The following is a 57,031-nucleotide window of genomic DNA, read 5'->3' on the forward strand; positions in this document are numbered from 1 at the left end:
ACGGCCCCGGACGGCTGCCGCAGCACCACGCGGGTCGCCTGGAAGGCGAGTCTGCCGTCCTCGGGGGTGAACCAGCCGGACATCCAGAGCCGGGTGCGGATCCGTTTGCGCACGGGCACGGGGGCGACGTCGGCGAACTCCAGGACGGCGGACGGCTCGCCGCGGGGCGCGCAGATCGCCGCCGTGACGAGCACGCTGTCCTCCGGCACGTCCAGCAGGACGGCGCCGTCCTCGGCCACCGTGTGCGCGCCGACGAGTTCCTCCCGGCAGCTCTCCGCGGTCACCCCGCAGGACCACGCACCGGCGAGCACCGACCGGGCTCGTTCCGCCGCGGAAGGTGCCGCCGTCCAGGCTTGGCTGTCACCCATCCCGTTCCTCCTTAGGTAAGCCTTGCCTAACCTATCGAAGATCGAGCCGCACGCCAACCAGCCACGGCGTTCCTGTGCGATGTCTTTGCGGATGTACTCCGCGCTCAGGGTTCGATGACGCCCAACAGGGCGCGGGCGCACAGGTCGCGCACCTGCTCCCTGGTGAGGTCCGAGCCGCGCAGCCACTCCAGGCACACGGCCGTGGTGAACGCCAGCCAGCCCCGTACGGCGAGCCGGACATCGGGCCGCCCCTCGAAGACCGGGCCGAACTCGGGGTCCGCCGCCATCGCCGCCAGGATCTGCTTCTCCTGCGCGGCCAGCGCCCGTTGGTAGACCTTGCGCACGGCCTGGTCGCCGGCGGCGTCGGCACGGTGGAAGGCGCGATAGCCGTGGGCGTGGGCCTCGACGTACTCCAGGTAGGTGTCGAGTCCCGCGGCGAGCTGTTCGCGGACCGGGACGCCGGGCACGGCCGCCGTCATCCGCAGCATGCGCTCGCTCTCGCGCCCCACGACGGCCGCGAAGAAGTCCCGCTTCGTCGGGAAGTAGTGGTAGAGCAGCCCGCGTGAGACACCGGCGATCTCGGCGACCTGCTCGATCCACACCTCGTCGTACGGACTCTCCGAGAACAGCCGCGCCCCGACCGCGAGGAGCTGCTCACGGCGCTCCTCGGTGCTGAGCCGGCGACGCGTGCGCTCACCCTGGTCCGCGGCCATGCCCGCACTTTACTTGACGTGGATTCAACAGCGGGACCAGACTGAAACACGTTATTGAACTCACGTACAACGAGCTCAACGTGTCGCTGGATCAAGGGAGATCGCGTCATGGCGGAGGCAACGACCGGATCCGGACTTCCGAAGGGATTCCGCAGCGCCGAGCAGGGCTGGCCGGAGCTGTCCCGCATCCCGCACCCGCCGCGCCGGCTCCCGCTGCTCGGCGATGTGCTCGGCGCCAGCAGGCGGACACCGCTCCAGGACTCCCTGCGGTACGCCCGGAAGTTGGGACCGATCTTCCGGCGCAGGGCGTTCAACCGGGAGTTCGTGTTCGTGTGGGGCGCCGACCTCGCCGCCGACATGGCCGACGAGGCGCGGTTCGCCAAGCACGTGGGGCTCGGCATAGCCAATCTGCGGCCCGTGGTCGGGGACGGGCTGTTCACGGCGTTCAACCACGAGCCGAACTGGCAGTTGGCGCACGACGTACTGGCGCCCGGTTTCAGCCGGGAGGCCATGGCGGGGTACCACCCGATGATGCTGGCCGTGGCCGACCGGCTCATGGACCACTGGGACCGCGCGGTGGTGACGGGCCGGGCGGTGGACGTGCCCGGTGACATGACCAAACTGACCCTGGAGACCATCGCGCGCACCGGGTTCGGCCATGACTTCGGTTCCTTCGAACGCTCGCGTCCGCATCCCTTCGTGACGGCGATGGTCGGCACGCTCACCTACGCCCAGCGCCTCAACACCGTGCCGACGCCCCTGCTGATCCGGCGCGCCGCGCGACGCAACCGTGACGACATCGCCCGTCTCAACAGCACGGTGGACGACCTGGTCCGCGCCCGTACGGCGAGCGGCGGCGGCGAGGGGGACCTGCTCGGCCGGATGCTGGAGACGGCCCACCCGGAGACCGGCGAGCGGCTGTCCCCGGAGAACGTCCGCCGGCAGGTGATCACCTTCCTGGTGGCCGGCCACGAGACCACCTCGGGCGCGCTCTCCTTCGCCCTGCACTATCTCTCCCGGCACCCCGAGGTCGCCGAGCGCGCCCGCGCCGAGGTCGACCGTGTCTGGGGCGCCACGGCGACGCCCGGTTACGACCAGGTGGCACGGCTGCGGTATGTGCGCCGGATCCTCGACGAGTCGCTACGGCTGTGGCCGACGGCGCCCGCCTTCGCCCGGGAGGCGCGCGAGGACACCGTGCTCGGCGGGGACCATCCGATGCGGCGGGGCGCCTGGGCGCTGGTGCTCACGGCGATGCTGCACCGTGATCCCGAGGTGTGGGGCGCGGACGCCGAGCGGTTCGATCCGGACCGTTTCGACCCACAGGCCGTACGGATGCGTCCGGCGCACACCTTCAAGCCGTTCGGGACGGGGGCGCGGGCCTGCATCGGGCGCCAGTTCGCGCTGCACGAGGCCACGCTGGTGCTGGGACTGCTGCTGCGCCGGTACGAGTTCGGGAGCGACCCGGACTATCGGCTGCGGGTGACGGAGCGGTTGACGTTGATGCCGGAGGGGTTGCGGCTGCGTCTGGAGCGGCGGTCGCCCGATGCCGCGCGGCGGCCGCCCGTCTCCGCGTCCGGGACCGTCGAGGGCGCGCCGTCAGACGTCCGCTGTCCAGTGCACCGGGCGGCGAACTGAGGCGGGCAGCCGGGTGCCCGCGCCGCCACGGGCCGCGTTGAGCTGCGGCTGGGTCAGGAAGAAGGCGCCCGTCAGGTCGGCGTCCGTGAGGTCGGTGTCGCGCAGATCGGCTCCGATGAGGTCCGCCCCGCGCAGGTCGGCGCCGGTGAGGTCGGCGGCGATGAGGTAGGCCCCGCGCAGGTTCGCGCCGCGCAGGTCGGCGCCCTTGAGACGGGCGCCCATCAGGTCCGCGCCCCGGCGGTTCTTCTTGCGGCCGCCGAATCCGGCCCGGGCCAGTTCGCTGGCCTTGAGCAGCAGGACGTTGACGTCCTGGCGGTGTTCGGCCACGTCCAGTGCCGCGAGCTCGTCCGGGCTCCGGCGGGTGAGCTCCTCGGTCCGGTCCAGGATCCGCCGCAGGTCGGCGTGCAGAGGGCGGGCGGCGGGCAGGGTGAGTGCCTCGGTGAGGTACCAGAGCAGTTCGTGGAGCTGGCGGACGACCGGGAAGACGTCGAACATCCGCCGGGCGTGCTCCCGGGAGCCCGTGCGCCAGTCCTGGCCGCCGAAGGTGACCTGCGCGACCTTCTGGCCGGCGCCGAAGCAGTCGTAGACGGTGCAGCCGGTGAATCCGGTCTGCCTCAGCCGGTCGTGGATGCCGCACCGGTGGTCGTCGCGCAGGTTGTGGCAGGGCTTCCCGGCCGCCTTGTCGACCGCGAAGTCGGCGGAGGCGGTGAAGGGCAGGGCCACACAGCACAGCCCGAAGCAGCTGGCGCAGTCGCCGCGCAGGTCGGCCCGGTCGAACATCTGATCTTGCATACCGTTCAGCATACGGACCCGCAGACGGACGGATGCGTGACCTGCGCGAACAGCCGACCACCGGCTACCGGATACCGGCTACCGGCTACCGGCTACCGGCCGAACAGTTCGAACGCCACGGCCGGCTTCCCGCCGAACCGCTCCCCCGTCGCCTCGGCGTTCGCGGTGAGGAAGCCGCGGGCGTACGTCTCGGGGTCCTCGTCCGTCAACACCTCGATGTAGGTGCGGTGTTCGAGCAGCGAGCGCACCCCGCGCTCCAGACCCGCGGTCGCGTCCACCGCGTGCGTGGGCGTGCTGGAGCCGGCGACGGCGACCCAGCGGACGCCGTTCCACGGCTCCAGGCCCTGTGCGGACAGCTCCGGGAAGATCCAGCGGTTGCCCGCGTCGCCGGCCGCGTCCAGCGTGGCGCGGCCGACGGCCACATGGTCCGGGGTGTTCCAGGCGACGCCGCCCCAGGTGTCCCGGTGGTTGAGCGTGATCACCAGCTCGGGCCGGTGCCGGCGGATCGCGGCGGCGATGTCGCGGCGCAGGGCCAGGCCGTACTCGATCACACCGTCTGGGTGGTCGAGGAACTCCACCGCCGACACCCCGACCACGGCGGCGCTGGCCCGCTGCTCGCGCTCCCGCAGTGGGCCGCACTTCGCGGGCTCCAGGGTGTCTATCCCGGCCTCGCCGCGGGTCGCGAGGACATAGGTGACCTCGCGGCCCGCGTCGGTCCAGGCGGCGATGGCCGCCGAGCAGCCGTACTCGAGGTCGTCCGGGTGGGCGACTACGGCGAGCGCGCGCTGCCAGTCGTCCGGCATGGGCTTCAGCTGAGTGATCGTCGGCTCGGTCATGCCCGCACACTAACCGGTCACATTGACATCACGCTTCGTCACGGGTGAGGGCGAGCAGCCGGTCCAGGACGCGGGGGCCGCCGGCCCTTACGCCGTCGTGCTCGAACTCGTCGGTGACCCAGGTGCGCAGGCCCCGGATCGTGCGGGCGGTGGCGAGGGAGTGGGCGGTGTCGACGTACATGTCGTCGTGGTAGACGGCCGCCGCGACCGGCACCTCGTTGGCGGCGAGACGCGCCGGGTCGTACAGCGGGGTCCAGTCGGTGCGGGCGGCGAGGAGTTCGGCGGTCTCGCGCAGCGGGCGCAGCGCCGGGTCGCAGTCGAACATCCAGGGGTGGATGGTCTCGCCGGTGAACAGCAGCGGCCCGTCACCGGCGAGGGTCTTGGCCGCGTCGAACTGCGGGAACTCGGCGCGCACGCGCTCGGCGGACCAGGCGGTGGGCCGGGTGTCCTGGCCGTAGATCGCCTCGTGGACGAGGGCGTACAGCGGGTGGCTCGCGTACGACAGCAGGCCCTGGACCTCTTCCTGGAAGGCGTCCGAGAGGGCCGGGCCCTGCGGGGTGCGCACGAAGGCGTCCTCCAGCAGGTAGTGCAGGCGGTGGCTGCCCTCGCTGCCGCCGAGGACGATGCCGAGCGACTGGAAGGCCTCGGCGGTGAGGCGGTAGCCGTTCGGCAGGACCACCTCGCCTGCGAGGAGGTGGTCGGCGATACGGCGGGCGCGCTCGACGTCCTGCGGGTAGCGGGCGTAGTGCGCGGTGACCTTGCGCTCGATGCGCGGGTAGGCCGCGCGGTAGACGTCGTCGGCGTGGGCGTCCAGCGAGGGCAGGCCGCCGGTGATGACGGCGGCGGTCAGGCCCTCGGGGGCGGCGGAGAGGTAGTTGACGGTGCAGAAGCCGCCGAAGCTCTGACCGAGGACGGTCCAGGGGGCGCCGCCGGTCACGTCCCGGCGGATCGCCTCGCAGTCGCGGACGATCGCGTCGGCGCGGAAGTGCGTGAGGTAGTCGGCCTGTTCGGCGGGGCCGCCGCGCAGCGGGAGCGTCTGGCGGTTGGCGGGCGTGGAGTGGCCGGTGCCGCGCTGGTCGAGGAGCAGGACGCGGTACTCCTTGAGCGCGCGGCCCAGCCAGGCGCCCTTGCCGACGAAGCGGTTCGCGCCGAAGCCGGGGCCGCCCTGGAGGTAGACCAGCCAGGGCAGGTCCTGGTGCGCCTTGTCGGTGGCGACGACCTCACGGGCGTAGAGCTCGATCGTCTCGCCCTTCGGGGCGTCGTGGTCGAGGGGCACGGTGAAGTGGCGGTCGGTGAGGACGACGCCGGGCTGGCGGTAGCTGACGGTCAACAGGGCTCCCGGGACGGATGGTTTTCGGGCCGCGTCCCAGTTCAGCACATGTTCGTCCGCCGACCGACCCCCAGGATCATGAAATCGTACTGAACGGCCGATCAGCGGGCGGCGAGACTGGATCGCCGTACCACGAGCTCCGGCTGCAGGACGACCCTGCGGTGCTCGTGCTTCTTCACCCCGGTCTCCTCCTCCGTCTCCTCCAGCAGCATCTCCGCGGCGAGGGTGCCCATGGTGACGGCGGGCTGCCGTACGGAGGTGAGGGGGACGGCCGCTGCGGCCGCGAACTCGATGTCGTCGTAGCCGACGATCGCGAGGTCGTCGGGGACCTTTATGCCGGCCGCGTACATGGCCTGGAGGACGCCGAGGGCGAGGAGGTCGTTGGCGCAGAAGACGGCGGTGGGGCGGTCGGCGAGGCCGAGCAGGCGGGCGCCTGCGTCGCGTCCCGCGGAGACGTCGAGCCGCTCGGTGGGCAGTTCACGCAGGTGCTCGGGGCCGAGGCCGGCCTCCTGAAGCGCGGTCAGGGCGCCGGTGCGGCGGTCGCGGACCTGGTTGAGGCCGGGCGGGCCGCTGACGTAGGCGATGGAGCGGTGCCCGGCGTCGACGAGGTGGCGCACGGCCAGCGCGCCGCCCGCGACGTCGTCGACGGAGACCGAGCACTCGGTGGTGCCCTCGGCGACCCGGTCGACGAGGACGAAGGGGATGTTGTGCCGCCGGAACGTCTCGATGTTGCGGCCGGTGGCGTCGGCCGGGGTCAGCAGGACGCCGCGTACCCGCTGCTCGGCGAAGAGCGACAAGTACTCGGCCTCCTCGCCGGCGCTCTGTGCGCTGTTGCAGACCATCACGCCGAGTCCGGCGTCGCGCGCGGTGCGTTCGGCGCCGCGCGCCACGTCGACGAAGAAGGGGTTGCCCATGTCGAGGACGAGCAGCCCCATGATCCTGCTGCGGCCCGCGCGCAGCTGGCGCGCGGACTCGCTGCGGACATAGCCCAGCCGGTCTATCGCGGACTGCACGCGCGCCCGGGTCTCGGTCGCGACCGCGTCCGGGCGGTTGATGACGTTCGAGACCGTGCCGACGGAGACTCCGGCGGCGCGGGCGACGTCCTTGATACCCACCGACTGGGTCATCGGGCAGGGACCTCCAGGGAGACGAGGGGCGGCGGGAAGGCACATTACCGTCATGCCGCCCACAACGGCTGTGGTCAGGCAGGCAGGCGGAAGTTGAGGTTGCGCAGCGCCGAGGGCGTCGTACCGCTGGACTTCTCCTGGTACATGATCGACAGGAAGTTGTCCTGGGCTATGCGGGTCTCGTCGATCACGACCTCGCCGAAGGCGTTGAGTCCGGCGGTGACGCCGTCGTACAGCACCGTCCAGTCCGTGTATCCGGAGGCCTTGGAGGCTCCGGCGATCCGGCAGAACGGGAAGATGGCGTACGCGTTGTCGTATTTGTCCAGGATCAGCTTGGTGCGCTGGCTGGAGTTCAGCGGGACCGGGATCTCGGTCTTCTGCCAGGTGCCGGAGGAGTTCTTGCGGACGTGGAAGGCGCGGCCGTTGGCGGTGCGGTCGGCGACGTAGTTCGTGGTGCACTGGCCGAAACGGCCGGGTACGTAGCTGATGATCGCGTGCGGCAGGCCCGCGGAGTCGGTGAACTGGCTCTCCTGGTTCATCAGGGAGTGGTCCGGGTTGAGCGGGTCGATCACCAGTCCGCTGTCGGTGACGGCGACCTTGTCGGAGCCGCCGGTGGTGCCGACGACGGCGCCGGCGTTGTTGCGCCAGGTGCGGCCGCGGTCGTCGGAGTACACGTAGCCGGTGTCGTGGTTGGTGATGCCGCCGCCGTTGCACATCACGGCGCCGTTCTGCTCACGCCAGGTGAAGAACGAGTGCAGCCGGCCGTTGCGGTCGTAGTCGATGCCGTGCAGGTACATGTTGCGGGCGGTGGAGGAGCCGTGCTCGCTGGTGTACGTGCCCGTGGAGCTGCTCCACTCCCCCAGGTTGGTCCACGTCGAACCGTCGTACTCGGCCAGGGCGTTGCGGCCGTTGCCGGAGATGGCGACCCGGTAGCTGAGCTGGAGCTTTCCGTCGGGGGTGGAGACGAACTGCGGGTAGGTGAACTGCGAGGTGAGGGCGAGGCCGTCCAGGGTGGACTGGGGCGCGCCGAAGCGGCTCGTGGTCCAGCTCAGGCCGACCGGGTTGTCCACGAGGCCGGCGACCGACTTGACGTAGGTGAAGCCGTCGCTGTGCGAGTCCATGTTGAGGTGGAGACGCCCGTCGATCTTCGAGATCCCCATCGAGATGACGTTGTGGGAGTCGTTGTAGCGCAGGGTGTGGCCGACCTTGACCGTGGACCAGGTGCTGGAGCCGAGCGCGCGGCGGCCGACGACGGCGTTGCGGTCGGCGGTGTACCAGACGGCGTACTGGTAGCCCTTGTAGCTCAGCAGGCCGTTCTTCTGGAACGAGTTGTTGTTGACCAGGCCGTCGTACGACACGAAGAAGATGGCCTGGGTGTCCAGCGTGGTGGTCCCGGTCAGGGTGACCGAGGGGCCGGGGTCGGCGGCTCGGGCGATGCCCGAGGTGAGGGCGGGGGTCATCACGGCTCCGGCGAGGGCGGCGCCCAGCAGCGTACGTCTCTTCATCTCGGGGGACTCCATTGTCGGCGAGGAGCGGGAGGAACGGGAGGAGTGGTGAGGGGGAAACGCGGGGGGTCAGGCGAGGTGGAACACTTCGGTGAGCGGCTTCATGGCCTCGTCGGGCCGGGCGCCGTCGAGGGCCTCGAAGAACTCGCCCATCTCGGCCTGCCAACGGGCGTTGACGTCGGTGGCCTCCATACCGGCCTTGGCGGCCTCGAAGTCCTCGGTCTCCAGGTAGCCGACGAGCAGGCCGTCGTCGCGCAGGAAGAGCGAGTAGTTGTGCCAGCCGGTGGCCGAGAGAGCGTCCAGCATCTCCGGCCACACGGCGGCGTGACGTTCGCGGTACTCGGCGATCCGGTCCTCGCGGACCTTGAGGAGGAAACAGACGCGCTGCATGAAGTACCGCTCCCTGACTAGAAGTTGAACTGGTCGATGTTCTTGGCGTCGAACACGGTCGGCTTGCCGAGGCTGATCACGCCGTCCTTGCCGATGGTGTACTCGCCCATGGCGCCGGCCTTGAACTTCTCGCCCTCCTTGCCGGTGATCTGCCCGGAGGACAGGGCGACGGCGGTACGGGCGGCCAGCTCGCCCAGCTTCGCCGGGTCCCACAGCTCGAACGCCTCGACGGTGCCGTTCTTGACGTACTTGCGCATGTCGTTGGGGGTGCCGAGGCCGGTCAGCTTGACCTTGCCCTTGTACTTGGAGCCCGACAGGTACTGGGCGGCGGCCTTGATGCCGACGGTGGTCGGGGAGATGATCCCCTTCAGGTTCGGGTACTCCTGGAGCAGGCCCTGGGTCTGCTGGAAGGACTTCTGGGCGTCGTCGTCACCGTAGGCGACCTTGACGAGCTTGATGTCCTTGTACTTGGGGTCCTTCAGCTCCTGCTTCATGAAGTCGATCCAGATGTTCTGGTTCGTCGCCGTCTGCGCGGCGGACAGGATCGCGATCTCGCCCTTGTAGTCGATCTGCTCGGCGAGCAGCTGCACCTCGGTGCGGCCGAGGTCCTCGGCGGAGGCCTGCGAGACGAAGGCGTTGCGGCAGTCGGCGGTGGTGTCGGAGTCGTAGGTGACGACCTTGATGCCGTTCTTCATGGCCTGCTTCAGCGCGGTGCACAGCGCGCCCGGGTCCTGCGCGGAGACGGCCATCGCGTCGACCTGCTGCTGGGTGAGCGTGTTGACGTAGGAGACCTGGCCGGCGGTGTCGGTCGCGCTGGACGGACCGACCTCCTTGTAGCTGGATCCCAGCTCCTTCAGGGCCGCCTCGCCGCCCTTGTCGGCGGAGGTGAAGTACGGGTTGTTGACCTGCTTGGGCAGGAACCCGACGGTCAGCCCCTTCTTCAGCTCGGCGTTCGGGTCGGCCTTGCCACCGGTGGCGGCGGAGGCGCCTTCGTTCTTGACGTCCTCTTTGGTGGTGCCACCGCACGCGGTGACGGCCAGAGCGAGGGAGGTGACGGCGGCGAGGGCCGCGCAGGTACGGCGGATGGATGCCTTGCGCATGTCTTTTTCCTTACGAGGGTGAGAGCGGGGCTGTTGACGAGGTCGTCCGTGGCTGCCCTTGACCTATGTGGTCGGCGTGGGCTCCTTGGACACCGGCGCTGAGGCGGCTCGACGCCCTGCCCTCGCGACGGAGATCTGGCGTGCGACCCGGGGGCCGAGCACGGACAGGACGAGCAGGACGCCGGTGACGACGATCTGCGACTGGGCGGAGACGTCCTGGAGGCTCATCACGTTCTGCAGCGCGCCGAGCAGGAAGACACCGGCGATGGCCCCGCCGAGGGTCCCCTTGCCGCCGTCGAAGTCGATGCCGCCGAGCAACACGGCGGCCACAACGGAGAGTTCGAGCCCGGTGGCGTTGTCGTAGCGGGCGCTGGCGTAGTGCAGGGCCCAGAAGATCCCGGTGAGGGAGGCCATCAGGCCGGTCACCGTGAACAGGATGAGCTTCTGCCGCTTGACGCGGATGCCGGCGAAACGGGCCGCCTCCTCGCTGGCGCCGGTCGCGAAGATCGACCGCCCGAACGGCGTGGCGTGCAGCGCGACCACCGCGATGGCGAGCAGGACCAGGAAGGGCAGGAAGGCGTACGGGATGAAGGTGTCGCCGATGCGTCCGGCCGCGAAGTCCAGGTACTGGGTGGGGAAGTCGGTCACCGCGTCGGAGCCGAGCACGATCTGTGCGATGCCCCGGTAGGCGGCGAGGGTGCCGATGGTGACGGCGAGGGACGGCAGTCCGAGCCTGGTGACCAGCAGACCGTTGATCAGTCCGCACACCACGCCGAGCGCCAGGCAGATCGGGATGATCGTCTCGATCGTCATGCCCTGGTTCCACAGGGCGCCCATCACGGCGCCGGAGAGACCGGCGGTGGAGGCGACCGAGAGATCGATCTCGCCCGAGACGACCAGGAGCGTCATCGGCAGGGCGATCATCGCGATCGGAAGGGTGTTCCCGATCAGGAAGGACAGGTTGAGAGCGTTTCCGAAACCGTCGACCGTTCCGAAGGACAGCAGGAGCACGACGATCAGAAGAGCGCCGACGACCGTGTCCCAGCGGATCGCTCGGCTCAGGGAGAAGTCAGCCATGGCGGGCGTTCCTCTTCTTCAGGGCGTTGGCCACGCGCAGGGCGACGATCCGGTCGACCGCGATGGCGAGGATGAGCAGGATGCCGTTGATGGCGAGGACCCAGACGGAGCTGACGCCGAGGGCGGGCAGCACGCTGTTGATGGAGGTCAGCAGCAGCGCGCCGAGCGCCGCGCCGTAGACGCTGCCGGAGCCGCCGGTGAAGACGACGCCACCGACCACGACCGCGCTGACGACGGTGAGTTCGTAGCCGTTGCCGGTGCCGGAGTCGACGTTGCCGAACCGGGCCAGGTACATGGCGCCCGCGAGTCCGGCGAGGGCGCCGCAGAAGGTGTACGCGGCGAGGATCCGCTTGCGGACCGGGATGCCGGCGAGGCGGGCGGCCTCGGGGTTGGAGCCGAGGGCGTACAGTTCGCGGCCGCTGCCGTAGTGCTTGAGGTAGTACGCGGTGGCCACCAGGACGGCGACGGCGATCAGCGCCAGCCACGGCACCGCGGAGATACCGCCGGAGCCGAAGTCGACGAAGCCGTCCGGGAGGTCGGCCGCGGTGATCTGGCGGGAACCGACCCAGATGGAGTCGATGCCGCGGATGATGTAGAGCGTGCCGAGGGTGACGACGAGCGCCGGCACCTGGCCGAGGCTGACGAGCAGGCCGTTCAGCAGACCGAAGCCGACACCCATGAGGATCGCCAGCACCACGGCGACCACCGGATTGCCGCCGCCCTGGAGATAGGTACCGGCGGCGAAGGCGCTGATGCCGAGGGTGGAGCCGACGGAGAGGTCGACGTTCCTGGTGATCACCACCAGGGACTGGCCCGTGGCGACGAGCACGAGGATCGTCGCGTTCAGCAGCAGGTCCTTGATGCCCTGTTCGGTGAGGAACTGGCTGTTGCCGAGCTGGGTGATGACGATCATCACCACGAAGACGGCCAGGATGGCGAGTTCGCGCATCTTGAAGACGCGGTCGACGAGGCGGGTGCCGCTGGACTTGGGTACGTCGGTGACAGGGGCCTCGTTGGGAGTGGTCACCGTCATGCGGCGGCCCTCCCCGTTGCTGCGGCCATCACGGATTCCTCGGTGGCTTCGGAGCGGGGGATCTCGGCGGTGAGCCGGCCCTCGTGCATCACGAGCACGCGGTCGGCCATGCCGAGGATCTCGGGCAGGTCGGAGGAGATCATCAGGACGGCGACGCCGTCGGCGGCGAGCTCGCTGAGCAGCCGGTGCACCTCGGCCTTGGTGCCGACGTCGATGCCACGGGTGGGCTCGTCGACGATCAGCACCCTCGGGCCGGTGGCGAGCCACTTGGCGAGGACGACCTTCTGCTGGTTGCCGCCGGACAGGGTGTTGACGGTGTCGGCGATCCGCGCGTACTTGACCTGGAGCTTGACGGCCCAGTCGAGGGAGCGGCTGCGTTCGGCGCCGCGGTCCATCAGGCCGGCCTTGACGGTCGTACGGAGGCCGGTGAGGCCGATGTTGCGCTCGATGGACATGTCCATCACCAGACCCTGGGCGCGCCGGTCCTCGGGGACCAGGGCGAGGCCGGAGGCCATGGCGGTGGACGGGGCGCCGTTGGTGAGCCTGCGCCCGTCGACCTCGACCTCTCCGGCGTCCCAGCGGTCGATGCCGAACACGGCCCGGGCGACCTCGGTGCGGCCGGCGCCGACCAGTCCGGCGAGGCCGACGATCTCACCGCGCCGTACGTCGAAGGAGACGTCGGTGAAGACGCCCTCGCGGGTGAGCCGGCGCACGCTCAGGGCGACCTGGCCCGGCTTCACGTCCTGCTTGGGGTACAGCTCTTCGAGGTCGCGGCCGACCATCCGGCGTACGAGGTCGTCCTCGGTCATGCCGGCCAGCGGCTCGCTGGCGATCCAGGCGCCGTCCCGCAGCGTGGTGACCCGCTTGCAGATCTGGAAGATCTCCTCCAGCCGGTGCGAGATGAACAGCACGGCGGCGCCCTGCTCGCGCAGGGTACGGACGACTCCGAAGAGGCGGGCGACCTCGCTGCCGGTGAGGGCGGCGGTCGGCTCGTCCATGATCAGGACGCGGGCGTCGAAGGAGAGCGCCTTGGCGATCTCGACGATCTGCTGGTCGGCGATGGACAGGCCGCGCGCGGGGCGGTCGGGGTCGAGTTCGACGCCGAGGCGCTGCATCAGGGCCAGGGTCGCCGCGTGGGTGGCCTTGTGGTCGATCCGGCCGAGCGCGCGCCGTGGCCGGCGGCTCATGAAGATGTTCTCGGCGATCGAGAGGTCGGGGAAGAGGGTCGGCTCCTGGTAGATGACGGCGATGCCGGCGTCGCGGGCGTCACCGGGGCCGTGGAAGACGACCGGCTCACCGTCGAGCAGCACCTGGCCGGCGTCCGGCCTGTGCACTCCGGCGAGGGTCTTGATGAGGGTCGACTTGCCCGCGCCGTTCTCGCCGGCGAGGGCGTGCACCTCCCCGGGGAACAGCTCCAGGGAGACGTCCCGCAGGGCGCGGACCGCACCGAAGGACTTCGAAATGCCCTTGAGCGCAAGAACCGGGGCCGGACCCGTGGTGGACGGGTGGGTCATTGGGGGCTCCTCGACGACGCCGGCGGGACGGCCCTCTCGGCGTCGTGAAAGGTTTCAACTTGGTTGCCGGGACGTTAGGCACGGACGACATGTCACGTCAATGGGTTCGTGTCGAAAAAATTTCGATGAACGAAGGTCACGGGCGAGTCACGGGAAAAGGCCTGGGTCGCAGGGGTTGACACTCCTGCGGGCGGCTCATACGTTCCCGTCTTGAATCGTTTCACAGCGAAGCGGTCCGGACACCTACCGTCCGACTGCCTTCCGACCTACCTTTCGGACTTCCGTCCCGACGTCACAGGAGCCCTCAGTGACCGAGCTCGCCGCGGTGAAGGCCGCACTCAAGACCCAGGCAGTCGAAACGCCGTCGTGGGCGTACGGGAACTCGGGGACGCGCTTCAAGGTGTTCGCCCAGCAGGGCGTGCCCCGCACGCCGCGGGAGAAGCTGGAGGACGCGGCCCAGGTGCACGCGTTCACCGGCGTGGCGCCGACCGTCGCCCTGCACATCCCGTGGGACAAGGTCGACGACTACGCGGCGCTGGCCAAGTTCGCCGAAGAGCGCGGCGTGAAGCTGGGCGCGATCAACTCCAACACGTTCCAGGACGACGACTACAAGCTGGGCAGCATCTGCCACCCGGACGCGGCGGTGCGGCGCAAGGCCGTGGACCACCTGCTGGAGTGCGTCGACATCATGGATGCGACGGGCTCGCGCGATCTGAAGCTGTGGTTCGCCGACGGCACGAACTATCCCGGCCAGGACGACCTGCGGGCGCGGCAGGACCGGCTCGCCGAAGGGCTGGCCGAGGTGTACGGGCGGCTCGGGGACGGGCAGCGGATGCTGCTGGAGTACAAGTTCTTCGAGCCGGCCTTCTACTCGACGGACGTCCCGGACTGGGGGACGGCGTATGCGCACTGTCTGAAGCTCGGCGAGAAGGCGCAGGTCGTGGTCGACACCGGGCACCATGCGCCGGGGACCAACATCGAGTTCATCGTCGCCACGCTGCTGCGGGAGGGGAAGCTCGGCGGGTTCGACTTCAACTCGCGGTTCTACGCGGACGACGACCTGATGGTGGGGGCGGCTGATCCGTTCCAGCTGTTCCGGATCATGTACGAGGTCGTGCGTGGGGCTGGGTTCTCGCCCGAGGTCGCGTTCATGCTCGACCAGTGCCACAACATCGAGGCGAAGATTCCGGCGATCATCCGGTCGGTGATGAATGTGCAGGAGGCCACGGCGAAGGCGCTGCTCGTCGACCGGGAGGCGTTGGCTGTGGCTCAGGCCTCGGGGGATGTGCTGGAGGCCAATGCCGTGCTGATGGACGCGTACAACACGGATGTGCGGCCGCTGCTTGCCGAGGTTCGGGGTGAGATGGGGCTGGATGCGGATCCCATGGGTGCGTACCGGCGGTCCGGGTGGGCCGAGAAGATCGTGGCTGAGCGGGTTGGTGGGGAGCAGGCCGGGTGGGGGGCGTGAGCGTCTGCCGGGTTCTGTTGTCTGCGGACTGCGGGCCGGTCGTGGCTGGTCGCGCCCGCGCGGCGGTAGCCGCAAATTCAACACAGCCCCGCGCCCCTGGGGGATCGGCGCTTCGCGCCTGATCCCCCCTGCGCCCCGATGGCGCTCATCAGAAACGTACTGACTGCTAAGGACTGAGAACACATGGCACCCCATCCCGAAGCCGCCGCCCTTCTCGCCCGATCCCATCGGCTCGGCTCCGATCCCCGTAACACCAACTACGCCGGCGGGAACGCGTCGGCCAAGGGCACTGACACCGATCCCGTCACCGGGGGTGACGTCGAGTTGATGTGGGTGAAGGGGTCCGGGGGTGATCTGGGGACGCTCACCGAGGCGGGGCTGGCCGTGTTGCGGCTGGACCGGATGCGGGCGCTCGTCGATGTCTACCCGGGGGTCGAGCGTGAGGACGAGATGGTCGCCGCGTTCGACTACTGCCTGCACGGCAAGGGTGGGGCGGCGCCGTCCATCGACACCGCCATGCACGGGCTGGTCGAGGCGGCGCATGTCGATCATCTGCATCCCGACTCCGGGATCGCGCTCGCCTGTGCCGCCGACGGGGAGAAGCTGACCGCCGAGTGTTTCGGGGACAGCGTGGTGTGGGTGCCGTGGCGGCGGCCCGGGTTCCAGCTCGGGCTGGACATCGCGGCCGTGAAGGCGGCCAATCCGCAGGCCATCGGGTGCATCCTCGGCGGCCACGGCATCACCGCCTGGGGAGACACCTCCGAGGAGTGCGAGCGCAACTCGCTCCACATCATCCGCACCGCCGAGGCGTTTCTCGCCGAGCGCGGGAAGCCGGAGCCCTTCGGGCCGGCCATCGAGGGGTACGCGGCTCTCGGCGCCGTCGAGCGGCGGGAGCGGGCCGCGGCGCTGGCGCCGGTCATCCGTGCCATCGCCTCCCAGGACCGGCCGCAGGTCGGACACTTCAACGACTCCGACGTCGTCCTCGACTTCCTCGCGAGCGCCGAGCACCCGCGGCTCGCGGCCCTGGGCACCTCCTGCCCCGACCACTTCCTGCGGACCAAGGTGCGCCCGCTGGTGCTGGATCTGCCGCCGACCGCTCCACTGGAGGAGGTCGTCGCCCGGCTGGAGGAGCTGCACGCCGAATACCGCGAGGAGTACGCCGCCTACTACCAGCGGCACGCCCTGCCCGACTCCCCCGCCATGCGGGGCGCCGACCCGGCGATCGTGCTGGTTCCGGGCGTCGGCATGTTCAGCTTCGGCAAGGACAAGCAGACCGCGCGGGTCGCGGGTGAGTTCTATGTCAACGCCATCAATGTGATGCGCGGGGCGGAGGCCGTCTCCACGTACGCGCCCATCGAGGAGTCCGAGAAGTTCCGGATCGAGTACTGGGCGCTGGAGGAGGCCAAGCTTCAGCGGATGCCGAAGCCGAAGCCGCTCGCGACGCGGGTCGCGCTGGTCACCGGGGCCGGCAGCGGGATCGGGAAGGCCATCGCGCACCGGCTGGTCGCCGAGGGCGCGTGTGTGGTCGTCGCCGATCTCAACGCCGACAACGCCCAGGCCGTCGCCGAGGAGCTGGGCGGACCGGACAAGGCCGTCTCGGTGGCCGTGGACGTCACGTCCGAGGAGCAGATCGCCGACGCGTTCAAGGCGGCCGTGCTCGCCTTCGGTGGCGTGGACCTGGTGGTCAACAACGCCGGTATCTCCATCTCCAAGCCGCTGCTGGAGACCTCGGCCAAGGACTGGGACCTGCAGCACGACATCATGGCGCGCGGTTCGTTCCTCGTGTCGCGGGAAGCGGCGCGCGTGATGATCGCTCAGAAGCTGGGCGGCGACATCGTCTACATCGCCTCCAAGAACGCCGTGTTCGCCGGCCCCAACAACATCGCCTACTCGGCCACCAAGGCCGACCAGGCCCACCAGGTGCGACTGCTCGCCGCCGAGCTCGGTGAGCACGGCATCCGTGTCAACGGGATCAACCCCGACGGTGTCGTGCGCGGCTCGGGCATCTTCGCCGGTGGCTGGGGCGCCAAGCGGGCCGCCGTGTACGGGGTCGAGGAGGAGAAGCTGGGTGAGTTCTACGCCCAGCGCACCCTCCTCAAGCGCGAGGTGCTCCCGGACCATGTCGCGAACGCCGTGTTCGCCCTGACCGGCGGGGACCTGACGCACACCACCGGGCTGCACATCCCGGTCGACGCCGGCGTCGCGGCCGCCTTCCTGCGATGAGCACGAGTGTGAAGTCGTACGCCGCGGTCGACCTGGGCGCCTCCAGCGGGCGGGTCATGGTCGGCCGCGTCGGCCCGGACTCGCTGGAGCTGACCGAGGCCCACCGCTTCCCGAACCGTCCGGTGCGCGTACCGGAGGGGCTGCGCTGGGACGTGCTCGGGCTGTACGCGGGAGTGCTGGACGGGCTGCGGGCGGCCGGGCAGGTCGACTCCGTCGGCATCGACAGCTGGGCCGTGGACTACGGGCTGCTGGACGGGGACGGGGCGCTGCTCGGCAACCCCGTGCACTACCGCGACTCCCGCACGGAGGGGGTCGCGGAGAAGGTGTGGGCGACCGTCCCGGCGGCGGAGCTGTACGCCGCGACCGGGTTGCAGTACGCGCCCTTCAATACGCTGTACCAGCTGGCGGCAGCCCGAGGCTCCGCTCAACTCTCGTATGCCAAGCGGCTGTTGCTCATCCCGGACCTGCTGACGTACTGGCTCACCGGTGAGCAGGGCACCGAGCTCACCAACGCCTCCACCACGCAGCTGGTCGATCCGCGGACGCGGGACTGGTCGTACGACATCGCCTCGCGGCTGGGTGTCGACCTGGACCTGTTCGCTCCGCTGCGGCAGCCCGGCGACTTCGCGGGGGTGCTGCGCGGTGAGGTGCTGGAGGAGACCGGGCTGAGCGGACCGGTGCCGGTGACGGCGGTCGGGTCGCACGACACCGCGTCCGCGGTGGCCGCCGTCCCGGCCGACGGGGAGCGGTTCGCGTACATCTGCACCGGCACCTGGTCGCTGGCGGGCCTCGAGCTGAACGCCCCCGTGCTGACCGAGGAGAGCCGGGCCGCCAACTTCACCAATGAGCTGGGGCTCGACGGCACGGTCCGGTACCTGCGGAACATCATGGGGCTGTGGCTGCTCCAGGAGTGCGTACGGGCCTGGGGCGAGCCCGATCTGGGCGAGTTGCTGCTCGACGCGTCCAAGGTGCCGGCGCTGCGGTCGGTCGTGGACGCGGGGGACGCGGCGTTCCTGGCGCCGGGGCGGATGCCGGAGCGGATCGCCGAGGCGTGCCGTGCCTCGGGGCAGCCAGTGCCCGTCTCGCCTGCCGAGATCACGCGCTGCATCCTGGACTCGCTCGCCCTCGCCCATCGCAGGGCGATTGCCGACGCCCAGCGGCTGGCGGACCATCCCGTCGACGTCGTGCACGTCGTCGGGGGCGGTACCCGCAACGCCCTGCTGTGCCAGCTGACCGCCGACGCCTGCGGGCTGCCGGTGGTGGCCGGCCCGACCGAGGCGGCCGCGCTCGGGAACGTCCTGGTCCAGGCGCGGACCCACGGGCTGGTCGGCGATCTCGCCGACGGGCGGCGTCTGCTCACCCGTACGCAGCCGCTGACCCGGTACGAGCCGCGGGGGGACGCGGCGCGCTGGAGCGAGGCGGAGGCCCGGCTCGCCCGAGGGTGAACCTCACCCAAGGGTGAAACTCACTCGACGGTGAGCGGGGTCTCCCCCGGGCCGCGTGTCCGCATTACCCTGCACTCATCCGATGATCGATCACAAGGAGCCGCGATGCGTGTCGCCCTGTTCCTGACCTGTGTCAACGACACGCTCTATCCGGACACCGGGCGCGCCGTGGTGAAACTGCTGACCAGGCTGGGCGTCGACGTCGACTTCCCGATGTCCCAGACCTGCTGCGGGCAGGCCCACTACAACACTGGCTACCGCCATGAGGCCGAGCCGCTCGCCCGGCATTTCTCCGATGTCTTCGGGGAGTACGAGGCGATCGTCACCCCGTCCGGGTCGTGCGGGGCGATGGTGCGCGAGCTGTATCCACGGATGGGCGAGCGGGCCCGTGCCGAGGGCCGCGGGGACACCCTCGCTGCGACCCTGGCACCGGTGGTGCCGAAGACGTACGAGCTGACGGAGTTCCTGGTGGACGTGCTGGGGGTGACGGACGTGGGCGCCTACTACCCGCACAAGGTGACGTACCACCCGACCTGTCACGGTCTGCGCGGGCTGGGCCTCGCCGACCGGCCCCGACGGCTCCTCCAGGCCGTCAAGGGGCTGGAGTTGGTGGAGCTGCCGGGTGCCGAGGAGTGCTGCGGGTTCGGCGGCACCTTCGCGCTGAAGAACTCCGATGTCTCGGCGGCGATGGGCGCGGACAAGGTGCGCAACGCCGAGGCGACGGGCGCCGACGTGCTGTGCGCGGCGGACAACTCCTGCCTGATGCACATCGGCGGGACCATGGCACGGCTGCGCACGGGCATGCGGCCGGTGCACATCGCGGAGATCCTGGCGAGCACGGAGGAGGAGCCGGCGGCATGAGTGGAACGTTCGTCGGGATGCCGGCGTTTCCGAAGGCCGCGCACGAGGCCGTGCACGACACGACCCTGCGCGGCAATCTGCGGCACGCCACGCACACGATCCGTGGCAAGCGGGCCAAGGCCGTCGCGGAGATGTCCGACTGGGCCGAACTGCGGGAGGCCGGGAAGCGGATCAAGGACCATACGCTGCGTCATCTCGACCGGTATCTGCTGCAGTTGGAGGAGTCGGTCACGGCGGCGGGCGGCACGGTCCACTGGGCCGCGGACGCCGACGAGGCGAACGAGATCGTCGCCCATCTCGTCAAGATGACCGGTGAGTCGGAGGTCGTCAAGGTCAAGTCGATGGCCACACAGGAGATCGGGCTCAACGAGGCCCTGGAGGCGGAGGGCATCCGCGCCTACGAGACCGATCTCGCCGAGCTGATCGTGCAGTTGGGCAAGGACCGCCCCTCGCACATCCTGGTCCCGGCGATCCACCGCAACCGGGGCGAGATCCGCGACATCTTCAGCAAGGAAATGAGTGAGTGGGGCCGTCCGGCTCCCGAAGGCCTCACGGACACGCCCGCCGAACTCGCGGAGGCGGCCCGCCTCCACCTGCGCGAGAAGTTCCTGCGGGCCAAGGTCGGCATCTCCGGCGCCAACTTCATGGTCGCCGAGACCGGCACGCTGGTCGTCGTCGAGTCCGAGGGCAACGGGCGGATGTGTCTGACCCTGCCCGAGACGCTGATCTCCGTCGTCGGCATCGAGAAGATCGTGCCGACCTGGCAGGACCTGGAGGTGTTCCTCCAGACCCTCCCCCGCTCCTCCACCGCCGAGCGCATGAACCCGTACACCTCGACCTGGACCGGTACCACGGACGAGGACGGTCCGCGAAGCTTCCACCTGGTCCTGCTCGACAACGGCCGCACCGACACCCTCGCCGACGAGGTCGGCCGCCAGGCCCTGCGCTGCATCCGCTGCTCGGCCTGCCTCAACGTCTGCCCGGTGTACGAGCGGGCCGGCGGGCACGCCTACGGCTCGGTCTACCCGGGCCCGATCGGCGCCATCCTCAGTCCTCAACTCCGGGGCGTGTCGAGCGAGATCGACGCCTCGCTGCCGTACGCGTCGTCGCTGTGCGGCGCCTGCTACGAGGTGTGCCCGGTCGCCATCGACATCCCCGAGGTGCTGGTGCATCTGCGGGAGCGGGTCGTCGAGGGCGGCCAGGTGACCACGAACGGCAACAAGGTCGTGCTGAAGCCGGCGAAGGGGCATGCCGCCGAGCGGGCCGCGATGCGTGCGGCGCGCTGGGCGTTCAGCCACCCGGGCGCCCTGCGCACCGGGCAGCGGCTCGCCTCGCGCACCCGCCGTCTGCATCCGCGCACGCTGCCCGGTCCGGGCAAGGCGTGGAGCGGCACCCGGGATCTGCCGCCGGTGCCAGCGGAGCCGTTCCGGGACTGGTGGCAGCGGACGCAGGGCGGAAAGGGCGGTGCCAAGTGAGCAGCAGGGAACGGATCCTGGGCCGGGTGCGGCGGGCGCTGGCCGACGTTCCGGCGACGGAACGCGACGGGACGGCGTACGAGCGGGCGGTGCCGCGGGGCTATCTGCGTGAGCACGGGGAGCGGAGCGTCGCGGAGACGGTCGAGTTGCTGGCGGAGAACCTGGCGGACTACCGGGCGATCGTGCACCGCTGTACCCCCGCCGACCTCGCGGCGACGATCGCCGGGATGCTGGCGGCGCGGGGCGCGAAGACGGTGCTGGTGCCGCCGGGGCTGGAGTCCGAATGGCTCGCGGCGGCCGACGCCGAGCGGATCGCGGACCGGGCGGAGAGCACCCCGGACGAACTGGACCGGGTCGACAGCGTGGTCACGGCATGTGCGGTGGCCGTCGCCGAGACCGGCACCATCGTCCTGGACGGCTCCCCCGACCAGGGCCGCCGTCGCATCACACTCGTCCCCGACCACCACATCTGTGTCGTACGGGTCCCCGAGCAGGTCGTGTCATCGGTCCCGCAGGCCCTCGAACGCCTCGATCCCGCACGCCCGTTGACGTGGATCTCCGGCCCGTCGGCGACCAGCGACATCGAGCTGGACCGTGTCGAGGGGGTGCACGGCCCGCGCACGCTGGAGGTCGTCCTGGTCGGCGACTGAGTGCGCCGGGAGCGCGTCGGCTCAGAGGTCGCGTCGCTCCAACGGCCGTACGGCGGGGCCCTGGACGACTCGGCCGTCGGGGTCGAAGCGGGAGCCGTGGCACGGGCATTCCCAGGTCCGCTCCGCGCGGTTGAACGCGACCAGGCAGCCCAGGTGCGTGCACTTCGCGGAGACGGCGTGCACGGTGCCGCCCTCGTCGCGGTGGACGGCGCAGCGCTTGCCGGCCACGTGGACGATGGCACCGTCGCCGGGGGCGATGTCGTCCACCGAGCCGGCCGAGGGGCCCGGCAGATGCTGGAGCCGGTCGCCGACGAAGTGACGTGCCACGTCGGCCTGGTGCTTGACGAAGTCCTTGCCCTCGCGGACGACGGACATCACCCGGCACGGGTCGTACAGCCCGCTCCACGGGTTCTCGCGGCCGGTGATCAGATCGCAGAGCAGCCGGCCCGCCATGATGCCGCTGCTCAGGCCCCAGCCGCCGAAGCCGGTGGCCACGTGGCAGTGCCTGCTCGCGGGGTGCAGGGGGCCGACGAGCGGGACGGAGTCGGTGGAGTCGTTGTCCTGGGTGGCCCAGCGGTGGGTGAAGGTGAGCTCGCCGAAGCGGTCCGTCGCCCAGCCGGACAGGTCCTTGAAACGTGCCTCGACATCGCCGCCGGTGCCCGGCGTGAAGTGCTCGCCGGTGACGATGAGCAGGCGTTTTCCGTCCGCGTAGGGCGCCGTGCGCACCGAGCGGGTGTTCTGCTCGGGGGTGATGTACATGCCCCGCGGTGCGGTGGCCGCGTCGACGGGGGCGGCGACCACCAGTTCCCGGCGCGTCGAGAGACGGGTGAACAGCAGCGCCCGGTCGAAGATCGGGTAGTGGGTGGCGACCACGACGGTCTCGGCCCGCACCTTCACGCCGTCCTCGGTCGTCAGCACACAGGGGTCGCCCTCGGAGAGGCCGACCACGCGTGTGTGCTCGTGCACCTGGCCGCCGAGGCGTTTCAGGTCGGCGACCAACGCCAGCAGGTACTTGCGGGGATGGAACTGCGCCTGCCCCTCGACCCGCACCGCGCCCGCCACCGGATACGGCAGGTCGGTGTCGGTCACGTACTCGGCGGCCAGGCCCGCCTCCCGGGCGGCGTCGGCCTCCGCCCGCAGTTCGTCGCTGCGGTCGCCGTCCTCGGCGTAGGTGTAGGCCGCCGCCTCCTCCCAGTCGCAGTCGATGCCGAGCTCGTCCACGACCTCGGCGACATGCCGGATCGCGTCGGTCTGGGAGGCCGCGTACAGGTGGGCGCCCTCCTTGCCGCGGGTGCGCCGGAGCCGGTCGTAGATCAGGGTGTGCTGGGCGGTGAGCTTCGCGGTGGTGTGCCCGGTGACACCGGCGGCGACCCGGTCCGCCTCCAGCAGGGCGACGCCGTGCCCCCGCCGGGCCAGCTCCCAGGCGGTCGCGATCCCGGCGACGCCCGCGCCCACGACGGCGACGTCGACCGTGAGATCGCCGCGCGGCGGGGGTGCGAGGTCGCCGGGTGGTGCCGTCTCGATCCAGTACGACGGGTGGGTGCGGGTCGGCTCGTCCATGGCGGCCGAGTTCCCCGCACCGGCTCCGTCACACGAGGGACCGCAGGTCAGGCCGGAGCGCAGATCGAGCGCAGATCACCTGGCGGCGGCCAGGCGGACCGGACGTCAGACGGTGGCTCGCGGTGCGGCCAGAGGGTGTTGGCAAGTACACCCGGAATTACGGGTCCTGCGCCCCATGTGGTCGAGGCGTCCGCTCCGTAGCTTCTTCGCCAGGGCACAGGGAGTGCCGGACGGGGAGTGATGAGGATGTTGCGCGCAGGCTCGCGACGGACGCACGGAACGCGACCGACACACGAGAGGGGACCGGCGGCCGAGGCGCTCCGGCTGGTCAAGGTCAGCAAGACGTACGGGACGGGCGACGGTGCCGTGACCGCTCTGGACGGGGTGACCTTCGGGCTGGGACGGGGCACGTTCACCGCGGTGATGGGGCCTTCGGGCTCCGGGAAGACCACGCTGTTGCACTGCGCGGCCGGTCTGGACCGGCCCGACAGCGGGATCGTGTGCGTGGACGGCACCGAGCTGACCGGGGGCGGCGAGGCCGAGCTGACGAGGTTCCGGCGTGGTCGGATCGGGTTCGTGTTCCAGCAGTACAACCTGTTGGAGACGCTCACCGTCGCGCAGAACACGGTGCTGCCGCTCAAGCTCGCCGGGCAGCGCGTCGACCGCGGGCGCGCCAAGGAAGTGCTGGCCTCGGTCGGCCTCGGCGACCGGCTCGGGCACCGCCCCGGCCAGCTGTCCGGCGGTCAGCGGCAGCGCGTGGCCATCGCCCGCGCGCTCGTGACCGAACCCCGGGTGATCTTCGCGGACGAGCCGACGGGCGCCCTGGACACCCGTAGCGCACGAGAGGTGCTGCTGTTGCTCCAGCGGGCGGTGCGGGCGCACGGCCGGACCGTGGTGATGGTGACCCACGACCCCGTCGCCGCCTCCTACGCGGACTCGGTGCTGTTCCTCGCGGACGGCCGGTTGGCGGGCCGGATGGACGCTCCGACGGCGGACGCGGTGGCCGAACGCCTCGCGCACCTGGGCGACACCGTCACGACGGGGGTGTGAGCGATGTTCCTGCTGGCCATGCGGTCGATCCGGCACCGTCCCGGACGGTTCCTCGCGACGCTGCTGTCCGCGTTCCTGGGCGCGGCGATCATCATGACGTTCAACTCGATGCACGACACGGCGGCACAGGACGGCGTGGACTCGACCAGCGCGGAGACGCTGTCCACCGCGGCGGGCGTCGTCGGCGGCTACGGCACCCTGCTGGTCTTCTTCGCCGTCGCCTCCGCCCTGACGGTCAACGTCCGTCAGCGGGCCGCCGAGTTGGAGCTGCTGCGCTGCTCGGGGGCGACTGAGGCGCAGCTCAAGCGGATGGTGGTCGGCGAGGCCGTGGCCGTGGCCCTGGTGGGCACGGCGCTGGCGATCGGGCCGGCGATGCTGGGCGGCCGGGCGCTGCTGGAGGTGTTCCAGGACAGCGGGCAGGTCGCCGAGTCCGTCGACCCCGTCTTCGGGCCGATCGCGTTCATGACGGGCATCGACATCACGCTGCTCGCGTCGGCGGGCGCCGCCTTCCTCGCCGTACGGCGGGCGACGCGCGGGCAGGAGCGGCGGGGCGGGGCGCGGAAGTTCCTCGCGTACGCCGCGCTGCTCACCGGGGCCGTGTCGGCCTTGGCCACCTTCGTGTTCTCGGCGACGGACGCGGCCCTGATGGCACCGCCCGCCTATGGGGCGATCCTGCTGTCGGTGGGCTTCGCGCTGATGGCACCGCGGCTGCTGGAGGCCGTGCTGGACCGGCTGCCGCTGAGCGGGGCGATCGGCTGGCTGGCCGTACGGAATCTGCGGGAGCGGGCCGGTCAGCTGGCCGGGATCCTGATGTCGCTGATCCTGTTCACGGCGGTCGCCACGGCGACGCTCACGATGCAGGCGGTGGAGAGCGACGCCGTGGCGGCCTCGGGGCTGACGAAGTCGATCGACGCCAAGAACCTGGAGACGCTCAACTTCACGGTCGTCGGCATCATCGTGGTCTTCGTCTGCGTGATGCTGGTCAACTCGCTGTACGCGGCGACCAGTTACCGGGTCCGGGAGTTCGGCCAGCAGCGCCTGGCGGGCGCGACCCCGGGTCAGGTGCTGGGGACGGTCGGCATGGAGACCCTGGTCCTGACCGTCACCGGAGTGGTCTTCGGCATGGCGGCCGCCCTGGCCGGGATCGTCCCGTTCACGATGGTCCGTACGGACGGGGTCCTGCCGGGCGAGGTCTACGGTATCGGGGTCGCGGTGACCGCGGTCGCGGCGGCGGTGACCCTGGGGACGAGCCTGGCCACGGCGCGGCGGATGCTGCGGACGCCGGCGGTGGGGGCGGTCGCGGTGGCGAGCTGAGGCGCGGGGCCACCGCGCCACGGACCGCGAGGAAACCGATCGGTACACCACCTTCCGGTGCACGGAAGCTCCGTGACATCATCGGTGAACAAGCGCTTAGATAGTCTTGTCTGAAAGCGCCGACCGTAGCCACCGAGCTGGAGGCCCCGTTGTTCACTTCCGTCGACGACGTCTCCGCGCGTCTGGCCGAGACCGGCTATCTCGCCTCACCCGCCGTCGCCACGACCGTCTTCCTCGCCGACCGCCTCGGCAAGCCCCTGCTGGTGGAGGGGCCGGCCGGGGTCGGCAAGACGGAGCTCGCCAAGGCCGTGGCCGAGGTCGCCGGGGCGCGGCTCGTGCGCCTGCAGTGCTACGAGGGGGTCGACGAGTCCCGGGCGCTGTACGAGTGGAACCACGCCAAGCAGCTGCTGCGGATCAGCGCGGGCCGCGACGAGACGTGGGACGAGACGCGCACGGACATCTTCAGCGAGGAGTTCCTGCTGACGCGTCCGCTACTGACGGCGATCCGGGGCGACGAGGCCAAGGTGCTGCTGATCGACGAGACCGACAAGGCGGACGTCGAGGTGGAGGGCCTGCTCCTGGAGGTGCTCAGCGACTTCCAGGTCACCGTCCCGGAACTGGGCACGATCACCGCGACGCGGCGCCCGTTCGTCGTCCTCACCTCCAACGCGAGCCGGGAACTGTCCGAGGCGCTGCGCCGCCGCTGTCTGTTCCTGCACATCGGCTTCCCGGACGAGGAGCTGGAGCGGCGGATCGTACGGCTGAAGGTGCCGGGCCTCGACGAGGCGCTGGCCCGCTCGGTCGTCCGCGTCGTGGGCGCGCTGCGGGCCATGGACCTGCGCAAGGTCCCGTCGGTCGCCGAGACCATCGACTGGGCGCGCACGCTGCTCGCGCTCGGCGCCGACACGCTGGACGAGACCGTCGTACGGGACACGCTCGGCGTTCTCCTCAAGCATCAGGACGACGTCCTCAAGGCCTCCGCCAAGCTCGATCTGGAGGCCCTGTGACGACGCCCGCGGGGGCGGGGGTCGCGGAGCGGTTGACGTCGTTCGTCGCGGCGCTGCGCGCGCACGGCGTCCGGATCGGCACCGGCGAGACGGTGGACGCGGCCCAGGCGGTCGAGGCGCTCGGCCTCGCGGACCGGGAGCTGCTGCGCGAAGGGCTGGCGGCGACGCTGTTGCACGGTCCTGGTCAACGGACGGTGTTCGACCCGGTCTTCGACCTGTATTTCCCGCGCGGCGTGGGCGGACCGGAGCAGCGGGGCGCGGGCCGGGAGGAGCTGCGCCACCGGCTCGCGGACGCCCTGAGCGCCGACGACCGGGCGATGATGGCGCGGCTGGCGGTCGAGGCCGTCGACGGTTTCGGGGGGTACGGGTCCTCGCCGGAGTCGGACGGCTGGTCGTCGTACCAGACGCTCGAACGGCTGCGTCCGCAGACCCTGTTCGCCCGTGTCCGCGACAACGTCCGGGGGCAGGGCGGCAGTTCGGGGTTCACCGACCGGCTGCTGGAGGACGAGATCCGGGGGCGTATCGAGGCGTTCCGGGCGCTGGTGGCCGCGGAGGCGCGGCGGCGGGTGGCCGAGCGGCGGGGCCGGGACGAGATCGCCCGGCGCGCGGTGACCCCGACCGCCGACCGGCTGGACTTCCTGTTCGCCGGGAAGGCCCAACTGGCCGAGCTGCGCAGGACGGTTCAGCCGCTCGCCCGCAAGCTGGCGACCCGGCTCGCGGCCCGTCGCCGCCGTGCCTCCCGCGGGTCGATCGATCTACGGCGGACCCTGCGCGGGTCGCTGTCGACGGGCGGGGTGCCGATGAAACCGGTGCTGCGCCGACGCCGTCCCGTCCGCCCCGAACTGGTGCTGCTGTGCGATGTGTCGGGCTCGGTGTCCGGGTTCTCGGACTTCACGATGCTGCTGGTGCAGGCGCTGCACGACCAGTTCAGCAAGGTGCGGGTGTTCGCCTTCGTCAACCGCATCGACGAGGTGACCGGGCTGCTCGAACACGGCACCGCCGATCCGGAGGGCCTCGGCGCCCGGATCGAGGCGGAGTCCACGCTGACGGGCTATCACGGCAGCAGCGACTACGGCATGGCGCTGGGCGAGTTCGCCGAGCGCTACGGCGACGCGGTCGGCCCGCGCACGACCGTGTTCGTCCTCGGCGACGCCCGTACCAACATGAGCGACCCGAACCTGCCCGCCCTGCGGCAGATCGCCGAACAGGCCCGCCGGACCTACTGGCTGAACCCGGAGCAGCGCTCCCGTTGGGGCACGGGCGACTCCGCGGCGCCCGACTACGCCGGGCTGGTCGAGATGCACGAGTGCCGCACGGCCCGGCAGCTCAGCGCGCTGGTGGCGCGGCTGTTGCCCGTCTGACTCGGGGGCAGTCATCTCCGGGGCGACGGAGCCCTCAGGGCAAGGCCAGGGCCGGACCCCGGAGAAAATCAGGGTTCGTCCCGGATGGTCGGCACGGGCCGGATTTCCTACGCTCGGCGAGAGCGGAGGGGGATCCCATGAAGGCAGTGGTTCAGGATCGGTACGGCTCGGCGGACGTCCTGGAGTTCCGGGACGTCGATCGGCCGGTGCCGGCGGCCGACGAGGTGCTGGTGCGGGTGCACGCGGCCTCGGTCAACGCCTACGACTGGCATCTCATGCACGGCGACCCGCTGATCGGCCGCGCCATGATGGGGTTCCGCAGGCCCAAGGCGCCCGTGCGGGGCCGGGACTTCGCGGGTCTGGTGGAGGCGGTGGGCTCCGGGGTCACGGGGATCGAGCCCGGTGACGAGGTGTACGGCGAGGCCGACGGCGCGTTCGCGGAGTACGTGTGTGCCAAGGACGGCATGGTGGGCCCGAAGCCTGCCAACCTGACCTTCGAGCAGGCGGCCGCGATACCCCTGGCCGGGAACACCGCGCTGATCGGCCTGCGGGACGTGGCCCGGGTGCGCGGCGGCCAGACGGTCCTGGTCAACGGCGCGTCGGGCGGGGTGGGCACGTTCGCCGTGCAGCTCGCCAAGGCCTACGGCGCGCAGGTGACCGCGGTGTGCAGCACGCGGAACGTGGACCTGGTCCGCTCCCTCGGGGCGGACCAGGTCATTGACTACAAGGCGGCGGACTTCACCCGCGGCGGCCGCCGGTACGACGTCGTGCTGGACCTGGTCGGCAACCACTCACTGGCCGCTTTCCGCCGCGCGCTCACGCCCACCGGCACCCTCGTGCTCTCCGGTGGCGGCGTGTACGAGGGCGGCAGTGTCGTCGGACCGATGGGGCTCTTCTTCAGGAGGCGGCTGGCGGCGCCCTTCGCCCGTCAGCGGCTGCTCGAACTCCCGGCCCGGCAGACCAGGGCGAACCTCGCGGCGCTGCGCGAACTCGCCGAGTCCGGGAAGATCACCCCGGTCGTCGAGCGCACGTATCCCCTGAGCGAGGCGGCCGAGGCGATCCGGTACGTGGAGGTGGAGCACGCGCGCGCGAAGGTCGTCGTCACGGTGTGAGGTGCCGGCGCGGGCCGGCCCGGGCTAGTCGTTCTTCTTCGCGAACTCCCTCGCCGTCTGCCCCTGGAAGTCACAGACCACGACCGGCTCGTCGCCCAGGACCCAGGCGTCGTGTCCGGGCGAGACGACGAAGACGTCGCCGGGGCCGACCTCGCTCTCACCGCCGTCGTCCATGCGGATGCGCATACGGCCTCGGAGTACATAACCGTTGTGGTGCATCTGGCAGGTGTCCGTGCCCGCGATCGGGGCCACGTCCTGAGTCCAGCGCCAGCCGGGCTCGAAGGTTGCCACGGCGAAGTCGAGATCCGACATGTGGACGGCTTCCATGTGGCCGTGGGGGAAATCACGCCGCTCGTCCGGCTTGTCGAGCGTCTTCACTTCCAACATGACGCGCTCCCTTCCGGCCGCGCCTCGGCGCGGCCGGGGGGCCGGTCGCCCCGGCGGCCCTGGACACCGCCGTCGGTGGCCGGTCTCCTCCTACTCAATCGTCCGCCCGTCCACCCGGGGCCGCCAACCGAGGGACACGCGCTGGCGAGAACCGGTCCTCAGTCCCGCTTCCCGCAGAGCTCGGCGAAGCGCTCCGCGTCGATGTTGCCGCCGGAGACGATCACACCGACGCGGCGCGGCAGCGTGCCCGCGCGGCCGGTGAGCAGGGCGGCCAACGGGGTGGCGCCGCTCGGCTCCACGACGATCTTCAGGCGTTCGAAGGCGAACCGCATCGCGTCCCGGATCTCGTCGTCGCTCACGAGCGCGATCTCGTCGACGAGCCTCTGGTTCACGGAGAACGTCAGCTCCCCCGGCGTGTGCAGGGCCTGTCCGTCGGCGATGGTGTGCGGCACCGGGATGCTGACGCGCCGCCCCGCCTCCAGGGACCGCTTGGTGTCGTCCCCGGCCTCCGGTTCGACGCCGATCACCCGGATGCCCGGGTGCAGCCCCTTGGCCACCGTGGCGGTCCCGGCGATGAGCCCGCCACCGCCGACCGGCGCCAGCACCGCCCCCAACTCCCCCGTCTCTTCGAGGAGTTCCAGGGCGGCCGTGCCCTGCCCGGCCATGATGTGCGGGTGCTCGTAGGGCGGGATGACGGTGAGGCCGCGCTCGGCGGCCAGGGCCTCGGCGATGGCGACACGGTCGCCGGTGTAGCGGTCGTAGGTGACGATCTCGGCGCCGTAGCCGTAGGTGGCCGCCCGCTTCGACGGCGGGGCGTCCTCCGGCATGACGATCACCGCGGTGGTGCCGAGTTCGCGGGCGGCCAGGGCGACCGCCTGGGCGTGGTTCCCGGACGAGTAGGCGGCGATACCGCGGGCGAGCTGCTCCGGGGTGAGACGGGAGGCCGCGTTGTAGGCGCCGCGGAACTTGAAGGCGCCCACGCGCTGGAAGTTCTCGCACTTGAGGTGGACCTCGGCGCCGACGAGGGCGTCGAGCGTGCGTGAGCGCAGCACCGGGGTGCGGTGGGCGACGCCCTTGAGCCGTGCGGCGGCGTCGCGGACGTCGTCGAGGGTGACCGGTGGGGTGGTGGTCGTCACGCGTGTCCTCCAGGGGGTGTCGTGTCGGTCGCGGCCTCGCTCGCCGCCGTCCCGTCCGCCGCCAACCTGTTCGTCGCCGTGCCGGTCTCGGCGCGTGCCTGGGACAGATAGCTGTAGGCGGACGCGCGGGAGATGCCGAGCCGTGCCGCGACCTGCTCGATCGCGCGGCGCACGGCGAACACGCCCCGCTGGTCCAGGCCGCGGAACAGCTCCAGGCGCTGGGCGCGGTCGAGCGCCGCCCAGCTCCCGTTCTGCCGGAGCTGGTGGGCGTCGAGGATGGCGTCGACGACGGAGTCGATGTCGTTGCCGAAGGTGGTGACCGGCACGTTGGCGCTGCCGCTGGTTCCGGGAGGGCCGACGCCGGCGAGGGCGGCGAGCAGGGTGTGAGCGTCGTTGAGGGCGGTGACGTCCAGGTTCACGCAGAGGGCGCCGAACACGGTGCCCGTGGAGTCCCTCAGCACCATGGTGGACGCCTTGACCAGTCGGCCGTCGCGGGTTCTGGTGACGTAGTTCAGCTCGTCGTCCGCGTCGTCGCCGCGCGCGACGATCCGCATGCCGATCTCGCTCATCGCGCCGCCCACGGTGCGGCCGGTCACCGAGCCGGCCACGGCGACGACGGACTCGTCCGGGCGCCGGTAGTCGTGCAGGACCACCTCGCACATCGGGCCGAACGTGGCCGCGAGTCCGTCGACGACGGGTCTGAGAGCGGCGACGATTGCGTCCCGCTCGGCTTGCAGGGGCTGCTCGGTCGTCATCGCCTGCTCCTGTTCGCGCTGGTTCACCTGCCCACGTTTTAGACTACACGTCCAGAATCTGTACTGACAGTCCAATCGGTTCGAGGGTTCATCGGTTGGATCCAGGCTGCGGGTCGTCGTGGGCCGGTCGCGCAGTTCCCCGCGCCCCTTGAGGTGGGTGCAGTCGACGCAAACTTCGGAGGCAACCTTGACGCGGCCGGCGATGTTACCGGTAACATCCAGCCCCATGACAGTGACGTCGGCACCCCCGCACCCCCGGGTCTTCAGCCCCTCCGCCGTGGTCGCCTCCTGTGTCGGCTTCGTGTTGATCGGGGTCCTGCAAGCCCTGTACGGACCGGCGATTCCGGGGTTCCGTGCGGAGTTCGGGCTGTCGCCGTCGGCTGCCGGGCTCGGGCTGAGTGCGCACTTCGTCGGTGGGGTGGCCGGTGTGCTGCTGTTCGACCGGCTCTACGGGCGGGTCGGCAACCGGCGCATCCTCGGTGCCTCGTATCTGCTGATGGCGGTCGGCGCGGCCGGGTTCGCGCTGGCGCCGAACTGGCCGGCCGCGCTGGCCATGTCCCTGCTGGCCGGGCTCGGCTTCGGGGGGATCGACTACGGACTCAACCGGCTGTTCGCCATCGGCTTCGGGCAGCGCTCGACCGCCATGCTGAACATCCTCAACGCCCACTTCGGCATCGGCGCCATCCTCGGCCCGGCCCTGATCGGCGCCGTCGGCTCCGCCCACTACCCCGCGGTCTTCCTCGGCTTCGCGCTGGCCAACCTGCCGCTCCTGCTGTGTCTGCGCGGCGTGCGCGACCGGGCGCCGCAGCCGGCCGAGGACTCCGGTGAGTCGTACGACGGGCAGGTCCTCGCCCGCAGTCTCGGCTCCGTGCTCGCCGTGTTCGTCGCCCTGTATGTGCTGCACGTCGGTATCGAGGCCGGTGTCGGCGGCTGGGAGCCGACCCATCTGGAGACCGTGGGTTACGGCGCCGGATTCGCCGCCACGGCCACGTCCGTGTACTGGCTGATGATGACCGTCGGCCGCTTCCTGGTCGCCCCGGTCGCGCTGCGCTTCTCGGCCCAGGCCATCATCACCGTCTCGTGCGCGGGCATGACGGTGTGTCTGCTGCTCGCGTCGGTGCCGGCGCTGGCCCCGTACGCGTACGCCGGTGTCGGTCTGTTCATCGCCCCGATCTTCCCGACCGGGCTGCCCTGGCTCAACCGGGCAGCGCCACGGGCACGCAGAGCCGGAGCGCTGGTCATCGCCGCGTCCATGGTCGGCGGCGTGGTGGCCGGTCCGGCGCTGGGCAAGGCCATCGAGTGGTCCGGGATCCGTACGGTCCCGCTGCTGCTGTCCGCCGTCTCGGCGCTGTGTCTGGCCGCCACACTCTGGCTGATCCGCAGCACCCGAACACGCTGAATCCGCCGCCCACCCCATAGCGAAGGGAAGTTTCCGCATGTCCGCTCTGACGACGTCCCCCGACGGTTTCCTGCTGCACGGCGAGCCGTTCCGGATCATCTCCGGTGCGATGCACTACTTCCGGATCCATCCCGACCAGTGGGCGGACCGGCTGCGCAAGGCCCGGCTGATGGGGCTCAACACGGTGGAGACGTATGTGCCGTGGAACCTGCACCAGCCCGACCCCGACGGGCCGCTCGTCCTCGACGGGTTCCTCGATCTGCCCCGCTATCTGAGCCTGGCCCGTGACGAGGGGCTGCACGTCCTGCTGCGTCCGGGTCCGTTCATCTGCGCCGAGTGGGACGACGGCGGGCTGCCCGCGTGGCTGATCTCGGACCACGACATCCGGCTGCGCAGCAGCGACCCCCGCTTCACCGCGGCGATCGACCGCTACCTCGACGTACTGCTGCCCCCGCTGCTGCCGCACATGGCCGCGGCGGGCGGCCCGGTGATCGCCGTACAGGTGGAGAACGAGTACGGGGCCTACGGCGACGACTCCGCCTACCTCAAGCACCTCGAACAGGCCTTCCGCTCCCGAGGCGTCGAGGAACTGCTCTTCACCTGCGACCAGGCCGACCCCGAGCACCTGGCGGCCGGTTCGCTGCCCGGCGTCCTGGCGACGGTGACCTTCGGCAGCCGGGTCGACCAGAACCTGGCGGAGCTGCGCCGGCACCAGCCCGAGGGGCCGTTGATTTGCGCGGAGTTCTGGATCGGCTGGTTCGACCACTGGGGCGGTCCCCACCATGTGCGGGACGCGGCCGACGCCGCCGCCGACCTGGACCGGTTGCTGTCGAGCGGTGCCTCGGTCAACATCTACATGTTCCACGGCGGCACCAACTTCGGTTTCACCAACGGCGCCAACCACAAGCACGCCTACGAGCCCACGGTCACGTCCTACGACTACGACGCCGCGCTCACCGAGTGCGGCGACCCCGGCCCCAAGTACCACGCCTTCCGCGAGGTCATCGCCCGCCACGCCCCGGTCCCCGACGAGCCCGCCCCCGCGCCCGCGCCCAAACTCCCCGCCGTCACGGTCGAGTTGGACCGCCGAGCCCCGCTCCTCCCCCACGCCTCCGCCCTCGCCGAGCCGGTCCGTACCGAGGACCCGGCGACGATGAACGACCTGGGCCTGCACGCCGGTTACGCCCTGTACCGCACGACCGTCGAAGCGGCGGGTGACGGTCTGCTGCACTTCGCGGGCGGTGTCGGCGACCGCGCCCAGGTCTTCGTCGACGGCGCCCCCGTCGGCGTACTGGAGCGCGAACGCCACGACGAGACCCTGCCCGTCCGTATCCCGCGTGCCGGCGCCACACTGGACGTCCTCGTCGAGAACATGGGCGGCGTCAACTACGGCCCCCGCATCGGCGCCCCCAAGGGCCTCCTCGGCCCGGTCACCTTCAACGGCACCCCGCTGCACGGCTGGGACTGCCACCCCCTGCCCCTGGACACCCTGGACGCGGTGCCGTTCGAGCCGTCCGACGCGAACACGGCCGCCGAACCGGCCTTCCACCACGGCACCTTCGAGGTGGCCGCCCCGGCGGACACCTTCCTCGCGCTGCCCGGCTGGACCAAGGGCCAGGCCTGGATCAACGGCTTCCACCTCGGCCGCTACTGGAACCGCGGCCCACAGCACACGCTGTACGTCCCGGCGCCGATCCTGCGCCCGGGCGCCAACCAGCTCGTCGTGCTGGAACTGCACGCCACCACCGGCACCCGCGCCCACCTCACCGACACCGCCGACCTCGGACCGGAGAACACCTGGTGACCCGCTCACACCACCTGCGCGTCCCAACGCCCGCCGCGCCCCCGCCGACCGGCCGCCTCCCCTTCGCCGACGCGCCCAACGCGCCCGACCCCATCGAGGTGACCCGCCGCTGGCTCACCCGCGGCGGTCGCCCCTGGTTCCCGGTCTCCGGCGAGTTCCACTACTCCCGCTACCCGGCGGGCGAGTGGGAGGAGGAGCTGCTGAAGATGAAGGCGGGCGGCGTGACCGCCGTCGCGTCCTACGTCATCTGGATCCACCACGAGGAGATCGAGGGCCGCGTCCGCTTCGACGGCGACCACGATCTGCGCCGCTTCGCCGAGCTGTGCGCCCGCCACGGCCTGGACTTCATCCCCCGCATCGGGCCCTGGTCCCACGCCGAGGTACGCAACGGCGGACTGCCCGACTGGCTCCTGGCCCGCGACTGCACACCCCGCACCGACGACCCCGCGTATCTGGAGCCGGTACGCGGCTGGTTCGCCGCCGTCGCCGAGCAGTTGCGCGGCCTGGATCGCGGCCACGGCGGCCCGGTCATCGGCATCCAGATCGAGAACGAGCTCTACGACCAGCCCGGCCATCTGCTGACGTTGAAGCGGATGGCCCAGGAGGCCGGACTGAGCGCGCCGCTGTGGACGTCGACCGCGTGGGGCGGCGTCCAACTCCCGGGTGACGAACTGTTCCCGCTGTACGGCGGCTACCCCGAGGCGTTCTGGACCGAGGCCGACGGCGGCTGGCCCGACACCTGCCGCAAGCACTTCTTCTTCACCCACCAGCGCGACGACGAGGGCATCGGCGCCGACCTGCGCCCGACCACCGTCCGGGGCGGTGACCCGGACGCCCTGGCGGACCGATTCCCCTGGGCCACCTGCGAGCTGGGCGGCGGCATGGCGGTGGCCTACCACCGGCGGCCACGCCTCGACGCCGCCGACATCGGCGCGCTCGGGCTCACCAAGATCGGCTGCGGCTCGGTCTGGCAGGGCTACTACATGTTCCACGGCGGCACGAATCCGGCCGGCGAGCTGTCCACGCTCCAGGAGTCCCACGCCACCGGCTACCCCAACGACCTGCCCGTCCTCACCTACGACTTCCAGGCCCCGCTCGGCGAGTACGGCCAGTACCGGCCCTCGTACGACGAACTCCGCCTCCAGCACCTGCTGTTGGCGGACTTCGGGCACCTGATCGCCCCCATGGAGTCCGTGCTGCCGGTGGAGCGGCCGCAGGGCCAGCACGACCGGGACACCCTGCGCTGGGCGGTGCGCACGGACGGCGCCTCGGGCTTCCTCTTCGTCAACAACCACCAGCCGCACGAACCCCTGCCCGACCGTCCCGACACCTCCTTCACGGTCGAATTCCCGGATGGGGATGGTGAGTTGACGCTGCCCAGCTCCCCGGTGACCGTGCCCGCCGGGGCCTACTTCTGCTGGCCGCTGCGGCTCGACGTCGCCGGTGTGCGGCTGGAGTGGGCGACCGCGCAGCCGGTGTGCACGGTCGACCTGGACGGCCGTACGGTCCTGGTGCTCGCCGCCGCCGACGGCATCGCGCCCGAAGTCGCCCTGGACGCGGGCACGGTGCACTCCGTGAGCGTGCCGTCAGGGGACGTCACCGAGGTCGACGGCCGGATCCTGCTGACCGGTCTGCGGCCCGGGACCGACGCGCTGGTCGAGATGGCGGCGGCGGACGGCGGGCGGGTCGGTCTGCTGGTGCTGGACGCGGCGACGGCTCGTACCGTCTATCGGGGTGAGGCGTGGGGCGCCGAGCGGCTGGTGCTGAGCGCGGACGGCGTCGTGTTCGACGGCGGCGACGAGATGCGGGTGCACAGCACGGCCGTACGGTCGTCGTTCGCCGTACTGCCCGCGCCGGAGCAGGCGCTGGTGGTGAACGGGGAAGCGGTGACCGGCGAGGCGGACGGGGTCTTCACCCGCTACGGCGTCGGGGGCGGTGGCGATGAGGTTCCTGAGGCACCGCCGCTCACCCTCGTCCGGCCTGCCGGTCCCGCGCCCGAACCCGCCACCGGGGTGCTGGAGCGGGCGAGCGTGCCGGACGACAAGTACTTCGACACGGTGGCCGCCGAGTACCGCGTCGACGTGCCGGAGGATCTCCCCGACGGGGCCGTGCTGCGGCTGCACTGGACCGGGGACGTCGGGCGGGCGTACTTGGGAGACACGCTGGTCGCCGACCAGTTCTTCTCGGGGCGGGTCTGGGACATCGGCCGGCTGCCGGCGGGCGCGACCCTGTGTGTGCGGGTGCTTCCGTTGCACGCGGAGGCCCGGGTGCATGTGCCGGACGGAGCGGGTGAGGCGGCGCGTACGGCTGCCGTGACGCGGGCCGAGTGGGTCGTCGGCCGTGCCTGGGCGGTGCGGTCGGGATGAGGCGCCGGCATCGGGGGTTGCCGCCCGGTGGCCCTGCCTATGCTGGGGTTCTGCCGGGGCGGGACTCCACCGCCGTGACGACGTCGAGGACACAGCCACCATGACCCCAAGCTCCGCCGACGGCTCCGTCCCGCGAGGGCGCAGCAGACGGAACTTCGCGGGCGCGCGTCCGGTGATGGACGACGTGGCCCGGCTGGCCGGGGTCTCCAAGCAGACCGTCTCCCGGGTCCTCAACGACCATCCGTCGGTGCGGCCCGAGACCCGCGAGACGGTGCTGACCGCCATGCGGACGTTGGGCTACCGGCCGAGCCGCAGTGCCCGGTCGCTGGCCAGCGGCAGGACCCGGATGGTCGGCGTGATCTCGTTCGACGCCGCCCGCTACGGGCCAGCCGCCATCCTGACCGCGATCAACACGGCGGCGCAGGAGGCCGGTTATCTGCTGAGCTCGATCGCGTTGGACACGGCGGATCCGGACACGGTCGTGGCGGCGGTGGACCGGTTGTCCGCCGAGGGCGCGGACGGGGTGATCGCCATCGCCCCGCAGCTGTGGGTGGGCAAGGCGCTGGCGGACACCCGTCTGGACACCCCGCTGGTCGTGCTGGAGAACGGGTTCGACGCCGACACCCAGCAGGTCACCGGCGACTCCCGGACCGGGGCCCGCAAGGCCACCGAGCATCTGCTGGGGCTGGGCCACCGCACCGTGTGGCACATCGCGGGCCCGACCGGCTGGACCTCCGCCGACCACCGGCTGGGCAGCTGGCAGGCCACTTTGGAGGCGGCGGGCGCCGAGGTACCGGCCCCGCTGATCGGCGACTGGAGCGCCGACTCGGGCTACGAGCTGGGCCGCGAGCTGGCCCGGCGCGTGGACGTCACGGCCGTGTTCGCCTCCAACGACCAGATGGCCCTGGGCGTGCTCCACGCCATGCACGAGGCCGGCCGTTCCGTCCCCGGCGAGGTGAGCGTCGTCGGATACGACGACATCCCCGAGGCCGCGCACTTCCTCCCCCCGCTGACCACCGTCCGCACGGACTTCGCCGAGATCGGCACCCGTTCGCTGCGCCTGCTGCTGGACCGTCTCGACGGCCCCGCCGAGCCGACCGCGGTCGACTCCCTGGTCCCGGTCGACCTGGTGGTGCGCCGCAGCAGCGGCCCCGCGTCAGCGCCTGTATGACACTCCCAGTTCGGTGAGGTAGCGCTTGGTCACCCGGCCGCCGTACCGCCCGTCGATCAGATCGCCGATGGCTTGCAGCAGTCCGTTCCTGGCGACGTCCGGAAGGGCGCGGTGGCCGGAGTAGGTCCGCAACACCTCCAGGTACTGCGCGGTGGTGTAGGTGAGATCGCGCTCGTACCGACGGAAGACCGCGGGGGCGAACCGACCGCTTCGCGCCACCTCCTCCGCATGCTCCGACCCATCTATGCCTGCGGCCTCGGGAAGCCGCAACCCGGGCGGCGTCTCCGGGTCGAAGCGCTCGTAGCAGGCCTGGACCTCGACGAAGAACTCCTCGGTGCCGCCCCTCACATGCTGGGTGCGCACCACGGCGAGCGCCCCGCCCGGACGCAGCGCGTCGGCGGCCTTGGACACCCGCACCGCCGGGTCGATCCAGTGGAAGGCCGTGGCCGAGACGACCGCGTCGAACGGCTCCTCCGGCAGCGGCCAGCTCTCGAACTCCGCCGTCACCACCTCCACGGCCGCGGCTCCGGCCAGGTTGCGCCGGGCGACCGCGGCCATGCTCGGCCCCGCCTCGACGGCCGTGATCCGACAGCCCCGCGCCGCCAGAGGCAGCGTCGCCTGGCCGGTCCCGCAGCCCACCTCCAGCACCCGGCTGCCGGGGACGGCGACCCCGAGCTCCACGAGGTCGTCGTACAGCTCCGGCGGATATCCGGGCCTGGCCCGGTCGTAGAGCTCCGCGTCCTCGTCGAACGTCCGGCTCAGGCGTACCCGCCGGGACTCCTGGGGCATGTCGTCGCGCCGCGCTCGCGCGGTGTTGTCGGGCATGCGGAGCAGGCTAGGCACAGCGGCCGTCACCGGCGAGCGAATATGAACGGCGCCGGCGATCGTCCCCGCACCCGCTGAGCGACGACACCCCGGTCAGCCCGTCCCGTCCGCCGCCGCCCGCTCCCATGCCGCGTCCCTCAGCAGCCGCAGCCCGTTCAGGCCGACCAGGACCGTCGAGCCCTCGTGGCCCGCGACGCCGAGCGGCAGGGGCAGCGTGCCGGCCAGGTCCCAGATGACGAGGCCGGTGATGAAGGCCCCGGCGATGACGAGGTTCTGCACGACCAGCTTCCGGGCGCGGCGGGAGAGGGCGACGGTGGTGGGGACGGCGGCGAGTTCGTCGCGGACGATCACCGCGTCGGCGGTCTCCAGGGCGAGGTCGGAGCCCGCGCGGCCCATGGCGACGCCGATGTGGGCGGCGGCCAGGGCGGGCGCGTCGTTGACGCCGTCCCCGACGACCATCGTCTTGCGGCCCGCCGCCTCCAGTTCCTTGACCGCGGCCATCTTGTCCTGCGGCAGCAGCCCGGCGCGCACGTCCTCGATGCCGGCCTCGGCCGCGAGGTGGGCGGCGGCTCGCGGGTTGTCGCCGGTGAGCAGGGTCGGGGCGGTGCCGGTGAGGGTGGTGAGGGCGGCGACGGTGGCAGCGGCGTCGGGGCGCAGCCGGTCCGCGATGCCGAGCAGCCCGGCGGGGGTGCCGTCGACGACCACCACGACGGCGGTACGGCCGGACTCCTCCAATTCCTCGGCAAGCGCCACGACCTCGCCGTCCGGGTCGTCGAGCAGGCGGGCCGGGGCGCCCACCGCGACGGTACGGCCGTCGACCACGGCCTTCACGCCGACGCCGGGCGCGGAGCCGAAGTCCTGCGCGGTGGGCAGGTCGAGGCGCCGCTCCCGTGCGGCGTCCACCACCGCCCGGGCCAGCGGATGTTCACTGGCGTGCTCGGCCGCCGCGGCCAGGGTCAGCAACTCGTCCTCACCCACACCTGACCCGGGCAGCGGCCGTACGGCGACCACGCGCGGTGTGCCCTCGGTGAGGGTGCCGGTCTTGTCCAGGGCGACGGCGTCGACCTGGACGAGGCGCTCCATGACCACCGCCGACTTCACCAGCACGCCGTGCCGGCCGGCGTTGGCGATGGCGGACAGCAGGGGCGGCATGGTGGCCAGGACGACCGCGCAGGGCGAGGCCACGATCATGAAGGTCATGGCGCGCAGCAGCGCTTCGGAGAACTCCTCGCCGAAGGCGAGCGGGACGCCGAACACGGCGAGCGTGGCGGCCACCATGCCCAGCGAGTAGCGCTGTTCGACCTTCTCGATGAACAGCTGGGTGGGCGCCTTGGTCTCGGACGCCTCCTCCACCATCCGTACGATCCGGGCGATCACGGAGTCGGAGGCGTCGCGTTCGACACGGACGCGCAGGGCGCCGGTGCCGTTGAGGGTGCCCGCGAAGACCTCGTCTCCCGGCTCCTTCGCGGCGGGGAGCGGTTCGCCGGTGATGCTCGCCTGGTCCACCTCACTGGCGCCGTCCAGCACCCGGCCGTCGGCTCCGACGCGCTCGCCGGGCCGTACGAGGACGGTGTCGCCGATCGTCAACTCCTCGACGGGGACGGTCTGTTCGGTGCCGTCAGAGGCGATCCGGGTGGCCGTGGCGGGGGCCAGGTCGAGCAGGCCGCGTACGGAGTCGGCGGTGCGGGCGGTGGCGAGCGCCTCCAGGGCGCCCGAGGTCGCGAAGATGACGATCAGCAGGGCGCCGTCCATCACCTGGCCGATGGAGGCGGCGCCGAGCGCGGCGACCACCATGAGCAGGTCGACGTCGAGCGTCCGGTCCTTGAGGGCCTTGAGCCCTTCCCAGCCCGGCTCCCAGCCGCCCGTGGCGTAGGCCAGCGCGTACAGCGGGCCCCATGTCCACGCGGGCGCTCCGGCGAGTTGCAGGGGCAGCGCGAGCAGGAACAGCGCGGTGGCCGCGACGGCCCAGCGGACCTCCGGCAGCGCGAGCAGCCGGGTGCGCCGCCGGGGCGCGGCGGCGGCACGTGCGGCCGCGGCGGTGTCGGCCGAGGGTGGGGTGAGCGTGGATGTCATGCCCCTACGATAAAGGAATGAATGAAGACTCATTCATGTCTTCATGTCAGGTGGCCGCTCGCGCTTCAGGTCAGACGGTCGCTCGTGCGGCTCCCCACTTCCGTGCCCGACGCGTCCCCAGCGCGCGGCACACGAGGTAGATGGCGAAGGAAATCGTGGTGACGTACGGGCTGATGGGGATGGAGCTGCCCAGCGCCAGCAGGATCCCGCCCTCGATGGAGGCCACCGCGAACACCACGCTGAGGAGGGGCAACAGCACCGGTGAGGCCGTGATCCGGGCCGCGGCGGCCGCCGGGGTGACGACGAGGGTGAGGACCAGCAGCGCGCCGACGATCTGCACGGACAGCGCGACCGCGAGGCCCAGCACGATCATGAAGGCGAACGACAGCGCGCGCACCGGCACGCCCCGCGCCTCGGCCACCTCCGGGTCGGCGCTGGCGAAGGCGAGCGGCCGCCACATCACCGCAAGCGCCACGAGCACCACGGCGGACGTGCCGAGCAGCCAGGACATCTGCGGGGTGTCGACGGCGACGATCTGCCCGGTGAGGATGCCGAACTTGTTCGCCGCCCGGCCCTTGTACAGGGCGAGGAACAGCACGCCGAGCCCGAGGCCGAACGGCATGATGGTGCCGATCACGGAGTTGCGGTCCCGGGCGCGCGAGCCGAGCAGCCCGATCGTCCCGGCCGCGAGGATCGAGCCGACGATCGAGCCGGCCACGATGTTCACGCCCAGCAGCAGCGCGGCCGAGGCGCCGGCGAACGACAACTCGCTGATCCCGTGCACCGCGAACGGCAGGTCCCGCATGATCACGAACACCCCGACCAGGCCGCCGACCAGGCCGAGCGCGGCACCGGCGACGAGGGAGTTGCGGACCAGGGCGAGCAGTTCGCCGTAGTGGTCGAAGGTGAAGATCTGCTGCCAGATCCCGTCGGCGAGGGTCATGGCCGTACTCCGTGCGGCAGTTCGGGGTGGTGCGGCTCCTGCGCCGCCTCGTCGGGTCCGGCGACGACCGTGACGCGGTCCCGGACGCGGATGACGTCGACCTGGGTGCCGTACAGCCGCGACAGGGCCTCGGAGGTCAGCACCTCGTCGGGGGCGCCGACGCGGTGGCCGCCGCGGGCGAGGTAGAGCACGCGGTCCACCAGTCCCAGCACGGGGTTGATCTCGTGGGTCACGAACACCACCGCCGTGCCGTGGGAGCGGCGCCGGGCGTCGACCAGTTCCGTGACGGCCCGCTGGTGGTGCAGGTCGAGGGAGAGCAGCGGTTCGTCGCAGAGCAGGATCTGCGGGTCGGTCACCAGGGCCTGTCCGATGCGTACGCGCTGCCGTTCGCCTCCGGAGAGCAGGCCGACGGGGACGTCCGCGTACGCCGTGGCGCCGACCGAGGCGAGGACCTCGTCCACTCGGCGGCGTACGGCGCCGGTGCGCGGCCGGGGTCCGAAGCGGTGCCCGTCGATGCCGAAGCGGACCAGGTCGCGGGCGCGCAGCATGGCCTGCGCGGACAGGGTCGCCTGCTGGGGGACGTAGCCGATGTGCCGGCTGCCCTTGTGCGGCGGGCGGCCGAGGACCGTCAACGTGCCTGCGGACAGCTGCCGTTGACCCAGCAGGGCCCGTACGAAGCTGGTCTTGCCCGCCCCGTTGGGGCCGAGCACGGCCAGGAACTCGCCGGGCCGCACATCGAGGTCGAGGCCCTGCCACAGCACGCGCTCGCCGTAGGACAGGGCCGCTCCGCGCAGGCTGATCAGCGCGGCGTCGTCGGCCCCGGCAGGCCGGCTCACTTGGCCAGCGCGCTCGCGAGCGCGTCGACGTTGGCGGTCATCCAGCCGAGGTAGTCCTTGCCGTGGGGCAGCGTCTCGGTCACGGGGACCACGGGGATCCCGGCCGCCTTGGCCGCCTGCTCGGCCTTCTCGGTCTGCGGGCCGGAGGTCTGCTCGTTGTAGACCAGCGCCTTGACCTTCTTGCCGGTGAACAGGGCCAGCGTCTGCTGGAGGGTCCGGGCTGAGACGTCGTCGCCTTCCTCGATCGCCTCGCTGAACTCCTCGGGCGTCGCGTTCTTCAGCCCCGCCGCCTGGAGCATGTACAGCGGTACGGGCTCGGTGATGGCCACCTGCTCGCCGCCGTGGTCGGCCTTGATCCTGGCCTCCTTCTGCTCCAGCGGCTTGAGCTTCTCCTCGAAGCTCCTGGCGTTCTCGGTGAAGGTGGCGGCGTCGGCCGGGTCGGCCTTGGCGAGGGCTTCGGCGATACGGTCGGCGAGCCTGGCGACCGTGGGGAAGTCGTACCAGACGTGCTCGTTGAGCTCGCCGCCCGCCGGGGCGGTCTTCCCGGAGACCTTGACGGCGTTGATCACGTCGGCGGAGGAGTCGCCGCTCTTGAGCATGCGGTCGATGAAGTCGTCGTAGCCGCCGCCGTTCTCGATGACGACCTCGGCCTTGGACAGTGCCAGCTGGTTCCGGGTGTTGGCCTCGTAGGAGTGCGGGTCCTGGTCGGGGTCGCTGATGATCGAGGTGACCTGGACCTTGCCGCCGCCTATCCGCTCGGCCAGGTCGCCGTAGACGTTCGTCGAGGCGACGACCGGGATGACCGAGGCCGCGGCGGGGCTGTGCGCGGCATCGTTGTCATCACCTCCGGAACCGGACGAACCGCCGCAGCCCGCGAGGCAGACGAGGCAGGTGCCGGCTATCAGCGGGGCGAGGAGTCGGGGCGAGGGCGCGGGCATGGGTTCCTCCGGGGCAGGGGAAACGGGCAGGGGAGAGCGAATGGTCCGCCGAGGCCCGATCGGGCCGGCGTCGCGCCCACGCTAGATGAAAACGGATGTCAAGAGCGTCTTTCGAGGCGTCTCCACGGGCAACCCTTACCGAGAACTCACCTTCCGGCGGGTCAGGGCGCGGGCACCTCGTCCACCAGCTGCGGGCCGTTGTTGCGAACGCTGTTGACGGCCGGGGAGACCGGGCGCGCGTCCAGGTGGCCGTCCGCGGGTGGGGTGAGCAGCGCGCGCAGGTCGTCCGTGGACCGGTGCTCGGGGTCGAGCCAGGCGTCGTAGTGCTCGGGGGTGAGGGCGAGGGGCATCCGGGGGTGGATGCGGCCGGCCGCGTCGGTGGCCTCGGTGGTGATGATGGTGCAGGTCAACAGCCAGGCGGCCGGGTCGTCGGCATCCTTGACCGCTGGATCGCGCCAGAACTCGTACAGCCCGGCGAGGGCCAGCACCTGTCCGTCCTCCGGGTGGATGAAGTACGGCTGCTTGCGGACCTTGCCCGACGTGCGGTCCTTGACCTCGTCCCACTCGTAGAAACCGTCGGCCGGCAGCAGACAGCGGCGCTTGACGAAGGCCTGGCGGAAGGCGGGCTTCTCGTGCACGGTCTCCACGCGTGCGTTGATCAGGCGCGCGCCGATCTTGACGTCCTTCGCCCAGGAGGGCACCAGGCCCCAGCGCAGCGGCCGCAACCGGCGCCGGGCCGGTTCACCTTCGCCTGCGCCGCGCGGAGTGCGCTCCAGTACGGCCCACACCTCGTCGGTCGGCGCCACGTTCCAGCTCGGCGCCAGCGTCTCCTCGGGATGCCACTCGGCGACCTGGAACAGCTGGGCGAGGTCCTGGGGGCTGCGGGTGGAGGCGTAGCGGCCACACATACGGCCACTGTGCCACGGCGCGGTGGCCCCGTCCTCACAGGCCGGTCAGGATCTGCGGCGAGAGGTTCTTGATCATGGTGTTGGTCCAGCGAGTTCTCCGTGGCGGTGAGGTGGAGGCCACGCAGGTCGCGGAGCAGGAGGAGACCCGGGTCGGGGTCGGCGGGCTCGGGGCCTGCCGGTGCGGGGTCGGCAGGGCCGGCCAAGGTCCCACGGCCGCCTGACGCCGTGCCCTCTCAGCCCTCCACGCCCGTCGCGGTGTGGGCGGCGCCGACCGGCTTGGACTCCGGGGAGCCGCGCTGGCGCAGGTAGATCGACAGGACGACCATCGAGGCCACCGCCAGCAGTTCGGACTGCCAGTTCTGGAAGGTGCGGTTCCAGAAGTCGGCGGCGGTGAGGTACTCGGCCCAGCTGACCGGGGCCTGGAGGTCGCGCAGTCGCTGTTCGTTGTAGGCGGCGGTGCCGGTGACGGACTGGGCCAGCCAGCACAGCAGGAACACGCCGCCCATCACCAGGCCCAGGGACCTGGAGTACACCGCCTGCCGCCAGCCGCCCGCCCGTGCCCAGCGCGGGGCGTCGGCCGGGGCGTGCTCCCCGACGAGCTGCTCCTCGTCGGACTCGGGGCCCGCCCTGTCCAGTTCCTTGGACTCCGGCGAGCCGCGCTGGAGCAGCCAGACGGTGACGAAGATGTAGAGGAAGAACTGCAGGTACTCGGACTGCCAGTTCTCCGTCACGTCGACGGCGAAGTCCGACGAGGTCAGGTAGGCGCCCAGGCCGATCGGCTGCATTCCGTCGGTGACCAGCGCCTCGTTGAAGTCCGCGTGCCCCGCGACGGCCTGTCCGCACAGCGCCAGCAGGAACCCGGTCCCGAACCCCAGGCTCAGGCCGTTCTCCCGCAGGAAGCGACGCACGCTCATCGGTGCATCAGCCCCAGCGTCGTGAAGTAGACGAGGCCCCCGATCACGAGCACCAGGCACAGGGTGAACATGGTCCGCATCGACACCCTCACCCGCCCTGGACGGTGCAGTCGTACGGCTGCTCCGGACGGGGCGTGCATCCGGCGGCCGTCACCTTCCAGCCGGTCGGGAAATGGGCCAGGAACAGCGTGTCATCGGTGAGGACGACCCGGGCCTGGCCCCCGTAGACGTCCACGCCACGGACCGTGTCCCCGGCGGGCAGCCGCTCCTGGATCACCGCCCGGTCGCAGGAGGTCTGCTCGGACTTCTCCAGTTCGTCGAGCGTTCGCGGCGCCAGCAGCGCGCACGCCCGCCGGCCGTCGGAGCGCTGCAGGGCGCCCGTGAACCCGGTGGCGGCGGCGGACGCGGCGTCCTCGCGCTCGCCCGCGGCGGCACCGCAGCCGGTCGTCGCGGCGAGCGCGGCCAGCAGAACACCGCGGCACCCTCTCCTGATCGCCCTCGCGCATCGCATCCGCTCACGTCCCGGTCCGTGTGGCGTGGAGGACCAGCATCGGCGACGGGTCGACGGGCCGCCGGTGGGACGCACCCACTCGGGTCACGTGGGAGACAGTCGTCCCCGGGTACTCGGTGCCCGCACGGCGGTGAGAGGCACCGCCCCACTGCACGGAGGGACGTTCCCATGACTCAGCATGTCCGCGATGTCATGACGACCGACCTGATGACCGTCGAACCGCTGACCTCGGTGCAGACGGTGGCCCGCATGATGCGCGACGAGGACATCGGTGCCGTACTGGTCACCGAGGGCGAGCATCTGCGCGGGCTGGTCAGCGACCGTGACCTGGTGATCCGCGCCATGGCCGAGGGCGGCGACCCGGACCGCACGACCGTCGCCGAGGCGTGCAGCGAGGACCTGGTCACGGTAGGGCCCGACGACGACCTGGTCGTCGCGGTGAAGGTGATGCGCGAGCACTCCGTACGGCGGATACCGGTCGTCGACCAGGGAGATCACGCGGTGGGCATCGTCTCGATCGGTGACCTCGCCATCGAACGCGACCCCAAGTCCGCTCTCGGCGACATCAGTGCCGCGCGCCCCAACAAGTGAGCCGCGGCGAACCGCCTTGGAGAGGAGAGTGCGCCATGACGAACCCCGATTCCGAGCCGACACGAGCTCCGGGGCACGAACCCGGCAGCGGCGTGCCGCCTGGTGAGACCCCGCCCGCCGAGGCGGACAGCACGGCCGGCATCTCCTATCCGCAGAACGAGTTGCGCAGGGGCTGGGCCGCCGCGCCGATCGTTCTGATCATGCTGGTGGTGCTGTTGGTGGCGGTCGGGCTGATCGCCATGGTCGTGGCGCTCTGATCGTGTGCGGGGCACTCCGGCGGACGTCCACCGCGCCCTCGGCCGTCAGGGGTGCGTCGCCTGCTGGAGTACGAGCAGGGCGATGTCGTCCGTGCGCTGCCCGGTGGTGGCGGCCTTCCCGAGCAGCGTGTCGATGAGCAGGTCCAGGTCCCGGTCGTCGGCGGCGGCGAGACGGTCCGCGAGGTGGGCTATGGAGTCGTCGAGGTCGGTGCCCGGGCTTTCGACGAGGCCGTCGGTGTAGAGGACGAGCAGCATCCCGGTGGTGAGCGGGATCTCGGTCACGGGGAACACGGCGTCGGGGTCGATGCCCAGCAGCGGGCCGGGCGGGACGACGACGGGCCGTGTCTCCCCGTCGGGGAGGCGCAGAACGGGCGGCGGGTGCCCGGCGCTGGCCAGGGTCGCGCGTCCGCGGGCGAGGTCGAGGTGGGCGTAGAGGCAGCTGGTGAACAGGTCGGGGGCCGGGGCGTGTTGCGAAAGTCCCGTCGTCCGCCCGGCGGGCGGGACTCTCGCGGCACGCCCCAGGTCGGTGAGGAGCCGGTTGGTCCGGTGCAGGACCTGGTCGGGGGGTGTGCCGAGGGTCGCGTGGGCGTGGACGCCGGTGCGGACCTGGCCCATCAGGGCGGCGGCCGCGACGTTGTGGCCCTGGACGTCACCGATGACGGCCGCGGCGGCGGTGTCGCCGAGCCGGATCAGGTCGTAGAAGTCGCCGCCGATCTCCATGCCCCGGGTGGCGGGCAGATAGCGGGCGGCGACCTTCAGGCCGTTGACCTGGGGTAGGCCGCGCGGGAGCAGTGCCTGCTGGAGGCCGTGGGCGAGCGCGTGTTTGGTGTCGTAGAGGCGGGCCCGGTCGAAGGCCTGGGCGATGAGCCCGGCGAGGGAGGTCATGACGGCGCGTTCCTCGGCGGGGAACGTGTGCGGGCTGTCGTAGGACAGGACGCAGACGCCGACGGGCCGGCCGGAGATGATCAGGGGCAGAAAGGCCCAGGCCTGTTTTCCGCTGACCATCGGCGCCTCGGGGTAGCCGCGCCGCATCTCCTCCGGGTCGGCGAAGAACGCGGGGGTGCCGCTGTCGAGGACCTGCCCGGCCGGGGTGAAGGTCGTGTCGAGGGGCAGCCCGTCGAGGTGTCTGATGGTGTGCGGGGCGTATCCACGGTGCCCGGTGATCCGCAGCCGCCCGGCGTCGGCGGTGGACAGCACCAGGCCCCGGGCGCCGAAGGCGGGCATGATCTGGTCGGCGACGAGATCGACGACGTCCTGCACTCCGACGACCTCGGTGAGGGCGGCGGCCAGGTGCAGCAGCTGGTAGAGCTGACCGGCGCGGGCCGCGGTGGGGGCGCGCGCGGACCGGTCGGGCGCCGGCGAGGGCGGCGTGTGCGCACCGCTGGGGACGATACGGGCGCTGATGCCGCTGGCGTCCGGGTACAGATGAATGTCCAGCCACTGGTCGGGCGGGCGGCACGCGGTGAACGAGACGGGTTCCCGGCTGATCACGGCGGCACGGTAGCGGTCCTCGTAGGCGGGGTCGTCGAGCCAGCGCAGGGACTGCCAGGGCTGGGTGCCCAGCAGCTGATCGGCGGCGCGGCCCAGCAGTTCGCAGGCGCCGGAGCTGACGTAGGTGAAGCGTCCTTCCAGGTCCACGGCGCAGCTGCCGCCGGGCAGCCGCTCGACGAAGTCGGACAGGGCCGCCGCCGGGTTCGCGGAGCGGCGGCCGGTTCCGACGGGGACGGCGCGTGGCTGCTCGCGTCGGGCCGGGGAGCCGTCGCTCTCGGCCGCCTCTTCGAGCAGCCGGGCCAGCCGCCGGCAACTGGACGTGATGTTGCCCCGCTCCCGCTGTGTCATGTACGGCGGGCGCGTCGCCGGCCACATCAGGAGCAGGGACCCGCACTGCCGCACGCCGCTGACCGGCGCGGCGACCAGGGCCAGCGGGTAGGGCAGGACCAGCGCGGTGCGCGGGTAGGAGCGGACCATCTCCTCCTGGCTGCCGACCCACACCAGACGGTCCTCACGGACGGCTTCGGCCACGGGTGCCGGGGAGGCCAGGGGGACCTTCGCCCACGGTGCGGCGAACTCGACGGGAGCCCCGCACAGCAGGTTCAGCCGCAGCAGCCGATCGTCCGGTGCGAGCAGGTAGAGAGCGCCGATGGACGCACCGGTTCGGCGCACGGTCTCCGCGAAGGCAGCGTCCAGCGCGTCGGTGTCCGGGGCCGCATCGCCCGTACCGGTCATGCCGCCCATACCAGGACGCTACGCCTCCGAGGTGCGGTCGGCACGTCCGGGTCGGCCCGGCTTCAGAGGTGGAGGTGGCGTTCCAGCCAGTCCGCGGCGGCCCGGCGGAACAGTCGCCGGTTCTCCGCGCGCAGGAAGTCGTGGCCCTCGTCGCGCAGGGTGAGCAGTTCCGCGTCGATGCCCCGCTCCCGCGCGGCGCGTACGAACTGCTGGGACTCCCCCAGCGGCACGTTGGTGTCGTGTTCGCCGTGCACGGCGAGCAGCGGGACGCGCAGCGCGTCGATGCGGCCCATCGGCGACAGGGCGCTCAGCAGGTCCCGGTCGCGTTCGGGGTGGCCGTACTTGTGCGCCGCCGATTCCGCGATCCAGGGCTCGGTGCCGGCGAAGAACGTGAGGAAGTCCGACATGCCGCAGACGGCGACCGCGGTGCGGAACAGCTCCGGGTGCCACACGACGGAGGCGAACGTCAGATAGCCGCCGTAGGAGCGGCCCATGACCGCCAGCCGGGTCGGGTCGGCGGGCCCCGCCATGACCGCGTGACCGGCGCAGTCGGCGACGTCGTCGAACGCCGCGAAGCGTCCCGGGCCCAGGTCGGCGTCGACGAAGGAACGGCCGTGTCCGAGGGAGCCCCGGACATCCGGGGCGAAGATGTCCAGGCCGCGCCCGACCAGCTCGTGGTAGAGCGGGTGGAACACCGGACGTTCCTGTTCCTCGGGGCCGCCGTGCAGGTGGATCACACAGGGTGCCGGTTCGTCGGAGGGGCGGCCCGGCGCCCGGTAGTACCAGCCGCCCAGGGGCAGTCCGTCCCTCGCCGTGAGACGCAAGGGGACGGGGCGTACCGGTGGGCGGCCCGGCGGGACGGCGTCCTCGTCCTGGGAGGACCACGGGGTGCGCAGCATGGACACGCCTTCGTGGGCCCACCAGATACCGGGCCGGCGCTGCGATCCGGACAGGGCGAGCATCAGGCGTCCGGCGCCGGCGGCGGTGATGCGGGTGACGACCTCGTGCGGCAGGGGGACGGGGCGTGCCGGGCCGGTGCGGTCGGGGGCCTGCCGGGTCGGGAAGGTCTCGACGAGTTCCAGCTCGCTCGCTCCCTGCACGTTCCAGGCCAGCGCGGCGGTGCGGCCGTCATGGGCGAGGGCGAGGAGTTCGAGGTCGCTGCTCTGTCGTTCCGCCACGACCGACACCGCGCGTGCCTCGCCGTCGCCGTCCAGGGCGACAGCGAAGAGCGCCGCGAACTCCCGGGCGGTGTTGCTGCGCAGCCACAGGGTTCGCCCGTCCGGGGAGAACCGGCCGATCCACGGGTCGCCGTCGGCGACCGGCAGGGTGAAGGTGTTCTGCGCGTCGGCGGTGCGCCGGACGACCGCCTCGCGTCGGCCGCGCGGGCCCCGGCGCAGCAGCGCCAGGCCGCCGTCGCGGCTGAGGTCGCAGACCCGCAGGGAGGCGGCGTGCGTCTCCGTGGTGAGCAGCACGGGCGAGGCCAGACCGTCCGGGTCGATCAGGTAGACCGACAGGCCGCCGTCGGGCCGGACCGCGGGTGCCGTCGGAGTCGCGACGTCGACGGCCGTGCCGAGGGGTTCCCTTCCTGGTGCCGCGTCGTGGGCGGCGGGGCCGAGGAGGGTCGGATGGCCGTCCCGGTCCGCCCAGTCGGGCGCCAGGCGGGTGCCGAGCGGGTGGCCGTCGGCGGGTTCCACGTCCGTGTCCGGCACGGCGTGGCCCGCCAGGCTCTCGTACCGGGGGGCGGGTGGGGCCGCGAAGGTGACGGCGACGGCCGAGCTGTCGTGCGCCCAGCACCCCAGGTAGGCGGAGCTGGCCGGGTCGGAGCCGGCCAGGAGGCGTCGTCCGGACCCGTCGGGCCGTACGCACAGGACGCGGGTGTGCTCGCCGCCGCCCGGCGCTGTGGTGTACGCGATCCAGCGGCCGTCCGGTGACCAGAGCACCTCTTTGACGGGGTCCGGTGAGGAGTCCAGGAGCCGTACGTCGTCGGTGCCGACGGAGCCGGCCCACAGCTGTGGCACGCCGCCCCGGTCGCAGATGAAGGCCGTCTCGGTGCCGTCGGCGTTGGCCGAGGGGTACCAGCAGCCGTGTGCGCGCAGCCGTGTCACGGCGTCGCGCGGGCCGCCCGCCTCGGGCAGCGGCACCGGTTCGGGGGCCGGTCGCGCCGTGTCGTGCAGGTCCCCCGCACGGCTGTCGGGGGGCTGCGCGCGGACCGCGTCGAAGGCCCCGGGGCGAGCGAGCACGGGCGCGGGGGCGGGTGCCGCCCGCGTCTGGCCGTCCTCGGTCACTCGATGCCGTGGGTCTGCAGCCATATCTCCAGCAAAGCAATCTGCCACAGGGCGTTCGCGCCCCGCCTGGTCCGGTGCTCGTCGGGTGCCGCGAGGAGCTCGGCCACGTAGGACTCCTGGAACAGACCGCGTCGTCTGGCCTCCGGTGCCTCCAGTGCCGTACGCACGCGTTGCAGGACGGGGCCCGCCATGTGCCGGATGGCCGGGACCGGGAAGTAGCCCTTGGGGCGGTCGACGATCTCGCGGGGCAGGAGCTTGCGGCCCGCCTCCTTCAGGACGCCCTTGCCGCCGTCGGCCAGCTTCAGTTCCGGCGGGCAGGCCGCCGCCAGCTCCACCAGTTCGTGGTCGAGGAAGGGCACCCGGGCCTCCAGGCCCCAGGCCATGGTCATGTTGTCGACCCGTTTCACTGGGTCGTCGACCAGCATGACGTGCGTGTCCAGCCGAAGGGCCGCGTCCAGCGCGGTCTGCGCTCCCGGCACGGCCATGTGCTCCTCGACGAAGCGGCTGGAGACGTCGTCGCGGGGGATCATGTCCGGGCGCAGCACCCGGGCGAGGTCGGCGTGGGAGCGGTCGAAGTACGTCTCGGCGTAGCGCTGCGGTTCGTCCTCGCGGGAGACCTCCGCGAGCCGCGGGTACCAGTGGTAGCCGGCGAAGACCTCGTCGGCGCCCTGGCCGCACTGCACGACCTTCACCTCCTTGGACACCTGCTCGGACAGCAGGTAGAAGGCGACGACGTCGTGGCTGATCATCGGTTCGCTCATCGCCGCGACCGCCCCGTCCAGCGCCGTCGACACCCGGTCGGAGGGCACCATCAGCTGCCGGTGGACGGTCCCGAACTCGCGGGCCACCAGGTCCGAGTACCGGAACTCGTCGCCCTTCTCGCCGCCTTCGGTCTCGAACCCGACGCTGAAGGTCATCAGGTCACGCTGTCCCTCGTCGGCCAGCAGCGCGACGATCAGGCTGGAGTCGAGGCCGCCGGAGAGCAGGACGCCGACCTCCACGTCGGAGACCATCCTGCGGCGTACGGCCGTGCGCAGGGCGTCCAGTACGGCGTCCCGCCATTCGTCGGCGCCCATGTCGGCGCGGTCGGCCCGGCGGGTGTAGGACGGCTGCCAGTAGCAGTGGTCGCGATGGGTGCCGTCCGGTTCGACGATCCGTACGGTGGCGGGCGGCAGCTTGCGCACGCCGCTCAGGACGGTGTGCGGCGCGGCGACCGTGGCGTGCCAGCTCAGGTACTGGTGGAGGGCCACGAGGTCGAGCGAGGTGTCGACGTCGCCGGCGGCGAGGAGGGCGGGCAGCGTCGAGGCGAACCGCAGCCGGCCCGGTGTCCGCGCCAGGTACAGGGGCTTGATGCCGAGCCGGTCCCGGGCGAGGACGACCCGGCCGGTGCGGTGCTCGACGATCGCGAAGACGAACATCCCGCGGAAGTGCTCCACGCAGGCGGTGCCCCACTGCTGGTAGGCCTTGAGCACCACTTCCGTGTCGGAGGTCGACTCGAATCGGTGCCCGAGTCCGCGCAGTTCCGCGCGCAGCTCCGGATGGTTGTACACGCAGCCGTTGAAGACGCCGGTGATCTCCGCGCGGGCGTCGGTCATCGGCTGGGCGCCGCGGTCCGAGAGGTCGATGATCTTCAGTCGACGGTGTCCCAGCGCGACCGGGCCCCGTGCCCAGGTGCCCTGACCGTCGGGCCCGCGGGCGGCGAGCCGGTCGGTCATCCGGCCGACGGCCGCCCGGTCGGCTCGCCGACCGTCGAAGCGGACCTCCCCAGTCAGACCGCACATGCCGGCCCGCCTCCCTTCCACGCCACTGCGTTGACGCACTGCCACGGGAGTGACAGCACGGAGCCCCTTCCAGGTGACCCTGCGATGTTCACCGGCACATCAGCCCCCGACGCCGTCCGGCGGGGCGGGGTCGACCCAGGCCCGCGAACGGCCCGTGACGACGACCGGGGCGAGCACCCGGTCGTGCCGCCGGCGCCGTACCGGCCCGCGGTGTCCGCGTTCCCCGCGGGTCTCGGCGATCAGCATGTCGACACAGCCCAGCAGGTCCTCTTTCTGCGCGGCCCGGCGGATACGCTGGGCGGCGCTGCCGTCCGCGAGGGCTTCCTCGGTCAGCTCCCGGACGGTGTCCCAGTCCGAGTGGGTCTCCAGCGCGGGCCGCAGCCGCCGCAGGAGATTGCGTACGACCTGGTGGGCGGGCGCCTCCTGGTGGGTCTCGGGGTCCACCAGGGTGCCTTCGAGCCCGGAGCGGGCGGCCCGCCAGGACGCGCCGCGCAGCCACTCGTGCCGGCCCGCGCAGCCGGGCGAACCGGTCTCGCGCAGTCGCTCGCGGGCCTCGGTCACCAGGGCGCGGAAGAGCCCGGCGATCAGGACGACGGTCTCCGGCCGGGGGCAGGCGTCACAGGTGCGCAGTTCCAGCGTCGGCAGATGGTCGGAGGGGCGGACGTCGTAGTAGATCATCCCGGCGTCGCTGATGATCCCGGCCCGCACGAGCTCCTCCACGGCCGCGTCGTACTCGGCCGCGTTGGGATAGCAGCCGACCGGGCCGGCGGTGGGCCAGCGCTGCCACAGCAGGGTGCGCCAGCTCGCGTATCCGGTGTCGGCGCCCTGCCAGAACGGTGAGCTGGCGGAGAGGGCCAGCAGCACGGGCAGCCAGGGCGAGACCTCGCACATCACGCGTACGGCGGTGTCGCGGTCGGGTACGTCCACATGGACCTGGGCGCCGCAGATGAGCTGCTCGTCGGCGACCTTGCGGTACTCGTCGGCCATGTGGCGGTAGCGTGCCCCGGCGGTGAGGCGGGCCAGGGCGGCGGACGCCAGGGGGGCGGTGCCGGCGGCCACCACGGCCAGGCCCAACGAGGAGGCGGCCGCGTCCAGTTGCCGTCGGGTGCCGGTGAGGTCGGCGTACAGGTCGGGGAGGGACGCGTGCACCGCGCTGTTGGACTCCACCGTGCACTGATGCAGTTCGGTCGTGAAGGTGCGTCTGGGAAGCCGCCGCAGCAGCGCGTCGGCACGCGGGACGAGCCTTCCGCTCTCCACCTCCAGGACGTGGAACTCCTCCTCCACTCCGATGCACACGGTCACGATCGCTCCTAGGGATCCGAGAGCTTGCCCGCGGGGTGGGGATCGCCCGGCCCCGGGGGATGCGGCGGCTTGTGGTGCTTTCTGGGTTCCCACCTTTCGGACAGGTAAGCTCCATTTGCGCATATGAGCCGCTGGTCTCGCAGATGAGCAGGTTGGGTCGGCCGACGGCCGTGACCTCGGGGCCACGGCCCTGCTCGTGGACGATCGTCGTCTCCAGGATGGAGGAGACACCGCGCAGCAGCCAGTTGACGCCGTCGGATCACCACGCACGGCCGCCGCGCACCCGCCTCAGAGCACGGCTCCCGTCTCGGCCGCCAACGTCTCCAGCAGACGGTCCTGGAACGCCTCGTCGTGGACCGCGGGGTGCGGCCGCGTCCGCTGCCGGTGGTACCAGTAACCGCCGGTGGTCAGGGCCTCGGGTTCGTCGCCGACGGCGAGCCACTCCTGCGTCCGATCACCGAGTTCGAGGTCGTCCGGCGCGTGGGGCCCGCCCATCCTGGTCGGCACCCACCCCGGATCCACGGCGTTGCTCAGCACCCCCGGCCGCAGGCGGGCCACGGCGGCCGCGAGGGCCGTGACGTACAGCTTGCTGTCGGCGTACGAGCCGGCGCGCCCGCCCCGCCAGTCGACCCGGTCCAGCGTGGGGCGCCCGTCGAAGTGCGAGCCGCTGCTCAGGTACACCAGCCGGCGCGGCCCGTCCAGCAGGGCCGTGAGCAGATACGGCGCGATGACGTTGACCGGCATCACCGCGGGTCCGCTCCACACACCGGCGTTGTGGATGACCGCGTCGAGCGGTTCCGCGTCGTTCAGTTCGGCGGCGACGCGCCGTACGGCGGCACGCTCGACGAAGTCGCCCACGACGAGGCCGGCCCCGCGCTCGACCAGCGGGCGCAGGAGCGCCGCGCGCTCCTCGCTGCGGGCGTGCACCACGACACCGTGGCCCGCGGACAGCAACGCGTCCGCCGCGGCCCGCCCGAGACCCTCCACGGAGCCGGTCACCAGGACGCGGCTCACGAGGGCACCGTCGTGCCGGCTTCGAGGGCCTCGTGGTCGAACCAGTCGAAGTGCACGGTTCCGGCCGAGGCGTACAGGCCGATGACCCGGCCCGTGAAACCGCCGGCGACCTCCGTGGACAGGTAACGGCCGTCCAGAGCGGCCAGTTCGAGGTACGTCCCGGCCTCGTCCTCCACGCCGAGGGTGACGGTGTCCGGTCCTTGGCGGGCGTCGGTGACCTGCCGGGTGACGGCCGTGTCGACCCTGAGGACCACCGGGCCGGGCGGGGTCCGGTGGGAGGCCACCTCCGAGCGGAACGGGCCGACGCGGGCGAGGACCCGGATCTGTCCGGGCGTCGCCTCGATCTCGTAGTGGTGCTCCTCGTCGAGTCGTACGGCCAGACCCCCGCGCCCCTCGGCCGGGTCGGCCAATGCCCGTGTGCGGCAGGAGAGATGCTGCTGGCGGCGGCCGACGAAGGTGACCTCGGGGTCGTCGAGGGACTCCCCTCGGGCGTGCAGGCTCAGCCACCCGGCCCGTTCCCCGGTGGTGTGGCTCTCGGCGGGGCGGGAGCGGAGCGAGATCCAGCCGACGGCGAGTTCGCCGAGGTCGAAGTCGTCCCGGACGGGCACGGCGGCGGGCTCCTGGAGCGGCCAGGGCGGCGAGGCCATGGTGGTCGACACCTCGCCGACGACCGGCCAGTCGTCGACCCAGGTCACCGGGGCCAGGAAGGTCTCCCGGCCGAGGATGTGCCAGCCGGGTGTGCCGCCCTGCGGCCGGACGCCGAGGAACACCATCCACCACGAGCCGTCCGGCCCCTGCACCAGGTCCCCGTGGCCGGTGTTCTGGACGGGGTGGTCGGTGCCGCGGTGGGTCAGGATCGGGTTGGCCGGGCAGGGCTCGAAGGGGCCCTCGGGGGTGCGGCCACGGGCGATGGAGACGCCGTGGCAGCGCTCGGTACCGCCCTCGGCGATGAGCAGGTACCAGTACTCGCCGATCCGGTAGAGGTGCGGCGCCTCCGGGGCCTTGGCGCCGGGCGCGCCGGACCAGAGGCGGCGCGGCTCGCCGAGCGTCTCTCCGGTGTGCGGGTCGATGCGGACCTGGCTGACTCCGGCGACCGTGCACCAGCAGTTGCCGTCGTCGTCCCAGGCGAGGTCCGGGTCGATGCCGTGCACACCGGGCAGCCTGATCGGATCGGACCAGGGGCCGGCCGGGTCGGTGGCCGTGAAGAGCAGATTGCCGTCGCCGCTCACGTTGGTGACGATCAGCCAGAAGCGGCCCTCGTGATGGCGCAGGGTGGGCGCGTAGATGCCGCCGGACGAGCGGGTGCCGGGCGGCAGGCGCAGCTGACCGGGCCGGTCGAGGGCGTTGCCGATCTGGGTCCAGTGCACGAGGTCACGGCTGTGGAAGACGGGCACGCCGGGGAAGTACTCGAAGCTGGAGCACGCGAGGTAGTAGTCCTCCCCCGCCCGGCAGATGCTCGGATCGGGGTGGAAGCCGGGGATCACGGGGTTGTCGATGGTCGTGCCCTTCCGTTCGCCAGCAGCGTGAGAAAGTTTCGCGATGTCTCACGAATAGTTTCCAACGGAGGCTAGTCAGTGGCCCCGTCGGGGTCAATGACCCTTGGGCGGCGCCGTGCTGGCCCGGACCGTCAGTGTCGTGGCGATCTCCAGGCCGACCTGGGGGG

Annotated in this window: 49 protein-coding genes (2 of these 49 only partly in view); 18 read left to right on the plus strand and 31 right to left on the minus strand. The window is 71.7% G+C overall.

Annotated elements, in window-relative coordinates:
- Together L0P92_RS00290 and L0P92_RS00295 are read right to left on the minus strand one after the other, a co-directional pair.
- Positions 1–368 carry the 5' portion of a DUF2470 domain-containing protein gene (locus tag L0P92_RS00290; RefSeq protein WP_234760306.1) on the minus strand. The gene continues 358 nt to the left of window position 1, outside the view, so 368 of the gene's 726 nt are visible here — the first part of the coding sequence; its start codon is at positions 366–368; the stop codon falls past the left edge of the window.
- Positions 369–472: 104 nt separating this feature from the next.
- Complete coding sequence (locus tag L0P92_RS00295) at positions 473–1,081, minus strand: TetR/AcrR family transcriptional regulator (RefSeq protein ID WP_234760307.1); 609 nt, start codon at positions 1,079–1,081, stop codon at positions 473–475.
- A 108-nt stretch (positions 1,082–1,189) separates the two neighbouring features.
- Between L0P92_RS00295 and L0P92_RS00300 the strand changes: the two genes are divergently transcribed.
- Positions 1,190–2,716 carry a cytochrome P450 gene (locus L0P92_RS00300; protein WP_234760308.1) on the plus strand — a complete coding sequence of 509 codons (1,527 nt, stop codon included), beginning with the start codon at positions 1,190–1,192 and terminating at the stop codon, positions 2,714–2,716.
- Here the strand turns inward: L0P92_RS00300 and L0P92_RS00305 are convergent.
- The 10 genes from L0P92_RS00305 to L0P92_RS00350 form a co-directional block, all read right to left on the minus strand.
- Positions 2,678–3,508: a pentapeptide repeat-containing protein gene (locus tag L0P92_RS00305; protein WP_234760309.1), complete on the minus strand. Its 831-nt coding sequence runs from the start codon at positions 3,506–3,508 to the stop codon at positions 2,678–2,680. The genes L0P92_RS00300 and L0P92_RS00305 overlap by 39 nt on opposite strands.
- Positions 3,509–3,600: 92 nt before the next feature.
- Positions 3,601–4,344, minus strand: coding sequence for a PIG-L deacetylase family protein (locus L0P92_RS00310; protein WP_234760310.1), 744 nt, complete (start codon positions 4,342–4,344; stop codon positions 3,601–3,603).
- Between the two features lie 28 nt (positions 4,345–4,372).
- Positions 4,373–5,674: an alpha/beta fold hydrolase gene (locus tag L0P92_RS00315; protein ID WP_234760311.1), complete on the minus strand. Its 1,302-nt coding sequence runs from the start codon at positions 5,672–5,674 to the stop codon at positions 4,373–4,375.
- Positions 5,675–5,775: 101 nt separating this feature from the next.
- Positions 5,776–6,801, minus strand: coding sequence for a LacI family DNA-binding transcriptional regulator (locus L0P92_RS00320; RefSeq protein ID WP_234760312.1), 1,026 nt, complete (start codon positions 6,799–6,801; stop codon positions 5,776–5,778).
- 74 nt (positions 6,802–6,875) lie between these two features.
- The gene (locus L0P92_RS00325; protein WP_234760313.1) at positions 6,876–8,306 is read right to left on the minus strand and encodes a BNR repeat-containing protein; all 1,431 of its coding nucleotides are present in this window, start codon (positions 8,304–8,306) and stop codon (positions 6,876–6,878) included.
- A gap of 69 nt (positions 8,307–8,375) precedes the next feature.
- Positions 8,376–8,696 (minus strand): L-rhamnose mutarotase, encoded by a 321-nt coding sequence (locus L0P92_RS00330; RefSeq protein WP_234760314.1) that lies wholly within the window; start codon positions 8,694–8,696, stop codon positions 8,376–8,378.
- Positions 8,697–8,713: 17 nt separating this feature from the next.
- Positions 8,714–9,796 carry a rhamnose ABC transporter substrate-binding protein gene (gene rhaS, locus L0P92_RS00335; protein WP_234760315.1) on the minus strand — a complete coding sequence of 361 codons (1,083 nt, stop codon included), beginning with the start codon at positions 9,794–9,796 and terminating at the stop codon, positions 8,714–8,716.
- Positions 9,797–9,859: 63 nt separating this feature from the next.
- A complete protein-coding gene (locus tag L0P92_RS00340; protein ID WP_234760316.1) occupies positions 9,860–10,873 on the minus strand; it encodes an ABC transporter permease in 1,014 nt (337 codons plus the stop codon).
- Positions 10,866–11,906, minus strand: a complete 1,041-nt coding sequence (locus L0P92_RS00345; RefSeq protein WP_234760317.1) for an ABC transporter permease — start codon at positions 11,904–11,906, stop codon at positions 10,866–10,868. The genes L0P92_RS00340 and L0P92_RS00345 overlap by 8 nt, the downstream gene beginning before the upstream one ends.
- Positions 11,903–13,420 carry a sugar ABC transporter ATP-binding protein gene (locus L0P92_RS00350; protein WP_234760318.1) on the minus strand — a complete coding sequence of 506 codons (1,518 nt, stop codon included), beginning with the start codon at positions 13,418–13,420 and terminating at the stop codon, positions 11,903–11,905. Before L0P92_RS00350 ends, L0P92_RS00345 begins: the two co-directional genes overlap by 4 nt.
- A gap of 307 nt (positions 13,421–13,727) precedes the next feature.
- Between L0P92_RS00350 and rhaI the strand changes: the two genes are divergently transcribed.
- The 6 genes from rhaI (at position 13,728) to L0P92_RS00380 (ending at position 21,542) form a co-directional block, all read left to right on the plus strand.
- The gene (gene rhaI / locus L0P92_RS00355; RefSeq protein ID WP_234760319.1) at positions 13,728–14,888 is read left to right on the plus strand and encodes an L-rhamnose isomerase; all 1,161 of its coding nucleotides are present in this window, start codon (positions 13,728–13,730) and stop codon (positions 14,886–14,888) included.
- A gap of 183 nt (positions 14,889–15,071) precedes the next feature.
- Complete coding sequence (locus L0P92_RS00360; RefSeq protein ID WP_234760320.1) at positions 15,072–17,111, plus strand: bifunctional aldolase/short-chain dehydrogenase; 2,040 nt, start codon at positions 15,072–15,074, stop codon at positions 17,109–17,111.
- A complete protein-coding gene (locus tag L0P92_RS00365; RefSeq protein ID WP_234760321.1) occupies positions 17,108–18,556 on the plus strand; it encodes a rhamnulokinase in 1,449 nt (482 codons plus the stop codon). Before L0P92_RS00360 ends, L0P92_RS00365 begins: the two co-directional genes overlap by 4 nt.
- Before the next feature lie 105 nt (positions 18,557–18,661).
- Positions 18,662–19,417 (plus strand): (Fe-S)-binding protein, encoded by a 756-nt coding sequence (locus tag L0P92_RS00370; protein ID WP_234760322.1) that lies wholly within the window; start codon positions 18,662–18,664, stop codon positions 19,415–19,417.
- Positions 19,414–20,892, plus strand: a complete 1,479-nt coding sequence (locus tag L0P92_RS00375; protein WP_234760323.1) for a LutB/LldF family L-lactate oxidation iron-sulfur protein — start codon at positions 19,414–19,416, stop codon at positions 20,890–20,892. Before L0P92_RS00370 ends, L0P92_RS00375 begins: the two co-directional genes overlap by 4 nt.
- On the plus strand, positions 20,889–21,542 hold the full coding sequence (locus L0P92_RS00380) for a LutC/YkgG family protein (protein ID WP_234760324.1): 654 nt from the start codon (positions 20,889–20,891) through the stop codon (positions 21,540–21,542). Before L0P92_RS00375 ends, L0P92_RS00380 begins: the two co-directional genes overlap by 4 nt.
- Before the next feature lie 21 nt (positions 21,543–21,563).
- On the opposite strand, the gene L0P92_RS45120 is transcribed toward L0P92_RS00380, so the two are convergent.
- A complete protein-coding gene (locus tag L0P92_RS45120) occupies positions 21,564–23,102 on the minus strand; it encodes an FAD-dependent oxidoreductase (protein ID WP_273633969.1) in 1,539 nt (512 codons plus the stop codon).
- A gap of 246 nt (positions 23,103–23,348) precedes the next feature.
- Between L0P92_RS45120 and L0P92_RS00400 the strand changes: the two genes are divergently transcribed.
- The 5 genes from L0P92_RS00400 (at position 23,349) to L0P92_RS00420 (ending at position 28,946) form a co-directional block, all read left to right on the plus strand.
- Positions 23,349–24,152 carry an ABC transporter ATP-binding protein gene (locus L0P92_RS00400; protein ID WP_234760325.1) on the plus strand — a complete coding sequence of 268 codons (804 nt, stop codon included), beginning with the start codon at positions 23,349–23,351 and terminating at the stop codon, positions 24,150–24,152.
- Between the two features lie 3 nt (positions 24,153–24,155).
- Positions 24,156–25,466, plus strand: coding sequence for an FtsX-like permease family protein (locus L0P92_RS00405; protein ID WP_234760326.1), 1,311 nt, complete (start codon positions 24,156–24,158; stop codon positions 25,464–25,466).
- Positions 25,467–25,615: 149 nt separating this feature from the next.
- Complete coding sequence (locus tag L0P92_RS00410; RefSeq protein WP_234760327.1) at positions 25,616–26,473, plus strand: AAA family ATPase; 858 nt, start codon at positions 25,616–25,618, stop codon at positions 26,471–26,473.
- A complete protein-coding gene (locus tag L0P92_RS00415; RefSeq protein ID WP_234760328.1) occupies positions 26,470–27,834 on the plus strand; it encodes a vWA domain-containing protein in 1,365 nt (454 codons plus the stop codon). Before L0P92_RS00410 ends, L0P92_RS00415 begins: the two co-directional genes overlap by 4 nt.
- Before the next feature lie 137 nt (positions 27,835–27,971).
- Positions 27,972–28,946 carry an NAD(P)-dependent alcohol dehydrogenase gene (locus tag L0P92_RS00420; protein WP_234760329.1) on the plus strand — a complete coding sequence of 325 codons (975 nt, stop codon included), beginning with the start codon at positions 27,972–27,974 and terminating at the stop codon, positions 28,944–28,946.
- A gap of 24 nt (positions 28,947–28,970) precedes the next feature.
- On the opposite strand, the gene L0P92_RS00425 is transcribed toward L0P92_RS00420, so the two are convergent.
- The 3 genes from L0P92_RS00425 to L0P92_RS00435 all read right to left on the minus strand — a co-directional run bounded on the left by L0P92_RS00425 (position 28,971) and on the right by L0P92_RS00435 (position 31,224).
- Positions 28,971–29,333: a cupin domain-containing protein gene (locus L0P92_RS00425; RefSeq protein WP_217215213.1), complete on the minus strand. Its 363-nt coding sequence runs from the start codon at positions 29,331–29,333 to the stop codon at positions 28,971–28,973.
- A 158-nt stretch (positions 29,334–29,491) separates the two neighbouring features.
- A complete protein-coding gene (locus L0P92_RS00430; protein WP_234760330.1) occupies positions 29,492–30,469 on the minus strand; it encodes a pyridoxal-phosphate dependent enzyme in 978 nt (325 codons plus the stop codon).
- The gene (locus tag L0P92_RS00435) at positions 30,466–31,224 is read right to left on the minus strand and encodes a helix-turn-helix transcriptional regulator (RefSeq protein ID WP_234760367.1); all 759 of its coding nucleotides are present in this window, start codon (positions 31,222–31,224) and stop codon (positions 30,466–30,468) included. The genes L0P92_RS00430 and L0P92_RS00435 overlap by 4 nt, the downstream gene beginning before the upstream one ends.
- Before the next feature lie 226 nt (positions 31,225–31,450).
- On the opposite strand from L0P92_RS00435, the gene L0P92_RS00440 reads away from it, so the two are divergent.
- The 4 genes from L0P92_RS00440 (at position 31,451) to L0P92_RS00455 (ending at position 37,964) form a co-directional block, all read left to right on the plus strand.
- Positions 31,451–32,623, plus strand: a complete 1,173-nt coding sequence (locus L0P92_RS00440; RefSeq protein WP_234760331.1) for an MFS transporter — start codon at positions 31,451–31,453, stop codon at positions 32,621–32,623.
- 37 nt (positions 32,624–32,660) lie between these two features.
- Complete coding sequence (locus tag L0P92_RS00445; RefSeq protein WP_234760332.1) at positions 32,661–34,427, plus strand: glycoside hydrolase family 35 protein; 1,767 nt, start codon at positions 32,661–32,663, stop codon at positions 34,425–34,427.
- Positions 34,424–36,793 carry a beta-galactosidase gene (locus L0P92_RS00450; RefSeq protein WP_234760333.1) on the plus strand — a complete coding sequence of 790 codons (2,370 nt, stop codon included), beginning with the start codon at positions 34,424–34,426 and terminating at the stop codon, positions 36,791–36,793. Before L0P92_RS00445 ends, L0P92_RS00450 begins: the two co-directional genes overlap by 4 nt.
- Positions 36,794–36,893: 100 nt before the next feature.
- Positions 36,894–37,964 (plus strand): LacI family DNA-binding transcriptional regulator, encoded by a 1,071-nt coding sequence (locus L0P92_RS00455; protein ID WP_234760334.1) that lies wholly within the window; start codon positions 36,894–36,896, stop codon positions 37,962–37,964.
- Here the strand turns inward: L0P92_RS00455 and L0P92_RS00460 are convergent.
- From L0P92_RS00460 to L0P92_RS00495, 8 genes are all read right to left on the minus strand, one after another.
- The gene (locus tag L0P92_RS00460) at positions 37,950–38,789 is read right to left on the minus strand and encodes a class I SAM-dependent methyltransferase (RefSeq protein ID WP_234760335.1); all 840 of its coding nucleotides are present in this window, start codon (positions 38,787–38,789) and stop codon (positions 37,950–37,952) included. The two genes, L0P92_RS00455 and L0P92_RS00460, sit on opposite strands and share 15 nt — an antisense overlap.
- A gap of 93 nt (positions 38,790–38,882) precedes the next feature.
- Positions 38,883–40,862 carry a heavy metal translocating P-type ATPase gene (locus L0P92_RS00465; RefSeq protein WP_234760336.1) on the minus strand — a complete coding sequence of 660 codons (1,980 nt, stop codon included), beginning with the start codon at positions 40,860–40,862 and terminating at the stop codon, positions 38,883–38,885.
- Between the two features lie 70 nt (positions 40,863–40,932).
- Positions 40,933–41,805 carry a metal ABC transporter permease gene (locus tag L0P92_RS00470; protein WP_234760337.1) on the minus strand — a complete coding sequence of 291 codons (873 nt, stop codon included), beginning with the start codon at positions 41,803–41,805 and terminating at the stop codon, positions 40,933–40,935.
- Complete coding sequence (locus tag L0P92_RS00475; RefSeq protein ID WP_234760338.1) at positions 41,802–42,641, minus strand: metal ABC transporter ATP-binding protein; 840 nt, start codon at positions 42,639–42,641, stop codon at positions 41,802–41,804. The genes L0P92_RS00470 and L0P92_RS00475 overlap by 4 nt, the downstream gene beginning before the upstream one ends.
- Positions 42,638–43,579, minus strand: coding sequence for a metal ABC transporter solute-binding protein, Zn/Mn family (locus L0P92_RS00480; protein ID WP_234760339.1), 942 nt, complete (start codon positions 43,577–43,579; stop codon positions 42,638–42,640). Before L0P92_RS00480 ends, L0P92_RS00475 begins: the two co-directional genes overlap by 4 nt.
- A gap of 161 nt (positions 43,580–43,740) precedes the next feature.
- The gene (locus L0P92_RS00485) at positions 43,741–44,487 is read right to left on the minus strand and encodes an SOS response-associated peptidase (RefSeq protein WP_234760340.1); all 747 of its coding nucleotides are present in this window, start codon (positions 44,485–44,487) and stop codon (positions 43,741–43,743) included.
- A 233-nt stretch (positions 44,488–44,720) separates the two neighbouring features.
- Positions 44,721–45,401 (minus strand): DUF6766 family protein, encoded by a 681-nt coding sequence (locus tag L0P92_RS00490; RefSeq protein WP_234760341.1) that lies wholly within the window; start codon positions 45,399–45,401, stop codon positions 44,721–44,723.
- 88 nt (positions 45,402–45,489) lie between these two features.
- Positions 45,490–45,912 (minus strand): hypothetical protein, encoded by a 423-nt coding sequence (locus tag L0P92_RS00495; RefSeq protein WP_234760342.1) that lies wholly within the window; start codon positions 45,910–45,912, stop codon positions 45,490–45,492.
- Positions 45,913–46,080: 168 nt separating this feature from the next.
- On the opposite strand from L0P92_RS00495, the gene L0P92_RS00500 reads away from it, so the two are divergent.
- Both L0P92_RS00500 and L0P92_RS00505 read left to right on the plus strand, forming a co-directional pair.
- Positions 46,081–46,503, plus strand: a complete 423-nt coding sequence (locus L0P92_RS00500; protein WP_234760343.1) for a CBS domain-containing protein — start codon at positions 46,081–46,083, stop codon at positions 46,501–46,503.
- A gap of 35 nt (positions 46,504–46,538) precedes the next feature.
- Entirely contained in the window at positions 46,539–46,760 is a 222-nt protein-coding gene (locus tag L0P92_RS00505) for a DUF6480 family protein (RefSeq protein WP_234760344.1), read from the plus strand.
- Positions 46,761–46,805: 45 nt separating this feature from the next.
- On the opposite strand, the gene L0P92_RS00510 is transcribed toward L0P92_RS00505, so the two are convergent.
- The 7 genes from L0P92_RS00510 to L0P92_RS00540 all read right to left on the minus strand — a co-directional run.
- Positions 46,806–48,986, minus strand: coding sequence for a SpoIIE family protein phosphatase (locus L0P92_RS00510; protein ID WP_234760368.1), 2,181 nt, complete (start codon positions 48,984–48,986; stop codon positions 46,806–46,808).
- Between the two features lie 62 nt (positions 48,987–49,048).
- Positions 49,049–51,295, minus strand: coding sequence for a prolyl oligopeptidase family serine peptidase (locus L0P92_RS00515; RefSeq protein ID WP_234760345.1), 2,247 nt, complete (start codon positions 51,293–51,295; stop codon positions 49,049–49,051).
- On the minus strand, positions 51,268–53,052 hold the full coding sequence (locus L0P92_RS00520; RefSeq protein ID WP_234760346.1) for an N-acetylglutaminylglutamine amidotransferase: 1,785 nt from the start codon (positions 53,050–53,052) through the stop codon (positions 51,268–51,270). The genes L0P92_RS00515 and L0P92_RS00520 overlap by 28 nt, the downstream gene beginning before the upstream one ends.
- A 99-nt stretch (positions 53,053–53,151) precedes the next feature.
- Positions 53,152–54,354 carry a carboxylate-amine ligase gene (locus tag L0P92_RS00525; RefSeq protein ID WP_234760347.1) on the minus strand — a complete coding sequence of 401 codons (1,203 nt, stop codon included), beginning with the start codon at positions 54,352–54,354 and terminating at the stop codon, positions 53,152–53,154.
- A 288-nt stretch (positions 54,355–54,642) separates the two neighbouring features.
- Positions 54,643–55,368: an SDR family NAD(P)-dependent oxidoreductase gene (locus tag L0P92_RS00530; RefSeq protein WP_234760348.1), complete on the minus strand. Its 726-nt coding sequence runs from the start codon at positions 55,366–55,368 to the stop codon at positions 54,643–54,645.
- Positions 55,365–56,852 (minus strand): glycoside hydrolase family 43 protein, encoded by a 1,488-nt coding sequence (locus L0P92_RS00535; RefSeq protein ID WP_308289577.1) that lies wholly within the window; start codon positions 56,850–56,852, stop codon positions 55,365–55,367. The genes L0P92_RS00530 and L0P92_RS00535 overlap by 4 nt, the downstream gene beginning before the upstream one ends.
- A 105-nt stretch (positions 56,853–56,957) precedes the next feature.
- A protein-coding gene (locus L0P92_RS00540) for a LacI family DNA-binding transcriptional regulator (RefSeq protein WP_234760349.1) crosses the window boundary here: on the minus strand, positions 56,958–57,031 show its 3' end. Its footprint extends 997 nt past the window's final position; 74 of the gene's 1,071 nt are visible here — the last part of the coding sequence; its start codon lies off the right edge, out of view — the gene reads right to left on this strand; its stop codon occupies positions 56,958–56,960.

The organism is Streptomyces muensis (assembly GCF_021474425.1).
GTDB lineage: Bacteria > Actinomycetota > Actinomycetes > Streptomycetales > Streptomycetaceae > Streptomyces > Streptomyces muensis.

Excerpts from the sequence above, each read along its gene's own strand:
- L0P92_RS00295 (WP_234760307.1), bottom strand. The coding sequence starts at position 1,081 with ATGGCCGCGGACCAGGGTGAGCGCACGCGTCGCCGGCTCAGCACCGAG.
- L0P92_RS00300 (WP_234760308.1), top strand. The coding sequence starts at position 1,190 with ATGGCGGAGGCAACGACCGGATCCGGACTTCCGAAGGGATTCCGCAGC.
- L0P92_RS00305 (WP_234760309.1), bottom strand. The coding sequence starts at position 3,508 with ATGCAAGATCAGATGTTCGACCGGGCCGACCTGCGCGGCGACTGCGCC.
- L0P92_RS00310 (WP_234760310.1), bottom strand. The coding sequence starts at position 4,344 with ATGACCGAGCCGACGATCACTCAGCTGAAGCCCATGCCGGACGACTGG.
- L0P92_RS00320 (WP_234760312.1), bottom strand. The coding sequence starts at position 6,801 with ATGACCCAGTCGGTGGGTATCAAGGACGTCGCCCGCGCCGCCGGAGTC.
- L0P92_RS00325 (WP_234760313.1), bottom strand. The coding sequence starts at position 8,306 with ATGAAGAGACGTACGCTGCTGGGCGCCGCCCTCGCCGGAGCCGTGATG.
- L0P92_RS00330 (WP_234760314.1), bottom strand. The coding sequence starts at position 8,696 with ATGCAGCGCGTCTGTTTCCTCCTCAAGGTCCGCGAGGACCGGATCGCC.
- rhaS (WP_234760315.1), bottom strand. The coding sequence starts at position 9,796 with ATGCGCAAGGCATCCATCCGCCGTACCTGCGCGGCCCTCGCCGCCGTC.
- L0P92_RS00340 (WP_234760316.1), bottom strand. The coding sequence starts at position 10,873 with ATGGCTGACTTCTCCCTGAGCCGAGCGATCCGCTGGGACACGGTCGTC.
- L0P92_RS00345 (WP_234760317.1), bottom strand. The coding sequence starts at position 11,906 with ATGACGGTGACCACTCCCAACGAGGCCCCTGTCACCGACGTACCCAAG.
- L0P92_RS00350 (WP_234760318.1), bottom strand. The coding sequence starts at position 13,420 with ATGACCCACCCGTCCACCACGGGTCCGGCCCCGGTTCTTGCGCTCAAG.
- L0P92_RS00360 (WP_234760320.1), top strand. The coding sequence starts at position 15,072 with ATGGCACCCCATCCCGAAGCCGCCGCCCTTCTCGCCCGATCCCATCGG.
- L0P92_RS00365 (WP_234760321.1), top strand. The coding sequence starts at position 17,108 with ATGAGCACGAGTGTGAAGTCGTACGCCGCGGTCGACCTGGGCGCCTCC.
- L0P92_RS00370 (WP_234760322.1), top strand. The coding sequence starts at position 18,662 with ATGCGTGTCGCCCTGTTCCTGACCTGTGTCAACGACACGCTCTATCCG.
- L0P92_RS00375 (WP_234760323.1), top strand. The coding sequence starts at position 19,414 with ATGAGTGGAACGTTCGTCGGGATGCCGGCGTTTCCGAAGGCCGCGCAC.
- L0P92_RS45120 (WP_273633969.1), bottom strand. The coding sequence starts at position 23,102 with ATGGACGAGCCGACCCGCACCCACCCGTCGTACTGGATCGAGACGGCA.
- L0P92_RS00400 (WP_234760325.1), top strand. The coding sequence starts at position 23,349 with ATGTTGCGCGCAGGCTCGCGACGGACGCACGGAACGCGACCGACACAC.
- L0P92_RS00405 (WP_234760326.1), top strand. The coding sequence starts at position 24,156 with ATGTTCCTGCTGGCCATGCGGTCGATCCGGCACCGTCCCGGACGGTTC.
- L0P92_RS00420 (WP_234760329.1), top strand. The coding sequence starts at position 27,972 with ATGAAGGCAGTGGTTCAGGATCGGTACGGCTCGGCGGACGTCCTGGAG.
- L0P92_RS00425 (WP_217215213.1), bottom strand. The coding sequence starts at position 29,333 with ATGTTGGAAGTGAAGACGCTCGACAAGCCGGACGAGCGGCGTGATTTC.
- L0P92_RS00435 (WP_234760367.1), bottom strand. The coding sequence starts at position 31,224 with ATGACGACCGAGCAGCCCCTGCAAGCCGAGCGGGACGCAATCGTCGCC.
- L0P92_RS00440 (WP_234760331.1), top strand. The coding sequence starts at position 31,451 with ATGACAGTGACGTCGGCACCCCCGCACCCCCGGGTCTTCAGCCCCTCC.
- L0P92_RS00445 (WP_234760332.1), top strand. The coding sequence starts at position 32,661 with ATGTCCGCTCTGACGACGTCCCCCGACGGTTTCCTGCTGCACGGCGAG.
- L0P92_RS00455 (WP_234760334.1), top strand. The coding sequence starts at position 36,894 with ATGACCCCAAGCTCCGCCGACGGCTCCGTCCCGCGAGGGCGCAGCAGA.
- L0P92_RS00460 (WP_234760335.1), bottom strand. The coding sequence starts at position 38,789 with ATGCCCGACAACACCGCGCGAGCGCGGCGCGACGACATGCCCCAGGAG.
- L0P92_RS00465 (WP_234760336.1), bottom strand. The coding sequence starts at position 40,862 with ATGACATCCACGCTCACCCCACCCTCGGCCGACACCGCCGCGGCCGCA.
- L0P92_RS00470 (WP_234760337.1), bottom strand. The coding sequence starts at position 41,805 with ATGACCCTCGCCGACGGGATCTGGCAGCAGATCTTCACCTTCGACCAC.
- L0P92_RS00480 (WP_234760339.1), bottom strand. The coding sequence starts at position 43,579 with ATGCCCGCGCCCTCGCCCCGACTCCTCGCCCCGCTGATAGCCGGCACC.
- L0P92_RS00485 (WP_234760340.1), bottom strand. The coding sequence starts at position 44,487 with ATGTGTGGCCGCTACGCCTCCACCCGCAGCCCCCAGGACCTCGCCCAG.
- L0P92_RS00490 (WP_234760341.1), bottom strand. The coding sequence starts at position 45,401 with ATGAGCGTGCGTCGCTTCCTGCGGGAGAACGGCCTGAGCCTGGGGTTC.
- L0P92_RS00495 (WP_234760342.1), bottom strand. The coding sequence starts at position 45,912 with ATGCGATGCGCGAGGGCGATCAGGAGAGGGTGCCGCGGTGTTCTGCTG.
- L0P92_RS00500 (WP_234760343.1), top strand. The coding sequence starts at position 46,081 with ATGACTCAGCATGTCCGCGATGTCATGACGACCGACCTGATGACCGTC.
- L0P92_RS00505 (WP_234760344.1), top strand. The coding sequence starts at position 46,539 with ATGACGAACCCCGATTCCGAGCCGACACGAGCTCCGGGGCACGAACCC.
- L0P92_RS00510 (WP_234760368.1), bottom strand. The coding sequence starts at position 48,986 with ATGACCGGTACGGGCGATGCGGCCCCGGACACCGACGCGCTGGACGCT.
- L0P92_RS00515 (WP_234760345.1), bottom strand. The coding sequence starts at position 51,295 with ATGGCTGCAGACCCACGGCATCGAGTGACCGAGGACGGCCAGACGCGG.
- L0P92_RS00520 (WP_234760346.1), bottom strand. The coding sequence starts at position 53,052 with ATGTGCGGTCTGACTGGGGAGGTCCGCTTCGACGGTCGGCGAGCCGAC.